The sequence below is a fragment of the Rossellomorea orangium genome, from assembly GCF_019334305.1.
In the GTDB taxonomy this organism is placed as follows: Bacteria; Bacillota; Bacilli; order Bacillales; family Bacillaceae_B; genus Rossellomorea.
The window spans coordinates 1-57,671 of sequence record NZ_JAHWGH010000011.1 but is presented as its reverse complement, the minus strand read 5'-3'; the positions used below and the strand labels follow the sequence as shown (position 1 = coordinate 57,671).

Annotated in this window: 44 protein-coding genes, 1 rRNA gene and 1 riboswitch (1 of these 46 running past the window's edge); of the genes, 14 read left to right on the top strand and 31 right to left on the bottom strand. The window is 45.9% G+C overall.

The window, feature by feature from the left end:
- Positions 1 to 992, bottom strand: partial view of a sugar ABC transporter substrate-binding protein gene (locus KYJ26_RS06375; protein WP_219166453.1) — the 5' portion only. It extends 241 nt beyond the left edge of the window; only the first 992 of its 1,233 coding nucleotides appear in the window; the start codon lies at positions 990 to 992; its stop codon lies off the left edge, out of view.
- Positions 993 to 1,367: 375 nt separating this feature from the next.
- Here KYJ26_RS06375 and bglX point away from each other — a divergent pair, with 375 nt between their 5' ends.
- Entirely contained in the window at positions 1,368 to 3,530 is a 2,163-nt protein-coding gene (gene bglX / locus KYJ26_RS06370; RefSeq protein ID WP_219166452.1) for a beta-glucosidase BglX, read from the top strand.
- A gap of 19 nt (positions 3,531 to 3,549) precedes the next feature.
- The gene (locus KYJ26_RS06365; RefSeq protein ID WP_219166451.1) at positions 3,550 to 6,882 is read left to right on the top strand and encodes a GH36-type glycosyl hydrolase domain-containing protein; all 3,333 of its coding nucleotides are present in this window, start codon (positions 3,550 to 3,552) and stop codon (positions 6,880 to 6,882) included.
- 64 nt (positions 6,883 to 6,946) lie between these two features.
- On the opposite strand, the gene chbG is transcribed toward KYJ26_RS06365, so the two are convergent.
- Entirely contained in the window at positions 6,947 to 7,636 is a 690-nt protein-coding gene (chbG, locus tag KYJ26_RS06360) for a chitin disaccharide deacetylase (protein ID WP_219166450.1), read from the bottom strand.
- A 20-nt stretch (positions 7,637 to 7,656) separates the two neighbouring features.
- Positions 7,657 to 8,382, bottom strand: coding sequence for a GntR family transcriptional regulator (locus KYJ26_RS06355; protein ID WP_219166449.1), 726 nt, complete (start codon positions 8,380 to 8,382; stop codon positions 7,657 to 7,659).
- 222 nt (positions 8,383 to 8,604) lie between these two features.
- Between KYJ26_RS06355 and KYJ26_RS06350 the strand changes: the two genes are divergently transcribed.
- The 4 genes from KYJ26_RS06350 to KYJ26_RS06335 are packed head-to-tail and all read left to right on the top strand — an operon-like array spanning position 8,605 to position 11,842.
- Positions 8,605 to 9,912: a 6-phospho-beta-glucosidase gene (locus KYJ26_RS06350; RefSeq protein WP_219166448.1), complete on the top strand. Its 1,308-nt coding sequence runs from the start codon at positions 8,605 to 8,607 to the stop codon at positions 9,910 to 9,912.
- Positions 9,913 to 9,935: 23 nt separating this feature from the next.
- Positions 9,936 to 11,228: a PTS cellobiose transporter subunit IIC gene (celB, locus tag KYJ26_RS06345; RefSeq protein ID WP_219166447.1), complete on the top strand. Its 1,293-nt coding sequence runs from the start codon at positions 9,936 to 9,938 to the stop codon at positions 11,226 to 11,228.
- The gene (locus tag KYJ26_RS06340) at positions 11,225 to 11,533 is read left to right on the top strand and encodes a PTS sugar transporter subunit IIA (protein WP_219166446.1); all 309 of its coding nucleotides are present in this window, start codon (positions 11,225 to 11,227) and stop codon (positions 11,531 to 11,533) included. The genes celB and KYJ26_RS06340 overlap by 4 nt, the downstream gene beginning before the upstream one ends.
- Positions 11,534 to 11,545: 12 nt before the next feature.
- The gene (locus KYJ26_RS06335) at positions 11,546 to 11,842 is read left to right on the top strand and encodes a PTS sugar transporter subunit IIB (RefSeq protein WP_219166445.1); all 297 of its coding nucleotides are present in this window, start codon (positions 11,546 to 11,548) and stop codon (positions 11,840 to 11,842) included.
- A gap of 25 nt (positions 11,843 to 11,867) precedes the next feature.
- Here KYJ26_RS06335 and KYJ26_RS06330 read toward each other — a convergent pair whose 3' ends face one another.
- The 19 genes from KYJ26_RS06330 to KYJ26_RS06240 form a co-directional block, all read right to left on the bottom strand.
- On the bottom strand, positions 11,868 to 12,881 hold the full coding sequence (locus KYJ26_RS06330) for a LacI family DNA-binding transcriptional regulator (protein ID WP_219166444.1): 1,014 nt from the start codon (positions 12,879 to 12,881) through the stop codon (positions 11,868 to 11,870).
- 99 nt (positions 12,882 to 12,980) lie between these two features.
- Positions 12,981 to 15,218 carry an alpha-galactosidase gene (locus KYJ26_RS06325; RefSeq protein WP_219166443.1) on the bottom strand — a complete coding sequence of 746 codons (2,238 nt, stop codon included), beginning with the start codon at positions 15,216 to 15,218 and terminating at the stop codon, positions 12,981 to 12,983.
- A 16-nt stretch (positions 15,219 to 15,234) separates the two neighbouring features.
- A complete protein-coding gene (locus KYJ26_RS06320) occupies positions 15,235 to 16,059 on the bottom strand; it encodes a carbohydrate ABC transporter permease (protein WP_219166442.1) in 825 nt (274 codons plus the stop codon).
- Positions 16,056 to 16,910 carry a carbohydrate ABC transporter permease gene (locus KYJ26_RS06315; RefSeq protein WP_219166441.1) on the bottom strand — a complete coding sequence of 285 codons (855 nt, stop codon included), beginning with the start codon at positions 16,908 to 16,910 and terminating at the stop codon, positions 16,056 to 16,058. Before KYJ26_RS06315 ends, KYJ26_RS06320 begins: the two co-directional genes overlap by 4 nt.
- Positions 16,911 to 17,021: 111 nt before the next feature.
- Entirely contained in the window at positions 17,022 to 18,308 is a 1,287-nt protein-coding gene (locus KYJ26_RS06310; protein WP_219166440.1) for an ABC transporter substrate-binding protein, read from the bottom strand.
- Positions 18,309 to 18,587: 279 nt separating this feature from the next.
- The gene (locus KYJ26_RS06305) at positions 18,588 to 18,806 is read right to left on the bottom strand and encodes a DUF2922 domain-containing protein (RefSeq protein ID WP_219166439.1); all 219 of its coding nucleotides are present in this window, start codon (positions 18,804 to 18,806) and stop codon (positions 18,588 to 18,590) included.
- A 38-nt stretch (positions 18,807 to 18,844) separates the two neighbouring features.
- Positions 18,845 to 19,063 carry a DUF1659 domain-containing protein gene (locus KYJ26_RS06300; RefSeq protein WP_219166438.1) on the bottom strand — a complete coding sequence of 73 codons (219 nt, stop codon included), beginning with the start codon at positions 19,061 to 19,063 and terminating at the stop codon, positions 18,845 to 18,847.
- 97 nt (positions 19,064 to 19,160) lie between these two features.
- Positions 19,161 to 21,887 carry a YhgE/Pip family protein gene (locus KYJ26_RS06295; RefSeq protein ID WP_219166437.1) on the bottom strand — a complete coding sequence of 909 codons (2,727 nt, stop codon included), beginning with the start codon at positions 21,885 to 21,887 and terminating at the stop codon, positions 19,161 to 19,163.
- Positions 21,888 to 21,957: 70 nt separating this feature from the next.
- Positions 21,958 to 22,530, bottom strand: coding sequence for a TetR/AcrR family transcriptional regulator (locus tag KYJ26_RS06290; RefSeq protein ID WP_219166436.1), 573 nt, complete (start codon positions 22,528 to 22,530; stop codon positions 21,958 to 21,960).
- 152 nt (positions 22,531 to 22,682) lie between these two features.
- The gene (locus KYJ26_RS06285) at positions 22,683 to 24,062 is read right to left on the bottom strand and encodes a Glu/Leu/Phe/Val family dehydrogenase (RefSeq protein WP_219166435.1); all 1,380 of its coding nucleotides are present in this window, start codon (positions 24,060 to 24,062) and stop codon (positions 22,683 to 22,685) included.
- Between the two features lie 175 nt (positions 24,063 to 24,237).
- Positions 24,238 to 25,287, bottom strand: coding sequence for an aldose epimerase family protein (locus KYJ26_RS06280; RefSeq protein WP_219166434.1), 1,050 nt, complete (start codon positions 25,285 to 25,287; stop codon positions 24,238 to 24,240).
- 35 nt (positions 25,288 to 25,322) lie between these two features.
- Positions 25,323 to 27,266 (bottom strand): beta-galactosidase, encoded by a 1,944-nt coding sequence (locus KYJ26_RS06275; protein ID WP_219166433.1) that lies wholly within the window; start codon positions 27,264 to 27,266, stop codon positions 25,323 to 25,325.
- An 88-nt stretch (positions 27,267 to 27,354) separates the two neighbouring features.
- Positions 27,355 to 28,845, bottom strand: coding sequence for a UDP-glucose--hexose-1-phosphate uridylyltransferase (gene galT, locus KYJ26_RS06270; RefSeq protein ID WP_219166432.1), 1,491 nt, complete (start codon positions 28,843 to 28,845; stop codon positions 27,355 to 27,357).
- 6 nt (positions 28,846 to 28,851) lie between these two features.
- Positions 28,852 to 29,847 carry a UDP-glucose 4-epimerase GalE gene (galE, locus tag KYJ26_RS06265; protein WP_219166431.1) on the bottom strand — a complete coding sequence of 332 codons (996 nt, stop codon included), beginning with the start codon at positions 29,845 to 29,847 and terminating at the stop codon, positions 28,852 to 28,854.
- A complete protein-coding gene (locus KYJ26_RS06260) occupies positions 29,844 to 31,025 on the bottom strand; it encodes a galactokinase (RefSeq protein ID WP_219166430.1) in 1,182 nt (393 codons plus the stop codon). Before KYJ26_RS06260 ends, galE begins: the two co-directional genes overlap by 4 nt.
- Before the next feature lie 204 nt (positions 31,026 to 31,229).
- On the bottom strand, positions 31,230 to 32,816 hold the full coding sequence (locus tag KYJ26_RS06255) for a solute:sodium symporter family transporter (RefSeq protein WP_219166429.1): 1,587 nt from the start codon (positions 32,814 to 32,816) through the stop codon (positions 31,230 to 31,232).
- A 309-nt stretch (positions 32,817 to 33,125) separates the two neighbouring features.
- Complete coding sequence (locus tag KYJ26_RS06250) at positions 33,126 to 34,460, bottom strand: hypothetical protein (protein WP_219166428.1); 1,335 nt, start codon at positions 34,458 to 34,460, stop codon at positions 33,126 to 33,128.
- Between the two features lie 683 nt (positions 34,461 to 35,143).
- A complete protein-coding gene (locus tag KYJ26_RS06245) occupies positions 35,144 to 36,514 on the bottom strand; it encodes a GumC domain-containing protein (RefSeq protein ID WP_219166427.1) in 1,371 nt (456 codons plus the stop codon).
- The gene (locus KYJ26_RS06240) at positions 36,501 to 37,019 is read right to left on the bottom strand and encodes an RNA polymerase sigma factor (RefSeq protein WP_219166426.1); all 519 of its coding nucleotides are present in this window, start codon (positions 37,017 to 37,019) and stop codon (positions 36,501 to 36,503) included. Before KYJ26_RS06240 ends, KYJ26_RS06245 begins: the two co-directional genes overlap by 14 nt.
- A 236-nt stretch (positions 37,020 to 37,255) precedes the next feature.
- Here KYJ26_RS06240 and KYJ26_RS06235 point away from each other — a divergent pair, with 236 nt between their 5' ends.
- The 5 genes from KYJ26_RS06235 (at position 37,256) to KYJ26_RS06215 (ending at position 43,279) form a co-directional block, all read left to right on the top strand.
- The gene (locus tag KYJ26_RS06235) at positions 37,256 to 38,044 is read left to right on the top strand and encodes an ABC transporter ATP-binding protein (RefSeq protein ID WP_219166425.1); all 789 of its coding nucleotides are present in this window, start codon (positions 37,256 to 37,258) and stop codon (positions 38,042 to 38,044) included.
- Complete coding sequence (locus KYJ26_RS06230) at positions 38,028 to 38,783, top strand: ABC transporter permease (RefSeq protein ID WP_219166424.1); 756 nt, start codon at positions 38,028 to 38,030, stop codon at positions 38,781 to 38,783. The genes KYJ26_RS06235 and KYJ26_RS06230 overlap by 17 nt, the downstream gene beginning before the upstream one ends.
- A gap of 39 nt (positions 38,784 to 38,822) precedes the next feature.
- Positions 38,823 to 39,818, top strand: a complete 996-nt coding sequence (locus tag KYJ26_RS06225; protein ID WP_219166423.1) for an aliphatic sulfonate ABC transporter substrate-binding protein — start codon at positions 38,823 to 38,825, stop codon at positions 39,816 to 39,818.
- A gap of 62 nt (positions 39,819 to 39,880) precedes the next feature.
- The gene (locus tag KYJ26_RS06220) at positions 39,881 to 40,471 is read left to right on the top strand and encodes an SCO family protein (protein WP_308807547.1); all 591 of its coding nucleotides are present in this window, start codon (positions 39,881 to 39,883) and stop codon (positions 40,469 to 40,471) included.
- Positions 40,472 to 40,873: 402 nt separating this feature from the next.
- Positions 40,874 to 43,279, top strand: a complete 2,406-nt coding sequence (locus tag KYJ26_RS06215) for a putative bifunctional diguanylate cyclase/phosphodiesterase (protein WP_219166422.1) — start codon at positions 40,874 to 40,876, stop codon at positions 43,277 to 43,279.
- A 62-nt stretch (positions 43,280 to 43,341) separates the two neighbouring features.
- On the opposite strand, the gene KYJ26_RS06210 is transcribed toward KYJ26_RS06215, so the two are convergent.
- Positions 43,342 to 43,626 (bottom strand): hypothetical protein, encoded by a 285-nt coding sequence (locus KYJ26_RS06210; protein ID WP_219166467.1) that lies wholly within the window; start codon positions 43,624 to 43,626, stop codon positions 43,342 to 43,344.
- Here KYJ26_RS06210 and galU point away from each other — a divergent pair.
- Together galU and KYJ26_RS06200 are read left to right on the top strand one after the other, a co-directional pair.
- Positions 43,618 to 44,559 (top strand): UTP--glucose-1-phosphate uridylyltransferase GalU, encoded by a 942-nt coding sequence (gene galU, locus KYJ26_RS06205; RefSeq protein ID WP_219166421.1) that lies wholly within the window; start codon positions 43,618 to 43,620, stop codon positions 44,557 to 44,559. The two genes, KYJ26_RS06210 and galU, sit on opposite strands and share 9 nt — an antisense overlap.
- Entirely contained in the window at positions 44,556 to 45,896 is a 1,341-nt protein-coding gene (locus KYJ26_RS06200) for a UDP-glucose dehydrogenase family protein (protein ID WP_219166420.1), read from the top strand. The genes galU and KYJ26_RS06200 overlap by 4 nt, the downstream gene beginning before the upstream one ends.
- Positions 45,897 to 45,906: 10 nt before the next feature.
- On the opposite strand, the gene KYJ26_RS06195 is transcribed toward KYJ26_RS06200, so the two are convergent.
- From KYJ26_RS06195 to KYJ26_RS06175, 5 genes are all read right to left on the bottom strand, one after another.
- Complete coding sequence (locus KYJ26_RS06195; protein WP_219166419.1) at positions 45,907 to 47,028, bottom strand: histidine kinase N-terminal domain-containing protein; 1,122 nt, start codon at positions 47,026 to 47,028, stop codon at positions 45,907 to 45,909.
- Between the two features lie 159 nt (positions 47,029 to 47,187).
- The gene (locus KYJ26_RS06190) at positions 47,188 to 48,216 is read right to left on the bottom strand and encodes a MupG family TIM beta-alpha barrel fold protein (protein WP_219166418.1); all 1,029 of its coding nucleotides are present in this window, start codon (positions 48,214 to 48,216) and stop codon (positions 47,188 to 47,190) included.
- Entirely contained in the window at positions 48,213 to 49,595 is a 1,383-nt protein-coding gene (locus KYJ26_RS06185) for a PTS transporter subunit EIIC (RefSeq protein ID WP_219166417.1), read from the bottom strand. The genes KYJ26_RS06190 and KYJ26_RS06185 overlap by 4 nt, the downstream gene beginning before the upstream one ends.
- Positions 49,596 to 49,666: 71 nt before the next feature.
- A complete protein-coding gene (murQ, locus tag KYJ26_RS06180) occupies positions 49,667 to 50,569 on the bottom strand; it encodes an N-acetylmuramic acid 6-phosphate etherase (protein ID WP_219166416.1) in 903 nt (300 codons plus the stop codon).
- A 229-nt stretch (positions 50,570 to 50,798) separates the two neighbouring features.
- The gene (locus KYJ26_RS06175; RefSeq protein ID WP_219166415.1) at positions 50,799 to 51,359 is read right to left on the bottom strand and encodes a competence protein ComK; all 561 of its coding nucleotides are present in this window, start codon (positions 51,357 to 51,359) and stop codon (positions 50,799 to 50,801) included.
- A gap of 249 nt (positions 51,360 to 51,608) precedes the next feature.
- Here KYJ26_RS06175 and KYJ26_RS06170 point away from each other — a divergent pair, with 249 nt between their 5' ends.
- A complete protein-coding gene (locus KYJ26_RS06170) occupies positions 51,609 to 54,542 on the top strand; it encodes an EAL domain-containing protein (protein WP_308807548.1) in 2,934 nt (977 codons plus the stop codon).
- 196 nt (positions 54,543 to 54,738) lie between these two features.
- A riboswitch (cyclic di-GMP riboswitch) is annotated at positions 54,739 to 54,825 on the bottom strand.
- Between the two features lie 263 nt (positions 54,826 to 55,088).
- Here the strand turns inward: KYJ26_RS06170 and KYJ26_RS06165 are convergent.
- The 3 genes from KYJ26_RS06165 to rrf all read right to left on the bottom strand — a co-directional run.
- Positions 55,089 to 55,901: an SGNH/GDSL hydrolase family protein gene (locus KYJ26_RS06165; protein ID WP_219166413.1), complete on the bottom strand. Its 813-nt coding sequence runs from the start codon at positions 55,899 to 55,901 to the stop codon at positions 55,089 to 55,091.
- Between the two features lie 174 nt (positions 55,902 to 56,075).
- Positions 56,076 to 56,912, bottom strand: coding sequence for a tyrosine-type recombinase/integrase (locus KYJ26_RS06160; protein WP_219166412.1), 837 nt, complete (start codon positions 56,910 to 56,912; stop codon positions 56,076 to 56,078).
- A 665-nt stretch (positions 56,913 to 57,577) separates the two neighbouring features.
- Positions 57,578 to 57,671: ribosomal RNA gene (gene rrf / locus KYJ26_RS06155) — 5S ribosomal RNA — on the bottom strand; the annotation flags it as partial.

Here is a 57,671-nt window from a genome sequence, read left to right as displayed (position 1 = left end):
TCCAGCCATTCCATTTGCGTGTCCACTTTATTCATATATGAAATGAATTTCAGGGACTCGTCCACATTCTCAGAATTATGGAAGACGGATAGATTCGATCCACCCATGCTTGAAGTGTTCGTTTCTTTCTTAGGCATGACGGCTACAGCCCATTTATCCTTTAAGTCAGGTGCCTGGTCGTTGATAATGTTGATCATCCAAGGACCACTGAAGAACATTGGCTTCATGCCGTCTTTAAATGCCTGTACGATATCGATTCCTTCTGTTGTAGGACTGATTCCTTCTTTGAAGTAGTCTGTGTAATACTGTGTCGCTTCTTTGAATTCAGGGGAATCAAAGTTCATCTTATCTTTTCCTTCGAACTCATATCCATTCTGCCATGCAAAGATGAATGGAGTGATCTGGTCATTTCGGTCGATATCAAGACCGTATACATCATCCCCGCGGTCATTCAGTTTCCCTGCGGCATCCTTCAGTTCATCCCACGTAGCAGGTGCCTTGTCGTAGCCGACTTCTTTCAATAGATCTGTGCGATAGTATAGTACGCGTGTATCGATATACCATGGAACTCCGATAACTTTATCGTCATACTTCATAGAAGTGACGGAGCCTTCGAAGTAATTTTCCGGTTTGAATTCCGGATAATCTTCCAAATAAGGAGTCAAGTCGAGCAGCGCCCCTGCATCAGCGAATTCAGGTACCCAAGTTGTTCCTAATTGAAGGACATCCGGGCCATTTCCGGAAGCGACGGCCGTCAGTAATTTATCATGTGCATTTCCCCAAGGGATCGCTTGTATTTTCACTGAGATATCTTTGTTTTCTTCTTCAAACTTCGAAGCCATTTCCTTTAACTTCTTACCTTCTTCACCCATCGCCCAGACGGTGATTTCTTTCTTCCCATCCTTCGATTCACCGTTGCCTCCGCAAGCGGTAAGGATCGTGGACAACGCCAGAAGACCGATCAGCAGTAAAGACCACATTTTCTTTCTCATGTTTCCCCATCTCCATTTCCATTGGTTTTTAAACTTGTAAAAATGGTAAAGCGTCATTGAATGAGACTTCGTTGATTGTTATTCTGAAAAATCATTCAAGTTATTGAAACGTTTCGATGACTATATTATAATCAAACGTGTATACGCTTTCAACACTTTTTTAGAAATTACTGAATTGAAAATGAATTAAGCTCGCCCCAAGCCTCTACATTACCAATAAAACACTGATACATCGAGGTCATAGGTAGTTTTTGGATACCACAATCCGGGTTGACGGCTGAAGGGAACGCGCTTATAATTCAACTCAATTGTTATTCGAAACGTTTCACTAATTCACACACCTTTATGAAAAATTTCAATACAGGGGGCCTACCAATGAGCGAAAACAAGCTGCAATCATTATTGGAACAAATGACGTTAGATGAAAAGATCGCCCAGCTGATGCAGTTAGCAACGCCTTTTTTCAAAGGGGCTAAAGAGCAGGGTCAGATTACAGGACCGATGGCAGAGATGGGAGTGTCCGGCGATACCGTCCAGAACAGCGGATCGGTCCTCGGGGCATCCGGTGCACAGGAAATCATCAATATACAACGCACCCACCTGGAAGAGAACCGGTTGGGTATCCCGCTTCTCTTCATGTCCGATATTGTCCACGGCTTTAAGACGATCTTCCCGGTCCCACTGGCGATCGGCTGTTCATGGGATCTCGAACTGACGGAAAAAAGTGCGGAGATTGCAGCGAGGGAAGCTTCCGTTTCCGGCGTCCATGTCACGTTTGCCCCGATGGTCGATCTTGTGAGGGACCCCCGCTGGGGAAGAGTGATGGAATCGACGGGAGAAGACCCTTTCCTTAATAGTGAATTCGCACGGGCTTTCGTCCGCGGTTTCCAAGGGAAAGAGTTGACGACGGATACAGAACGGGTGGCTGCCTGTGTGAAGCATTTCGCCGCATACGGGGCACCAGAAGGCGGACGTGATTACAATACCGTCGATATGTCCGAACGGGAGCTTCGGGAGAATTACCTTCCTGCCTATCAAGCGGCCCTGGATGAAGGCTGTGAAATGGTGATGACTGCCTTTAACACGGTCTTCGGGATTCCTGCAACCGGGAACAAACGGTTGATGCGAGAGATGCTGCGTGAAGAAATGGGCTTTGACGGAGTCCTCATTTCCGATTGGGGAGCCGTGAAGGAAATGATCCCCCATGGAGTGGCGGAGAATGAAAAAGAAGCGGCTTTAAAGGCGATTACGGCCGGCCTTGATATTGAGATGATGACGACCGCCTATGTGCATCACTTAAAAGAACTCGTAAAAGAACAAATGGTAGACGAGTCACTGATTGATGAAGCCGTATTGCGGATTTTACAGTTGAAGCAGAAGCTCGGCTTGTTCGAGAATCCGTATCGTGGCGCAAATGCAGATTTGGAAGCGGAAGTGATCATGAGCGCAGCACATCGAAAAGCCGCACGGGAACTGGCAGGGAAATCCTCTGTATTGTTAAAAAACGAACATCACGTCCTCCCACTTAAAAAGGAACAAAAAGTGGCGCTGATCGGTCCTTTCGCGGAGAGCGGGGACATATTGGGACCGTGGTCCTGGCTTGGATCAAGGGATGACGCCGTTACAGTGAAAGAAGGAATCCTTTCAAAAATTGGCTCCTTGACCGTCGCCAAAGGGTGTGACATTGAGACGATCACAGACGCACAAATAAAAGAAGCGGTGAAAGCAGCCGAGAATGCGGATGTCATCGTATTGGCCTTAGGGGAAGATTCCGATATGAGCGGTGAAGCCGGATGCAGGGCGAATATCCAGCTCCCTTCTGCTCAATTACAACTCATCAGGGAATTAAAAACGCTGGACAAGCCAATGGTGGCGGTCCTCTTTAATGGACGTCCACTCGACCTTCATGGAGTATTGGACGAAACCGACGCAGTATTGGAAGCTTGGTATCCGGGTACAGAAGGCGGACACGCCGTTGCCGACTTATTGTACGGAGACGTGAATCCTTCCGGGCGGTTAACGATGTCCTTCCCTTATCATGTCGGGCAGGTTCCCGTTTATTATAACCACTTCAATACCGGGAGACCTCAAGGCGCACCCGATGCCCAGGAACGATATGTGTCACAATACCTGGACATCCCGAACGAGCCGCTGCTTCCATTCGGATACGGTTTGAGCTACACGACGTTTACGTATTCCGACTTGAAATTGACCTGTGAAACGATGACCGAAGAACAGCCACTGGACATTTCCATTACTGTTCTGAATGACGGTCCTGTCGCTGGCGAGGAAGTCGTACAGCTCTATATTCGCGATCACAGCGGTGAAGTCATCCGCCCTGTGAAGGAATTGAAGGATTTCAGGAAAATCAGCCTGAAGCCCGGTGAAGCGACAGATATCACGTTTACGTTAACGGAAGATCAGTTAAGATATCATCACTCAGACCTTCAGTTTAAGAGTGACCCGGGAATGTTTACGGTTTATATAGGAAGAAACAGCAAGGACACCATGGAACACACGTTCAAATTGGAAAAATAAAAGAATCGAGGGGAAAACGATGCATTCACATACTCAATTAACATCCGGAGAGCTTGTATTCGATTTTTTAAAAAGCGGTGACCTTTTCGCCGTCACACATAAACAGACGATGATCAACCAGCTCATGACGAATCCGATCGACGGTTCACTCAATAATCTGTATCTTCGCGTTCATGAGCCGGCCGGTATCCACTCCATCCCTTTGATCGGGGCGAAATCGTCAAGCACTGTTCAATTCGCTGAATCCCAAGTTAGATGGACGGGAACACATGAGACAATTTCATATGAAGTCATATTTACGTTAACAAGTAAAGGCATCTGGTTCTGGGATGTGATGCTTGATGGGTCTGACGCTGAAGTGGACGTCCTTTACGGACAGGATCTCGGTCTTGCAGATAAGGGGGCCGTCCGTTCCAACGAAGCGTATATGTCACAGTACATCGATCACAAGGTGTTTCAGGATGAAGAGAAGGGATACGTCCTTTGTTCACGGCAGAACCAGCCGCAATCAAGCGGGTTTCCGTATATTCAACAGGGCTCCCTCGGCAGGGCAAAGAGCTATTCCACCGATGGTTTTCAATTCTACGGGTTATCATACAAAGACACCAACGAACCACAGGCTTTAAAAGAAGAATCCCTTGCAAATGAAGTCTATCAATACGAGTTTGCTTATACGGCACTTCAATCCGAAAAAGTCGAACTCAACGGTTCTCAGCACTTTGTGTTCTACGGGGTGTTCAAAGAACATCACGAAACGGCCATCACTTCACTGGAATTCCAGGAAGACATAAAAGCTGCCCGGGAAGAAGCCGTAAACTTCAAATCGGAATTTCAGGAACCACAGGAATCAGTACGGTTCAACCCGGAAATCGGACAGCCACTACGTTCCCTATCCATGACAGAGGAAGAAGTCGGTGCCTATTTCCCAACGAGGCATAATGAAGAACGCGAAGGTGATTCCCTGCTCTCCTTCTTCACCGATACCCATGAACATGTCGTGTTGAAAGAGAAAGAATTGATAACGGAAAGACCCCATGGACATATTCTGATGTCTGGGAATAACCATCAACTGAAAGAAGACACCATCACGACGACTTCATTCATGTATGGATTATTCAATTCACAGCTCGTGGTCGGCAATACGTCCTTTAATAAAATGTTGACCAATCAACGAAATCATCTGAACATCATGAAAACGTCCGGCCAGCGGATTTACATCGAAATCGATGGATCGTATCGTTTACTCACCATGCCTTCCATGTTCGAGATCGGGTTCAACTATGCCCGCTGGTACTACAAAACAGCCGATGATACGATCATCATCAGCAATTACACAGTCGTCGATTCTCCTGAAGTACAGCTTCATGTTGAGTCAAAAAACAACGTGAAATACCGTTACCTCGTCACCAATCAGGTGTCCATGAACAACAATGAATATGAAGTCGGGTATCACGTGGAGCAAGAAAACACTATGCTGACGATCACAGCCGACCCACAATCTGAGAGCAGCAACGTTTTCCCGGAATTAACTTATCGGATGAAAGTGGATGGTGCCTCCATTGAAACAGGGAACGAAGAAGTAATCGCACAACACGTTGAAAAAGATTCCGCTTCCCTCCTCGTGATGAATGTAAGTGAAACGTCTCAATGGAAGATGACGATTCAAGGATTGCTTGACGGGAAAGAGCTGCCATTGAAGGAGCGGGACATGACAGAAGAAATCGAAGCATATCGCGCTTACTATCATGAGGTCATGAACGGATTCAGACTCTCTTTAGGAGAGAACGTTCCTGCTGAATTGGAAAAAGTGAACGCACTCGCCTGGTGGTACACCCATAATATGCTCGTCCACTATTCCGTCCCCCACGGACTGGAACAATACGGCGGCGCGGCATGGGGTACCCGGGATGTATGTCAGGGGCCGACAGAATACTTCATGGCCACCCAAAACTATCAATCGGTCAAAGAAATCATCAAAACCGTCTACTCCCATCAATATGAAGATGACGGCAACTGGCCTCAATGGTTCATGTTTGACCGCTACTTCAAGTTCCAACAGGACGACAGCCACGGGGATATCATCGTATGGCCGTTGAAAGTCGTCAGTGATTACATCGCCGCGACGAACGATCATGCTATCCTGCATGAGAGAATCCCTTATACCGATCGGGATGGATTTGGTTTTACAGAAGAAAAAGAAACGCTGCTTCATCATATACAAAAGGAAATCTCCTACATCAAGGAGAACTTCCTCCATGACACCTTCCTCTCTTCTTATGGAGATGGCGACTGGGATGACACCCTGCAGCCTGCCAACGCTCAATTGAAGAAATACATGGCAAGCAGCTGGACCGTCGCCCTTACGTATCAAGTGCTTGTGAAGCTTGGAACGGTGCTTGAGGGTACATTCGATCAGGAGGCACAGGAAATCAGTGCACTGGCTAAAGGCATACAAAAGGATTTCAATACGTATATCCTGAAGGATGACGTCATTCCTGGATTTGTGTATATGGAGGAGCCGGGGAGCCTTGAGTTCATGGTTCATCCAACCGATACAAAGACCGGTATTCATTACCGACTGCTGCCGATGAACCGGAGCATCATTTCCGAGCTATTCACACCAGAACAGGCAGACGCCCATTACCAGCTGGTGAAGGAGCATCTGTATTGTCCGGATGGAGTACGCTTGATGAACCGTCCCGCCAAGTACGAAGGCGGGGTAAGCACCCACTTCAAGCGGGCCGAGCAGGCATCGAACTTCGGCCGTGAAATCGGGCTTCAATACGTCCATGCCCACATCCGCTATGTGGAAGCGATGGCGAAGCTTGGGAAAACCGATGAAGTGTGGAATGGATTGCAAATCATCAACCCGATCGGCCTGAAAGACGTCGTGCCGAATGCGGAGAGAAGACAAAGCAATGCCTACTTCAGCAGCTCCGACGGCAAATTCAATACCCGCTACGAAGCACAGGAACGCTTTAACGAACTTCGTAATGGCAGCGTGCCTGTGAAAGGCGGATGGAGAATCTACTCCAGCGGGCCGGGAATTTATATGAATCAGCTTATTTCAAACTGCCTGGGCATTCGCCAGGAAGGCGGATATCTGATCATCGACCCGGTGCTTCCGGACAACCTCGACGGTTTGAGAATGGAATTCCAGATCATGAACCGTCCTGTTACGTTCGTCTATCACCTTGGGGATTCCGACACAAAACAGGTTGTGGTGAACGGAGAGGAAATACCATTTGAACCGTTGACCAACCGTTATCGTCAAGGCGGGGTAAAATTGAAACGTCTGAAGCTTGAGGCTTTGCTCGGTGAGGAATCAAATACGATTGAGCTCTACATTTAATTTTCACATGATAAAAGAGGCATGGGGAACCAATATACTGGTTCCCCATGCCTCTTCATATTTGTTATAACAAATCCAAATCGGTTAACACGTCCAACTCCCTTAACCGCTCCTCACAGTAAGAAGAATTCTCTTTTAAAAAGGAGTCGACATATGCAGGATGACACATCACCTCGAGGGTCTCCCCCTCCCGCCTGTTCACCAACATCCTTTTTAATCCTGCCACCGACACCCCTTCCCCGTAAAAATCCATGGAAAACCGATCGGTCAATAGGTTCATTCCTTCTACATCCTCTTCAAACACATTTCGGACAGGCACCCCATACCGTTCCGACAACCTTTTCACCACTGGGATCAAGGGGCGGAAGCTATGTACATGATGGTGACTGTCAATATGGGAAAGAGGCAAACCGAAGGATAAAAACCGATCAACCTGCGTTTCCCATTCCCATTCAACCTCATCCACATTGATTTCTTTCTCTTCGAAAATCCGGCTCGTATATCGGAAATACCCTTTCTCATCCACTAGCGACGGAACGCTTCCTGAAACCGGTCTTCCACATGTCAACGACAAGTGAATGCCGACCTGCAGTTCCGGATGAAGCCGCGCGAGTTCCACGGCATGCTCTGTTCCCGGCATGTTGACGAGCATCGTCGTGGAGTTGACGACGCCAAAACGGTGACTGTCCAATATGCCGTGATTCACCCCCCGGCATAAACCAAAATCATCGGCGTTGATGATCACCTTTCTCATATTCCCCCATCCCCTTTTCTCTAATAGGTTCGTTCTACAAGAAAACTGGCTTTATCCCCTCTAAAGACCGCTTTGGAAAACTCGATGACCGAACCATCCTCAAGAAAGGCCGTGGTTTCGATCATGAAGCACGGTGTCCCCTCTGGCACTTCAAGCTTCTCGGACACCCGTTCGTCGGCTAAAAATAACTCGATGGATTCTACGGTTTTTTTGATATTCAATTCAAACTGTGTTTCCAGCAGTTTGTAGAGGGATTTCTCACATTCATCTTTGTCGAGACCCGGTGTTTTGTACCAAGGTAGGTATGCAACCTCATACTGCAGAGGTAAACCGTCCGAATAACGAACCCTTTCCAAACGATTGACCGGGTCCCCATTCTTCAGTTCCAATGCCTTTTCCACTGCGGATTCTGCCGGGATCACGTTTAGGCTGAGAACCTTAATCTTCGGCTTTTTCCCCTGTAATCGCAGTTGTTCCGTATAATTGTCGATCGTAGAGGAAAGGATCTGACTGACTTTCTCTTCCGCCACAAAGGTACCCCTTCCCTGTTCCCGATAGACATAGCCTTCAAGGGTCAGCTGCTGGAGGGCGGTCCGGATTGTCGTGCGGCTAACGTTGAACGTGTCACAAAACTCCGCTTCCGTCGGCAGTTTACTATTCGGCTCGTACTCTTTATTTTTAATCATTTCAATGATCTTTTCCTTCACATGTGAATGCAGGGCCTTTGGTTCTTGTGTGTCTTTCATCTTGTTTCTCCCTTCCACTTTCTTCCTACACTTGTTATAACACATTCACGTTCATTTCTCTATCCATACTTCATCTTATCATAAAACAAATTCATTATTACAAATAAATTTAAAAGAGACATATTTTTATAATTTGTTATTACAATATATAGACGAGCAAAAATTTGTATGATACATTATTAAAAACAGAAACCGCTTTCACGGTGAAAGGAGTTCGACAAAATGTCATTAAAGGTAGTCATTATCGGAGGCGGATCAAGCTATACACCTGAGATCATCGAAGGGTTCATCAAGAGGCACCGTCATTTTCCCGTGTCGACGATTACGCTGGTAGATATCGAAGCAGGAAAAGAAAAGCTTGAAATTGTTGGGCAATTTGCTCGTCGCATGATCAAGAAAGCCGGTGCCCCCATTGAGTTGGAGTGGACTCTCGATCGGAAGGAAGCCCTGATGGGTGCCGACTACGTCACAACACAAATTAGGGTCGGTGGTCTCTCCGCCAGGGAAAAGGACGAACGGATCCCATTAAGTCACGGGGTCATCGGGCAGGAGACCAACGGGGCAGGCGGGATTTTCAAGGCCCTCCGTACCATACCCGTCCTGATGGACATGTGTCATGACATCCATACGATTTGTCCTGACGCATGGCTCATCAATTTTACCAACCCGGCGGGAATCGTCACGGAAGCTCTGCTGAAGTACAGTCCTCATAAGAAGGTCATCGGGGTTTGCAATATCCCCTTCAACATGAAGAACAGTGTGGCCGAGATGATGAATTGTGCAGCAGATGACGTACAAATCGAATTTGTAGGGATGAATCATTTTGTGTTTGGTAAGAGGGTTTGGGTCAAGGGTGAGGATATGACAAGCCTAATTCTCGATAAGTTGATTCATCAAGAAGCTGACTACTCACCGGCTAATATCGTCTCACTGGGATGGTCGAAGGAATTTTTACAGGCACTGGGCATGCTCCCGAATCCTTATCACCAATATTACTTCCAAAGGGATGCTGTATTGGAAAAGGATCTTCAAGCCTTCGAAGAAAATGGTACACGGGCAGAGGTTGTTCGAAAAGTTGAAAAAGAACTTTTCATACAATATAAGAAAGAAGAGTTGAACGAAAAACCAAAAGAACTGGAAAATCGGGGAGGTGCCTACTACAGTGATGCTGCCTGCAGCCTGATGGAAAGCATCTACACCAACAAGGGGGACATCCAGACCATCAACACACAGAACAACGGATCCATCCCGGACCTTCCACACGACGCCGTCATCGAAGTGAACGCCGTCATTACGAGGGACGGACCTCAACCGCTGACGGTCGGACCGCTTCCTCCATCTGTCAAAGGAATCATCCAGCAGATGAAAGCGTTCGAGGAGCTGGTCATACGGGCTGCAAGGTCCGGGGAGTACACTCATGTCTATCAGGCCATGGTGATGAATCCGTTAGTACAGAACGAAGGGGTAGCAAGACAGCTGGTCGATGAATTATTGGAAGCTCACAAAGAGTTTCTGCCGCAATTCAATTAATCTAGCAAATGGGGGAAAGAAAAATGAGTAAAGTAATGGGGTTTATGGAAAGTAAGTTTATGCCTGTTGCAGGCCGGATCGGCTCACAAAGGCATCTGGTCGCCATCCGTGATGGCTTCGTTTCGATCATGCCATTGATTATCGTCGGGTCCCTGGCCGTGTTATTGAATAACCTGCCGATCGACGCCTTTCAGAATTTCATGGTGTCTGTATTCGGGGAAAGCTGGAAGTCCGTCGGCGGGAACATGTGGAATGGGTCCTTCGCAATTCTTGGGTTGCTTGTCGCCGCATCCATCAGTTATCACCTGGCAAAATCCTATGATATCGATGGGTTGTCGGCGGCGTTAGTGTCGATCGCTTCCCTGATCATCCTCACGCCGGTTACAGAGGATTGGGGAATCTCCTACGCCTGGACCGGAGCTCAAGGGATATTCGTCGCCGTCATCACGTCCCTCCTCGTCACGGAATTGTTCAAAGTGTTGATTCGTTCGAAGTTCACGATCAGTATGCCTGACGGGGTTCCGGAAGGTGTCATGAAATCATTTAAAGCGCTGATCCCAGCCACGATCATCCTGATTCTTGTTGGTCTTATTCAAGCCCTCTTAACTTCTTTTGCAGAAAAAAGCCTTTTTGAAATTGTGTTCACGCTGATCCAGGAACCATTGCAGGCGGTATCGAACTCACTGCCATCAGCCATCGTCGTTGCTTTCTTAAATCATTTCTTATGGTTCTTCGGGTTACACGGTACGAACATTTTAGGTCCGATCATCGAGCCGATCTACCTGCCTTTAATCGAAAAAAATCAGCAGCTGTTTGCAGCCGGCACGAGCGCATTCGACGTGCCATACATCGTCACCAAACCTTTCTTCGATGCGTATGTGTACATGGGTGGATCCGGTACGACCATTGCCCTGATCATCGCCATCTTCCTTGTGGTGAAAACGAAACATTACCGTACCGTCGGAAAACTGTCAGCCGCACCTGGAATTTTCAACATTAACGAGCCGGTCATCTTTGGGTTACCGATCGTGTTGAACCCGCTTATGTTCATTCCGTTTCTACTGGCGCCCGTTGTCCTGACAGTTACGTCTTACCTGGCTTTAAGCCTCGGGATTGTACCAAAAACCGTGGCGATCGTTCCGTGGACGACACCACCGATCATCAGTGGATACCTGGTGACAGGGGGATCCTGGACGGGAATTGCACTTCAACTTGTGAATCTGACCATTGCAACACTCATGTATATCCCATTCCTACTCGCATCTGAACGAGCTCAATTAAAGAAAACCAATGAAACGAGTGATAAAATCGCATGACGTTAACGCTGGAAGAAATCTCATTTCATATCATCCTGCATGCCGGCAATGCCCGCTCTTCCGCCATGGAAGCGCTGCAAGCCGCTAAGAAAAACCAATTTGACCTGGCAGGGGACAAAATGGCCGAGGCAGAGAAAGAGGTCCATCAGGCCCATCACTATCAAACTCAATTACTGCAAAAAGAAGCGAGCGGTGACGGAGAAAACCCTACCATTCTACTGATTCACGCACAGGATCATCTCATGAACGCCATCACCGTCAAAGAACTGGCTCAGGAAATCATCGAAATCCATCAAAACAGGTAAGGAGTGCTTCATATGAATATCATGCTGGTCTGTTCAGCAGGCATGTCGACGAGTATGCTCGTCCAGAAAATGAGGAAAGCAGCTGAAGAGAAAGGCTTCGAAGCTACAATCAATGCGACATCGGAAGCTGACTTAAGTAATCATTTAGACCAATTGGACGTGATCCTCATCGGACCTCAAGTCCGCTATCTATCTGCTAAAATCATTGAGAAAGCTGCACCCTATGGGATTAAAGTCGATGTCATCGATGGAATGCATTATGGGATGATGAACGGCGCGAAGGTGTTGGAGCAGGCAGAAAGTTTATAGTTCAACGAAAAAAGAGTAGCCCAGGCTACTCTTTTTTCGTACAGCTCTCCCGCTTCACCAGATGAGCAGGTACAACGACTTTCTTCGCCAGTTCACGTTTTGACTGGATCTGATCCAGCAATAACTCCACGGCCGATTCCCCCATGAACTCTGTGTACACTTTCACGGTCGTCAAGGAAGGCTGCAGGAACTTTGAAGTCGCAATATCATTGAATCCGATGATGGAGATGTCTTCAGGAATCTTGATCCCTTTTTCGTGAAGCGCACGGATCGCCCCGATCGCCATGGAATCCGAAGCCACAAAGAAGGCCGTGGGCACTCTCTCGGCTTTTAATGCCTCTCCCATCAAGCGGTAACCATCCTCGGCGGTGAAATGTCCATCCGTCCAGATCTGCTCCTCGTCGTATAGATTACGGAGGGCGAGGTATTCGTAAAATGATACTTCCCGCTCATCACGTATCGGTTCATCCTCCACCACATATTCATGTCCCCCGATATATCCGATATGCTCATGACCGAGGGTGATGAGGTGATCGAGCACTTCTGCCATCGCTTTTCTGAAATCGACGACGACGCAATCATAATCATCCGACGGAGCGTAATCCACGAGGACGAGTTGACGGGCAGCCCTTTCGAACAGATCGATTTCCGATTGGCTGTATTTCCCTACAGCTATGATGCCGTCCAATCCTTCGAGCTTCGCGGGATCGATTCCATCGGCATGTTTATACAACTTTACCAGATCAATATTCCGCTCCTGACATTCCCGTTCCACTCCGGTCCGGACCGCCATATAGTAAGGATCTGCCATTTCCTGCTGATCGGAATACCAGTAGATCAAACCGAAGAGCATTCGATCCTTGATCTGACCGGGGTCCTTTCGATTACGCAGCGTTTTATAATTCATATCCTGCGCAACCTGGAACACTCGCTTCTTCGTTTCTTCCGCAACGGAGAGTGTCGTATCGTAGTTTAGTACTCTTGAAACAGTAGCCAGGGAAACACCTGCCTTTTCTGCTATATCCCTTAAAGTGGCCATCCCACTTCCTCCTTCTTTTCATACATTGCTATTTCCATTATAACGGAGATACGGGCGCCACACACATACTTCCCCTTAAATCGTTGAGGTCCGTCCCTCTTATTTCACTTTGCGGAGCTTCCAGATGTGAGATTGGTAGTCTCCTTTGAGCCTGGTTTGTTCTGTTATGGCGGTGCCGCTGAAGAATGGCGGGAGCAGCAGTCCGATGTTCATCAGTTCGTCTCCGTACATTTTCTCTCCAGTGTGTTCTATTTTATATAAGGTGTCTGGGTCCAGTCCCTGTAAACGAACACGAATTAAACCAGGGTTTGGTTGTGCGAGCGTCCGGTAAAAAGCCACGATGGCTTCTTCCGATTCCCGGTCCACCACCATCCAGGAGGTATCATTTCCGTTGAACGGACTTAGGAGACGGTAAAAGGTTCCGAACTGAAGCAGTCGTCTATTCTCTTTTATAAAATGAACTTGTTCTTTCACGGTTTCCTTTTCTTCTGCCGTAAAGGTGGTGGCATCGAGTTCATATCCGAAGGCACCGAACATCGCCACATGAAAACGGGTGTCAAGAGGCGTCTCTCTTCCAGTTTGGTGATTAAGCCCACTCGAGACGTGGGCACCCATGGATGAAGTCGGATAAACAAGGGACGTACCCCATTGAATCTTCAATCGCTCCACTGCATCTGTGTTGTCACTCGTCCACGTTTGCGGCATATAGTAGATCATCCCGGGATCAAACCGGTTCCCGCCGCTTGCACATGATTCGAACAGGATGTGTGGAAACCTGTTTGTCAGTTTGTCCAGGAGCCTGTAAAGTCCCAGCACATAGCGATGTGCCACTTCACCCTGGTGACGTGCCGGAACCGATGATGATCCGACTTCCGTCATGTTCCGGTTCATGTCCCATTTCACGTACGAAATCGGGGCTGAGGAAAATAAGTTCTCCAATGTGTTATAGAGATGATCCACCACTTGTTCGTTCGCCAAATCAAGAATGAACTGATTACGTCCATGTGATAAAGTACGATCACTCACACCCAGGACCCAATCAGGATGATCCCTGTACAGGTCACTTTCCTTCGACACCATTTCAGGCTCCACCCAAAGACCGAACTGCATTCCCTTCTCTTTAACGATGGCTTCACTTAACCCCTTAATCCCATTCGGCAGTTTCTTCTTATCAGGAGTCCAGTCGCCAAGGGAAGTCGTATCATCGTTCCGCTTTCCGAACCAGCCGTCATCGAGGGCGAACAGTTCAATTCCCAGCTCAGCTGCGGCATCACAGATGTCGAGGATCTTTTCCTCATTAAAATCAAAGTAGGTCGCTTCCCAGTTATTGATGAGTACCGGGCGCTCCTTGTCCCGCCACTCCCCCCTGGCCAATCGGGAACGGTATAACTCATGGAACGTCTGGCTCATCCCGTTCAATCCGGAATCGGAGTACACTATTACCGCTTCAGGAGTCTGAAAGGAACGTCCTCCCTCTACCGTCCAATCAAAACCGAATGGATTGATCCCGAGTAAGGCACGGGAAGTATCATAAGCGTCCACCTCTACCCCGCCGTAAAAATTCCCGCTGTAAATGAGGCTGAAGCCGTACACTTCCCCCTGACTTTCAGAAGCATGAGGGGATTTCAACGCGAAAAACGGATTGTGATTCGAGCTTGAGACACCCTTTTTACTGTCTATGGACTGCAGCCCTTTTCTGAGGGGCTGACATGATACATGACGTTCCCGGATCCACGCTCCATGGAGATGAAGGAAATCAAATTCTGCATGAGGAAGATCAAGAGAGGCGCTGAGCAAGCGCTCAATCACCACCGGTTCATTCCCCAGATTACGAAGCTGAACGCTCCTCACGATCGCATCCCGTTCATGATAGACCGTGTAGAGAAAATCCATTTCAAGCCTGGCAGACTGGTCCTCCAGAGTGACCGTCAATGTCTCCGCTTCCCCTTCATCCTCTACATATGTGGAAGGCAAACCGGCGAGCGCCGGCTTCCCTTTTTCCAACCGGTATCCTTTATAAGTAAAATGGGACGTCCTGCTGCCACTTTCATGCTTCAGGACAAAGGCCGGCTCACGGTAATCACTGGTTCCAAAGCTCGGATACTCCTGTTTTAAATACTCCAGTGAAAAAAATGGATCCCCTTCATAGGGAAACGATGCGTTACCGAGAGGCTCAGCCGGGAGCTGGATGAGATGGGAGAAATCATCCCGATGCCTCACTTTTTTCCCGAAATACAGCTGACCGGGCTGACCATTTTTCAAAACAGAAAAGATGTAGCTCGTGTTTCTCCCCTGCAGATGAAATTGTTTATGTTCTTCGTTGATGAATATCGGCATTTGAGTCCCTCCTTATTTATTTAACGGCACTGCCAAGCATGCCCGAAATGAACTGGCGTTGAAGAGCCAGGAAGAAAATGATGATCGGAATCGTTGCGATGGTGACTCCTGCCATGACCTGACCATAGTCGATTCGGGAAAGGCCGAATAAACTGGAAAGGGCAACCGGGAATGTGTACATGTCCGTCGATGACAGGGCGATGAGCGGCCATAGGAAACTGTTCCACTGATACAGGAACAAGAAAATCGCTGTCGCAGCGAGTGCCGGCTTCATGGACGGCATGACAATCTTGAAGAAAATCTTCCATTCACCCGAGCCGTCGATCCTTGCCGCTTCGATCAGTGAAGTCGGGAATGCGAGCATATTCTGCCTCATCAGGAAAATCGCAAACGGATAGGCGAGGTTGGGAAGGATGACGGCTTTATATGTGTTCAGCCATCCGAAGCCTGCCATCATTTTGAATAAAGGAATGATGGTTGCGTGATAAGGCACCATCATCGACAGCAAGAAGACGCCGAAAATGATATTACGGCCTTTGAAACGGAATTTAGCAAACGCATAGGCCGCCATGGAACAGATTAGCAGGCTCATGACCGTGTAAACGATGGCAATGAACAAGGAATTGAACATGACGCGTCCGATGCCGATCGCTTCGTTTAGATTTTGAACATTTTCCACCAGCTTTTCACCAGGTGCAAGGACCGGCGGCTTTGAGAACATCTTCCCACTTTCATTCGTCGCGCCGATCGCAGCCCAGTAGAAAGGAAATAACGATACAAGCGCACCAAGAGCTAATACGATATACAGAACGATTTTTCTACCTGATTTTGATTGTCTCATTCTTGATCACCCGTAATTTTGAATTGGATAAACGTCATGATCCCGATTAGAATCACGATGACATATGCGATCGTTGAAGCGTAACCGAAGTCGAAGTAACGGAATCCTGTTTGATATAAGTACATACCGATCGTGAGTGTCGCATCACTTGGTCCACCCTTTGTGAGCACGAACGGTTCATCGAATAATTGCAGCGTCCCGATCGTGGATAGAACGACCGTAAAGAGAATCACCGGTTTCAACTGAGGGATGGTGATGAAGAAGAATTGGCGAATGCGGGAAGCACCGTCCATACTGGCCGCCTCGTAAAGCTCTTCGGGGATATTCTGCAGTCCGGCTAAATAGATGACCATATTGTATCCGACCCACCGCCATGTCATGGCGATGATCAGGGAGGCCTTTGCCCAGAACGGATCGTTCAGCCACGGTATCGCCTTGAAGCCCAGTGAGGTCAATAGCTGATTAACGACACCATCGTTCATCAGCATGATGGAGAAAATGATGGAGTAGGCCACAAGGGACGTGACAGCCGGCAGGAAGAAGGTGACTCGGAAGAAGCCCTTCATCCGGAGTAAAGCTGAATTTAATAATGAGGCCAATACGAGCGCTAACAGCACCATGATCGGCACTTGGATGACGAGCAGGATAAAGGTGTTTTTCAATGCCGTATGAAAGATCTCATCCGACAGCAAACGCTTATAATTATCAAGTCCCACAAACGTCAACGTCGCTCCCTGCCCTGTCTGGAAGCTGAGGATAAAAGAAGAGATAATCGGATAGAGCATGAACACACTGAACAGAATGACAGCGGGTGCGATGAATAAATATGGAATATATGATTTCGTTTTCATACATTAACCTTCTTTCCGGTAGGAAGCCGTGAAGCCGCCCAGTTGTTGATAGAAAAAGAGAGAATTAGACCACAAGAACCCCTTGGCTCTAACCCTCTCTTTTCTTATTTCTTACTTGTTGATATCACGTTTCGTCCGGTCACTTAAGCGTTTTGCCGCTTCTTCAAGAGCCTTTTCTACTTTCGTGCCGTTGAATGTATCCGCCTGTGCTTTGATGGCTTCATCCAAAGCAAGGGAATAGTCTTTCGTATAGTAAGCGGTCGGGACGTCCTTCATTTCATCCGCGAACAGTTTCCAAATGTTTTGTCCTCCGAAGAATTCCACTTCTCCGTTAAATACGTCTGATTCATACGTCGTATTCAGGGATGGGAACAGTCCGTAGTCTTCCATCGCCATGATTTGCGTATCTTTGTCTGTTGAGAAATACTCCAGGAAATCGTACGCTGCATCGGCGTTTTTACTTGCTGCAGGAATCATCCAGCTTGAACCTCCAAGGTTGGACGCACGGTTGCCGCCTTCTTCAACCGCAGGAAGTAAGAATACGCCCCAGTCTCCGCTTGTATCCTTTGCCTGATCGACAATCGTTCCGTAGTACCAGGCACCGAACGGGATCGTCGCAACAGAGCCGTCGACTGTTGAAGAAACGACTCCATTCCAGCCGTCCACATTTTTAATTAAATCCGCATCGGCAAATTTCTTCTGGATTTCCATGGCCTTCACGGCTTTTGGATTTGTCAGGTCGATGTTGCCTTCTTCGTCATAGTAGAAGACACCCTGCTGATTCAGCATCATCCGGAAAGTCGGGTCATCCTTGAACATATCAAGCGGCATCGCGTATGAACCGGTTGCCTCTTTGATTTTCTTCCCAGCTTCGAGGAAATCATCCCATGTGTTGATGTCTTCAGCCTTCACTCCTGCTTTTTCGAACAGGCTGCGGCGATAGAACATTCCGCCAGGACCGGCATCGAATGGCATGGCGTAGTATTTCCCTTCGACTTGCGCGAGATCATTTTTGAAAGATGGGAATTGATCTTCATGATCAGAGAATCCTTTGTCCGACAGATTCAGGAACCCTTCAGGAAATGCTTCCACATAACCATGAATACGATCGTCTTCCACCAGTACGATATCCGGCAGACCGACACCGCCGGCTGCAAGACCGGTAGATAGTTTGTCATATACATCCAGTCGTCCGATATCCTCTACCTTCAGTTTCACGTTCGGGTGATCTTTTTGATATTCCTTGACGGCATCATTCAGAGCACCGACATTCACATTCCATGCCCAGGCAGTGAGCGTCACTTTCCCGTCCTTGCTTTCGGAACCACTGCTTCCTGAACTGCATCCGGCAATGATCAACGTAGCAATGATACCCATTAAAACGAAAATCTTCTTCATACCCCTTGTCCCCCTTGTTTTTCATAGATTAAAAGAGCTGTAATCGTCTCCCGTAAAAACCGCTTAATAAGAAAGCGTTTACATCTTATGTATGATTTTAGTAAATATTCAGATATCAGTCAAGTTAATTTTAGTAAAATTTTTATTTTTTTTACTTGATAAAAAAGCGGGGACGATCATACATTGGTAGAATGAGAGATTTTAGTGGTTTCGTAGAATGGAGGAAATGCAAAAAGCGCCCGGAATGTCAGTATGTCTGACTTCCCGGACGCTTTCATTTTACATCACATCATAATCCGTCACATTCCGCTCCACTACGCGCGCTCCTTCCACACTTACAAACGCACCAGTCGAACCTCCGAACACATCGGTCGCGATCAGGTTGTCCATCGCAGCCTTAACCGCCAATGTGTCAATCGGCTCGATGGGCTCATTGATGGATAGCTTCGCGGTCTTCCCCACTTCGGTTTTAAACTCCAGTTCCAATACTTTTGCCATACTCTATACCTCCTTTCCGATATGATTCCTTACCTCGATTACTCATTGATGTCGAAGCTTTGAAGCTTCTCCACGTTGGAAAGCACTTTGGATGAAAGACTTGCGATTGATAACGCTGCACTGTTCATGTCATCCGCCGTTGCAAGGGGATTGATGTAGCTATAAGATTTGTACGCAAACTTAGGTTTCCCCTTCTCGTCCAGGCCATCACTGAAAGCCAAACGAATCCTCGTCGATTTCAAATCCGCTGTTGCCATGTGCCTCACCTCCTTTCACCCTTTATATAGGGATTCAGCAGAGGATCAGACACCCTTTGACGAAAAAAAACCGGAGATCTCTGTCTCCGGTTTTCCATTATGCTTCTATTTCCCGATAGTGCTTCCTGCGAAGGATACGGAATCTGAATGTGAGATAAAGGATGGTTCCTCCCATGGCAACGAATAAGAAGATGAGGGTAAACATCACATTATGCCACATGAACGCAACATCACCTGTGGAGATGATGGCCCTGAATGCATTAATCGTATACGTCATCGGTAAGAAGTTAGAGAAGTGCTGCAGGAATTCAGGCACCAGTTCGATTGGATACGTTCCTGCACTACTTGTCAATTGTAAAATCAAGATGAGAATCCCGATGAATCGTCCTGGATTATCAAGGGATGTCACCAGGAATTGGACAATCGATAAGAACGTCCAGCTTGCCAGGATGCTCATCATGATAAAGAGCGGGATACTCGTCACTTCAAGGCCGAGTCCCCATAAAAGTATAGAATCGGCCAACAGCGCCTGAAATACCCCTGCAAACAGGAGAACGCCGAATTTCCCGATGAACCATCCGAATCCGCTTCTTGGTGTGACAGCCGGTTCCCTCATCGGGAAGATGATCGAAATCACGAGTGCTCCGACAAAGAGACTGAGTGACAGGAAGTACGGAGTAAAGCCCGTTCCGTAGTTCGGTACATTATGAATCGGCTTGGCGGTCAGGGTGACAGGTTTTGCGAACATGTCATAGATGTCGTCATTTGCGTTGACGTCATTCGCATCCTTGGCACCATCTGCAAGCTTATCCTTCAGCTCGGATGATCCATCCGTCAGTTTATTCAATCCATCTGTCAGATCGGTTGACCCGTCTGACAGTTCTCCGAGACCGGATGATAAATCCACAGATCCGTTCCGGAGCTCTCCCAGTCCACTCATGAGACCCTTGAATTTGTTTGAGAACATTCCCAGTCCTTCCGACAGATCATTCGATCCTTTTGAGAGATCGCCAAGTCCGTTGTACAGTTTTCCTGAACCTGCATACAGGCCGCCGAGACCGTTGACAAGCTGATCGGAACCTGAAGATAAGCGGCTGGTTCCATCAGCGAGATCCGAGGAGCCCTTGGCTAGTTTCGCAGACCCTTCTTGGAGGGCGTCTGTTCCGCCGGCGAGTTTTCCAAGTCCTGTCGTCAGCTTATTGCTTCCGTCAACCAATCGGTCGATCCCATTTTGAGCGACTGAAACCTTTTCCTCTACCTGGGAAAGGCCGCCAACTAGAAGGTCCTGGCCATCCAATAGGGAATTTGCCCCTCCGGCCAATTCCGCCTGACTTTTGGTGATTTCATCAAACCCATTGGTTAATCCCGCCTGTTTGACTGACAGGTTTTGCGCCTGGGCGGACAATTCTTCTGATTGTGTGCCGAATTCAGAAGCGGTACCTGATACTTGAGATACTTTATCGGTTACGTCCTGGCTTTTATTAGACAACCCATTAAGGGATGCTTTCAATCCTTTCAACTTTTCCTTTTGTGCGGGGTCCTGTTCCTGTTCAATCAAGGTATCGACATTGGCCGCTGCTTCTTTGAGCCCTTGACTGACCTCAGTTGAACCGGTATCCGCACCGTTCACATCATGGCTGATTTCAGCTGCCTTACCGGATAAAGCTTGAGCTTGAGAAGCAACCTGATCTGACCCCGTTGCAAGGTCAGGCAGACTACCATTCATTTCATTCAATCCGTCCAATGATTTCTGGAGGCCGCCCGCAAGCCCTTTCGCACCTGCCAGTGAATCTTTCGCCCCTGTCAGGAGCTTTTGATTCCCTTCTGCCATGTCGGTGAGGGCCGCATCAAAGGATTGGAGTCCTTCCGACACCCTTTTGGAGCCCGCATACGCCGTATCGACTCCTGATGAAAAGGAAGTGGACTTCCCGGCGAGTTCCTTAAGCCTTTCATTTAACGTTTGAGCCCCGTTGTTCACGCTGTTGATTCCGCTGTTCAAATCTTTTGCGCCGTTTTGAGCTTTTCCGATATTCTCTTTCAGTGCGCCCGCTCCGCTCCGGGCTGAATGGACGCCATTTTCAAGCTTATCAGCACCCGCTGCAACGGAGCCGACACCATCGTCGAGCTTATTCGCACCGGCTTGGGCATCTCCAAGTCCGTCCGACAATTTATTCGCTCCTTCATGAGCTGTGTGGATCCCGTCATGAAGGTCACCGGAACCCGATGTGGCATCTCCGAGCTTATCATTCAGCTTTCCGGCGCCGTCACTCGCTTCAGTCAGTCCATCCCCGACCTCCTTGATCTGGTCAAACATCGATTCGGCATAGGTTTTCGTAACCGCACCCGATACCTCCTCCTTGATCTTTTCAATCGCAGAGTCTCCTATTTTAGAAGAAAGATAGTTTGATCCTTGATTGGCCGTATAAATCAATTCCAGTTTTTCAGGATGAACATCCTCGAGTGTCGTGGCATGCTCAGAGAAGTCTTCTGGTATTTCAATTTTTAAATAATAGTCCCGGTTTTCAAGACCCTTATCGGCTTTCTCTTCGTCTACGAACCTCCAATCAAATGTGTCGTTCTCTTTCAGGTCTTCTACAAAGTCTTCTCCTATTGTCAGTTCTTCGCCGTTAAACTCGGCACCCTTATCATTGTTGACGACCGCAACAGGGAGCTGATCCACCTGTCCGTACGGATCCCAGAATGCCCATAAGAATGTTCCACTGTATAACACAGGAATAAATAATACGGCTAAGACGGCAATCAACAGGGTCTTATTCGTAAAGATATTACGAAATTCTCCCTTGAGTGAATGCAATCCTTTCATTTTATCAACCCTTTCGAATATATGACTATCTTCACCATTTGGTCATAGGATTCAAAAAAGAAAGGACCATTTACGTGGATAACCCATTCAGTAAATAATCCTCCATGATTGTGGCGATTTTCTCAGACGATAGGGGCGGGTGATTCCGTTCCCAATCCGAAACCAGTGAAATGTATACCTTCAACAAAATAAATGAAATGACTTCCGTGTCACAAGTCTTGATCTGCCCACTCTCCATAGCCCGATCAATCTTACTTTTGATATAAGACAGCAATTCATTCTCGATATGGTGTAGCATTTCCTCCACTGCCCGAGTGCCGATTTGTTTCTCTTCCTCGATCAGCTTCAGCATCAATTGATGGTCTGTCCGGTACTCTAGAAGCGTAATTAATGCCCGGTGAACATTTTCATAAAAGCTGTTATCGGGATCGAGGGCAAGGTCTGCTGATGATTTCATTTCCCTTACCATGCTATACACAATCTCCTCAAACAGCTCACCCTTATTCTTGAAGAACGTGTAAATCGTTCCTTTCCCGACATTCGCAAGCTTCGCTACCTGATCCATCGTCGTCGCCTTATACCCAAACAGCGAAAAAGACTTCGTCGCCGCCTCCACAATCAACGCCCTTCGATCAATAGACATCCTGATTCATAACCCCCTGACCAAACCAGTGTTTCGTTCAAACCCATTCTAAACTCAACTATAACATCTCTCCGTAATAGATTCAAAGATGAGAGGGACGGACCTCGATTCCTAGTACCTGCTCCTAGGAATAAAGGTCCGTCCCTCAAATGTTAATACAGTTTCCCTTGTCGATATAACACCGTCGAGAGTTTCATGACGGAGTGGATGTAGCAGTTCTGTCGGAGTGGGAATGGGTCTCCGAAGAAGAGTGGCAGGACGGTGTCGAGGGTGGATTTCATCTTGTCGTAGAGGAGGTTGAATACTTCGTCCTCTGTGTAGAACTGGGTTTCCCTGCCCTGCAACCATTCGAAGTAGGAGACGATGACCCCGCCGGCATTGGCGAGGATGTCCGGGATGATGATGACACCCTTCTCACTTAAATACGAATCCGCTTCTGTAGTGATTGGCGCATTCGCTCCTTCGACGATGATCCTTGCTTTCACCTTCCGTACATTATCTTTGTGGACCTGATCCTCAAGGGCTGCAAGAATGAGGACATCGACGTCAAGATAAAGGACTTCGTCTCGCTCACGGATCTCAGCCGTCACATCTATTTCCTTCAACTGCCCTTCTTCAGTCGGCAGGTCTCCTTTATTCTTCATCGTGAACTCGACCAGAGCCGGGATATCGAGGCCATCTGAATTGTAGAGCGTCACATTCCGGTCACTCACCGCCACCACTTTGTTCTGCAGGTGAGTGGACTGGTGGGCTTCAAGTGCTGCGACAGATCCGACGTTCCCGAATCCCTGGACGGCAACCGTCAAGGGCCGGTCTTCATAATCAAGGGCCGTTTTCGCAAAGATGTTATCCGTCTTGGTCAGGAGACTCTTCTGCTCTCTCAGGAAGTCATGGACAAGGTATCGGAATGTAAAGAACACTCCCTTCCCCGTCGCTTCCCGCCGTCCGAGGGAACCTCCATTTACGATGCTTTTCCCTGTAAAGCTCCCTCTATAGGGCATTCCGGGGCGAATGCTCTTGTACTCAGCCATCATCCAATCCATCTCCCGTTCCCCCGACCCCATATCAGGGGCAGGGATATCCTTGTCGGGTCCGAGGATATCACTGAAGTACTGAACATATTTCCTTGAGATCAAATGAAGCTCCTTCTCGGAATACTCCCGGGGATTCAGGATGATCCCTCCTTTCCCTCCTCCGAACGGAACGTCATGGAGAGCATTCTTCAACGTCATCAACGACGCCAGATTCACGACCTCTTCCTCATTCACCGACTCATGGAATCTGATACCTCCCTTATATGGTCCAAGGGCATTATTATGCTGCACTCGGAACGCTGGGATCCGGACGACCTTCTCGTCCTCAAGCGGAATCCTCAAATACGATTTATGTACATGATTCGGCGTCGATAGAATCGACGTCAATGAAGTAAACGCTTTCTTCCTTGTTTCACCTTTCACTTCCGGTAAAAATGACTGGTCTTCGAGTAATGCATTCAATGATTTCTGTACTATTTCTCTTGTTTGGCTGATCAATATGGGTCCCTCCTATTGTTTAAAGAAAATATTGGCATTTACTATAGGGTTACCCTTTTTGGTATCGTTAAAAACGACTATTTTCCTATACGAGAAGGAAATCAGTCCAACATAAATAGCCACACCCTCATCTGAAAGGTGTGGCAAATTCCGCCGTTGTCTGAAAACCTGACGATCAATGCTGATTTTCATCGCTGTTTATGACATAAAATCGAAAGGTAGTGGAAGCACTGTACACATCTCCTTTTTTAACAGTGACCGAAGGAAAATGAGGATGATTTACGGCATCGGGAAATCCTTGCGTCTCAAGGCAAAGACCAAGATGGCTCCGGCCACGGACGCCACCGGTCAACACATCATCGGTGAAATGATTACCCGTATACAGGACGACCGATTGCTGATCGGTTTCCACCGACATTGCTCTGCCGCTTTTTTCATCCCAGAGGGAGATTCCCCTGTCTTTTTTATTTAAAACAAAGGCATGGTCATACCCTTCCTCAAGACCGGACTGCATTCCGGCAAGTATCGTTTTTCCGTCATGAAAATCAAAGGGAGTCCCCTCTACAGGAATCAACTTTCCGGTCGGTACAAGATCACCGGAAAGCTCAAGGATCTCATCCGCATTCATCTGCAATGTGTGAGACAGCACGTCCTCTTTGTAATCCCCGCTCAAATTGAAGTAGCTGTGGCTCGTCATGTTGATGGGGGTATCATGGTCAGGGACTGCCCGGTATGCGATGGTGAATTCATTTGCATTCGTCAGCGTATACGTCACGTCCACTTTGATGTTTCCTCGGTATCCCTCTTCTCCGTCAGGGCTCAGATAAGAGAGGCAGACACTCACCTCATCCTTTTCAACCGCCACGTTCCCGACTGTCCAGATGACTCTGTTGAATCCTTTATCTCCGCCATGAAGATGATTGCCGTTTTCATTTGCCGTCAGTTCTACACGCTTCCTATGTGAAGAGTAACCGGCCCCTCCGATTCTCCCGGCGACCCTTCCGATCACCGCACCGTAATAGTGTTCATGTTCAACGTATTGTTCAAGCGTATCGAACCCCAGAACGACATTCTCAACCTTCCCTTTACGATCCGGGGCAAGCATGTTCGTAATGGCCCCTCCATACGTAATGAACATTACTTCCATTCCAGAATCATTCTGCAGCGTGTACGAGTCCACCCCATGTCCTTCGTATTGACCAAAAGGTTTTTTGATCACATTCATGTACATCCACCTCCTTTTCGCCGTTCAATTGCTTATTACACTTCCGCTATCATGCAGTGATACGGCTGTAATGTCACTTCACCAAACGTTTCTTCATACCCGTTATGATTGATGATGACCCTATATGTCTTCCCTTCGACGGCTCTTGAGACAACCTCTACTCCCGGATTGGTTTCGATCGTTTCGATACCTGCTTCACCAGCAGCTTTGGCCGCAATTTCTTCCACGACACCCTGCCCGATTCCCGCTCCGATGTAATACGCTTTTCCGGATCCGAATGTATTCTCTGTCACACAGGCATATTCATTGTAGAACGCGTCATCGTATCGATAAAGGGAATCCGCCGTCGTTGGGTTCACCAGATCACGCCAGTACTCAGCCGTCGTCACACGATCTGAAACCGTGGAGACGACCGGTACAGACTGCCCTTCATGAAGGGATTCGGATTCCTCCACTTCAATGCCGAGCAGCGGGGACAATCCTCCTGGAATCATCGCACCGAACACGAGATTATTGTCTTTATCCTTCACTCCTGCACGATACGACACGATGACCGTCCCGCCGTTCTTGGTGAATTCCTCGAGCCTCTCAGTCAACTCAGGATCGATCAGCTGCGGCACGGGCACCAATACGACTTTATACTCTGAAAAATCCTGATCATACTTCAACACGTCGATCCCTGTATTTTGCTTATGGAACGGTTCATACAGACGAAGAACTTCTTCTGTAAAGTCGATGCTCGGATTCTGCTGCTGGATCCGCCATGACCAGATATTATCGAAATCATATAATAGAGCCACATCCGCTTTGACAGGAGAATCAAATAGCTCCTCATATTCTTTCACTTCATTGAAAAATTGCTTTACTTCATTGAACTTCCGAGTCGTACGGTTGTTGCTGTCAAGGATTCCAAGGCAGTATTGTTCGGCTCCCCGGTTCATCCCGCGCCAGCGGAAGAACAGCATATTGGAGCAGCCGTGGGCAAACGCATGCCACGCCCATACCTTCGCCTGATTCGGCCGTGGTAAATATCCGATGACATCATGTCCCTGAGCCCCCATCAATTCTTCCACAATCCAGAAATTCTGTTTCTTCAGCCCTCTGATCAGATCAAGGGTCATGGACAGGTGAGCGGGGGAAATCGGTTCCTTCAGACCTCCCCATACAGGGTAATTATCATAGGAAACAAAATCGAGATCCCGGGAAAATTCATTTGTATCAAACCATTTTCCGAATAGCCCCCCAGGCAGATTCGTCGTCACGGTTTGATGATCCCCTTTCATCCGCTTCGCCTGTTCCACATGCTTCAGAGCAAATTGACTCAACGAAGTGGAGCGGAAACGGGACCAATCAAGCATCATCGCCGGATTATGGACCGTTATCGTTTGTTTAGGGACCGGGATTTCAGAGAATCCGTTATACGTCTGCCCCCAGAAAATCGTGCCCCAACGCTCATTCAGCTCGTCAATGGAATCATATTTCTCCTGTAGGAACTCCTGGAATCCACGCAGGCAGCTCCCGCAGTAACACATGTCACTATCTTCATGTCCCAATTCGTTATCGATCTGCCATGAAACGATGGCTTCTTCGTCACGGTAATGAGTGATCAACTTTTCTGCGATGCGCATCGAATAGTTCTGATACGTTTCAGAGTTAAAGCAGTACTGCCTTCTCCCGCCGAATGATTTCTTCACGCCATTGATATCTTCATTCAGAATATCGGGATGACTGCCTGCAAGCCACGCTGGAAATGTTGCCGTCGGTGTCCCGAACATCACTTTTATTCCGTTCGCTTTGACTTTTTCGATGACATGATCAAAAAAGGAAAAATCGAATTGACCTTCTTCCTTCTCCATCAAGTGCCAGGCAAACTCACCGATCCTGACCATGTTGACACCCATATCTTTCATTCTTGCAAGATCTTCATCTATCAAACCGATATCCCAATGTTCCGGATAATAATCGACACCTAAAAACATAATGATCCCCCGCTTTAGTTTAGTATAGAGAAAATAAGAAACCCGCTCTTTCCCTGGTTTCTTATTTCTATTTCAATATTGATTCAAATCAAAAGCCTTCAACAAACCTCTTGAATGCCTGCTGTCCTCTCACGTCCCTTTTGAATACCCCGGCATCTTCCAGGACTCGAGAGAATTTCTTTCCGAGCTCTTCTTTCACAATAGCTGACACATTATCAGAGGTTACGTCCTGATAACGGTCCTGCAGCTCTTTCACCCACGGAAGATGATAATCTGCCACATCATGACTTTCACCTAAAAGGGCGCTTTCCACTTCCCGAAGCTCCCCTTTCAAGCGGGCTGGCAGGACGGCAAGGCCCATCACTTCAATCAAGCCGATGTTTTCTTTCTTGATATGATGAACATCCTCATGGGGGTGAAAGATTCCCATGGGATGCTTTTCATCCGTACGATTGTTCCTCAGGACAAGGTCCATCTCATACTTCCCGGCTCGCATACGGGCGATGGGGGTGATCGTATTATGAGGAGTGTCCCCTGTAAAGGCAAGTACCTCTGCCTCGGGGTCACTGTACTCTTTCCAACTTGTTAAAACCTCTTCCGCAGCAGAAAGCAATTCTCCCATGCTACCACTGTTTAAACGGACCACGGACATCGGCCACTTGACGATTCCGGCCTCCACTTCAGGATGACGATTCATCGAGAATGTGTACTCGATCTCCGCCCTTTCCATGGCAAATTCGTAATGCCCTCCCTGATAATGGTCATGTGAAAGAATCGATCCACCCACAATCGGAAGGTCTGCATTCGAGCCGGCAAAATAATGAGGGAACTGATGGACAAAATGAAGCAGCCGCTCGAATCCGGCACGATTGATTTCCATCGGACGATGGGTCTCCGATAAGACAATACAATGTTCGTTGTAATACACATAAGGTGAATACTGAAGCATCCAGGGTTCCCCTGCAAGATTCAGGCGGATCATCCGGTGATTGGCCCTCGCAGGATGACCGATCCGCCCCTCATAGCCTTCATTCTCCACACAAAGCAAGCACTGTGGATACGTCTGATCCTTTTTCGGCATGGTTTTTTCAAGGGCAATTTGCTTCGGATCTTTCTCGGGCTTCGATAGATTGATGGTAATATCCAGTTCCCCGTAGTCCGAATCCACCTGATAGCTGATGTTTTGACTGATCCGTTTTGTCTGGATGTAGTTGCTGTCCTGACTCAGCTTGTAAAAGTAATCCGTTGCCCGTCTGGGATCTTCTTTGTAATGGCCAGCAAACCTTGAATTGATGTCGGATGGACGCGCCACGAGAACGTCCATCACTCTTGCCGAAAACATTTCTTTTTCATCGAACAAATCCTCGATGATGGCGTGGTCAACTGCATAAGCCGTCATCGTTTCGAGCAGATCAGGTATCTCTGATCCATCGGATGAATCTGTCTTTTCCGCCTTGTACGTCTCTAATTTTAAAAGGGCGAGAATCCGGTTACGGGCATAAACGTCATCTTCTTTCCCGATCAATCCCGCCGTTATAGCTTTTTCAATCAATGTGTTCACAGTCAAGAAAATGCTCATCCTCCGTCACTCTCCCTTTCTGTCGTCGTATCCATTCGGATGGGTTTCGTGCCACTTCCAGGCATCCCCGATCATGGTTTTAACCGAAGTTCGGGACGGTTCCCAGCCCAGAACTTCTTTCGCTTTTTCTGAAGAAGCAATCAGTTTGCTTGGATCTCCCGCTCTTCGTTGTCCGATTTTCTCAGGAATCGGATGCCCGGTCACTTCCCTTGCTGCATGAATCATTTCTTTCACCGAAAAGCCCTGGCTGCTTCCCAGGTTGAAGATATTGCTTTCCCCTGTATGCTTCAGATAATCAAGGGCAAGGATATGCGCTTCAATCAGGTCATCCACGTGGATATAGTCCCGGATACACGTTCCGTCAGGCGTGTCATAGTCTTCTCCAAAGATCGTAATATGGTCACGTTGACCAAGAGCCACCTGCAGGATGATCGGAATCAGATGGGTCTCCGGGGTATGATCCTCTCCAATCACACCGCGTGCTCCCGCCACATTGAAATAGCGGAGGGACACAAACTTGATCCCATAAGCCTCATCGCACCATCTCATCATCTTTTCCATGGCAAGCTTCGTTTCACCATAAGCGTTCGTCGGTTCCGTTTTCATCTTTTCGGTGATCGGCACCATCTCAGGCTCTCCGTACGTTGCCGCCGTTGATGAAAACACGATATGCTTCACATCGAATTCATTCATCACCTCAAGGGTTACCTGAGTACCGTACACATTGTTATCGAAATACTTGAGTGGATTTTCCATCGATTCGCCGACCAGGGAATTCGCGGCGAAATGGATGACTCCGTCAATTTTTTCTTTTTGAAATACAGATTTCAGGAAATCCTTATCCCTGATATCTCCCTGATAGAAAACAGCGTCCTGATGAACCGCGTCTCTGTGTCCTGTTTCCAAGCTGTCGACTACGATGGTTCTGTATCCCTGTTCGACAAGCTGATACACGGCATGAGATCCGACATATCCTGCACCGCCCAATACTAACACGTTCATACGATCACCTCTTTATCTAATTCTGTTGCACCATTTCCGATATCCGCTACATAGAAGGTCGCCTCATATCCGACCGCTTCTTCATACTTCCTGGATACATTTTCAATAAAGCCTTCCACCTGCTCGCGTTCCACGATGGCAATCGCGCATCCGCCGAAGCCTGCTCCGGTCATCCTCGCCCCGACGACGCCAGGCTGATTCCATGCGGCTTCAACAAGGGCATCCAGTTCCTTCCCCGTCACTTCATAATCGTCCCGCAGTGAGATATGGGATTGATTCATCAAATCCCCGAACTTCTGAAGCTGATCATTTTGTAAATAGCGAAGAGCCTGAAGCGTGCGGCGATTTTCATAAACCGCGTGCTTGGCACGTTTCTGTTTGATGGGATCTGTGATGACGTCCTTATGGAGCTCGAATTCTTCCTCTGTCAGTTCTCCAAGGGATCCGATATCCGTCACCGACTGCAGACTTTGAAGAGCTGACTCACATTCCGTTCGTCTCTCATTGTACTTAGATCCCGCAAGCTCCCGGCGTTTATTGGAATTCATGATGATAATGCTGTGATGTTCCAAATCCAGCGGCGCGTATTCATATCGGAGTGAATTCGTATCCAGTAAAATGCCGGCACCCCTTTTTCCCATCCCGATGGCAAACTGATCCATGATCCCGCTGTTCACGCCGATGAACTCGTTTTCCACCTTTTGTCCGGTCTTGACGAGATCGATCCGGTCGATGGAAAGATTGAATAATCCTTGAAGCATGACCCCTGTCACCAGTTCTATGGATGCCGACGAAGACAACCCGGCCCCATTGGGAATATTGCCGTAGAACAGGACGTCCATCCCGCTTTCGATGGAATGTCCCGCTTCCTTCAAATACCGGATCATCCCTTTCGGATAATTCGCCCAGTCATGCCCTGGATCATAATCCAACCCGTCGAGGTCAAATTCCATGACCCCTGTTTGTTCAAAATTCAATGAATACAGTCGCACCAACCGGTCTTCCCGTCTCTTCGCCACGGCATAGGTGCCGAACGTGATGGCACATGGAAACACATGCCCGCCATTATAATCCGTGTGCTCCCCGATCAAATTGATTCGTCCAGGGGCAAAGAAAACACGGTCCGCTCCACAGTTGAATATCTCTTTAAAACTATTAAAAAGTTGCTGAACATGCATGCTGATTCCTCCTACGTTTTATACCCATCTTTCAATTTCCCTCGTGCATTTCGCGGTGACAGAAAATATAGAAACCGCTTTCAACTTTATGATAAAACAACAAGGATGAAATTTCAATAAAATTTTAGTAAAAGTTTTACTAATCCTTCCCGGCAAATATAAACGAAGACAGTCAGGCCAACACCTGACTGTCTTTGATAGATTTTAAGCTCCTATTCCAAGCGGAGAGAAAACCATATAGATGATGATCATGGCAATCGTACAAGCGATACCAATTGGATACACGATTTTCCAAGGAGTCATATCGACCTTATATGACTCTTCCAATCTGTAATCCGTGCTTCTCGGTTTGAATTTACCGATCAGAAGCATCAGTGCAGAACAAAGGACAAACAGGATTCCTAAAATATGCAGGAAGTGAAGGCCCGTATTCCAGAATAATTGTGTAATCGCATACAACGTAATGAAAACAAAGAGCGAGATCTTCGCTGCAATCGCCGGTACCCGCTTGGTCATGTACCCGACGATGATGATGGTGAAGATCGGTACATTATAGAAACCGTTTACAATCTGGAGATACTGGAAGAATCCTTGTGGCGCCTTCTCAATGAGCGGTGCCAGGACCATCGCAAATACCGCCAGCAACACGCCGAAATACTTCCCGTTTTTAACTAGCTGCTTGTCCGACGCACCAGGTTTGACGTACGGCTTATAAATGTTCAGTGTAAAAAGTGTCACCGAAGAGTTCAATGCTGAATTGAAGGATGAAAGGATCGCCCCGAACAACACAGCGGCAAAGAATCCGACAAGAGGTGTCGGCAGAATCTCATTCACCAACCGCGGATAGGCATCCGTCGGTTCCAGGTTTTCACCGAACATATTGAACGCGATGATACCAGGCAGAATTAAGAAAAATGGTCCGACCAGCTTCAAAGCGGCTGCAATCAGCACCCCTTTCTGACCTTCCTTCAGATTCTTCGCCGCAAGGGCACGCTGCATGATATGCTGAGCCGTTCCCCAATAGAAGAGGTTGACGAGGAGCATCCCCGTAAACATCGTACTGAAAGGCACCGGATCTTCCGGTTTCCCTATCGCATTCAATTTCTCAGGTGTGTTCTCCATAATCGTGTGGAATCCGCTGAACAGGGAACCATCCCCGAGAACGAATAAACCAATGACCGGAATCATCAATCCCCCGATCAATAATCCGACTCCGTTGATCGTATCCGAGACGGCAACCGCTTTCAATCCACCGAAGATGGCATACAGGGAACCGATGATCCCAATCGACCATACGGTGATCCACAGTGCCGTCGTCCGGTCCACCCCAAGCATTTCAGGAACATTGAAGATACCGCTCAGCGCCACCGCCCCTGAATAAAGGATAGGTGGTAATAAGTTAAAGACATATCCAAACAGGAAGAGAATCGTCACGATCTGCTTTGTGCTTGAATCAAATCGTTCTTCCAGAAAATCAGGTATCGTCGTGATGCCCCCTTTTAAATAGCGGGGGAGCAAATAAAACGCGACAAGAACAAGGGCAATCGCCGACCCGACTTCCCAGCCCATCACCGACATATTATCCGAGTACCCCTGGGCATTTAATCCGATCAGCTGCTCCGTCGATAAATTCGTCAGCATCAGGGATCCCCCGATCACCCAGCCGGTAAGACTGCGCCCTGCAAGGAAATACCCCTCCTGCGTGCCCAGATCCTCGTCCCTTGTTTTCCAATACGAAATCAACGCAACAAGAATCGTGAAAAACAAGAAGGAAATGATTGTGAATAACATAGTTGTAACTCCTCTCCATTGATCACTCTTTTTTCATTCACCTAAGCTGAATGAAGACTTTTCAAAATCTTTAAAAATAGTATAACGTGAAAGCGCTATTATAGTAAACATTTTAGTAAACAAAATCGTGAATTTTTCCTAGTTTTTTACTAGGTGTAGTGTAATCTGTATAATGATGGTGGGTACTCGTAGGTATTTTTGAGGATAGATTGATAGGGAAAGGGCAATACATAATAAAGAGGCATCCCCAACAGGATGCCTCTCTTTCTCGTTAATAGCAACGAGTATTTAAAGGATAACTACCCGATATCACCAAACATCATAACGCAACCATCCATTTTCCACACTTAATATTTCTCCTCCAGACCCTTCCTCCACTTTATAAGGTTCGCCACTCTCTATAACTTTGTCGACAATGGCAGCAAATTGTTCCCTTGTGTACTTCTTAGACTTAAAGGTCATCAGATCAATAAAGAGATCTTTATACTCAACATCCGCACCAGACACAAGGGAAACGGTCGCGATGAACTTTCTGCCGATGATGACATAGGACATATCCGAGCTTGGGGTATAGTAAAAACGGGCCCCGTATTTGCGGGCAATGTCATCATACCCTTTACCAGCTTTATACTTATTAAAATCACGGCTCATTTTGAATGTAAACCCATCTGAACCAGTCATCGTGAATTCCAACGGATATAGCTCATCTTCCTGACTGCCGGTCTCTGATTGGGGTTCGTCCTTTTCTTCAGATACTGTGCCGCTTGAGTTTACTTCTTTAGGTTTCGAAGCTTGTTCTTCTCTTTGTTTTTGGGCTAACATCTCTTCTTCCTTGCGCTTTTTCTCTGCTGCCTCTGCCATAAGCTGCTGAAACTCAGCTTTCGCCTTGTTGATTTCGTCTTCCATCATCACAGCCATCTGTTTGTTTGATAATTGATTAACCTGGCTCATTACTTCCTTGGCCTTTTGTTCAAATTCCTGCGTCCCGACGGATTGTTCTGATGCCATTTTTTTAAGAGCTTGAACATCTTCCTGGGCACCCATATAGTTCTTGAATTCTTTTTCGAGGTTATTCATTTGGGCAGTATATTGTTTACTTAAGAATGCTTTTAGTGTAGCATTTTGCAGTTGATCAAATCCCTTCAATTTGTTGGAGATTTCCCTTTTCAGCAGAGATAATTTTCCTTCTAACTTTTCATCAAAAGTGTCCTGAGAAAGGATTTTATTCAAGTCATCAATAGTAGTCTGGAGCTTATTTGCCTCAGGGACTGTGTCAATATAAATTTTGATTTCCTTCATCATTGAGGTTAATTTTTTCTTTTCTTTTTCAGAGACAGTATCCACCTTCTCCAAAGACGATTGAGCCGACTTAACCTTGGAATCTTCTATAGGTTCCAATAGTTCGCCTTCTGCTGTATTCTGCAGATTTTCTCCCATTTCTTTATAAACCGTTTGAATGTTCTCCTCTGCCTGAACATATCGTTCATGCTCCCGTTCTTTCCCTGTTTCTGAAATAATATAAACTGTAAGCAATGAGAATATGAAAATACCAAGTATAGCCGCAATAAAATTACCACGTTTACCCCTTTTCCAAATACTCTTCTCCACAGTTGGTGAATGATTTTCGTTGTTTAATTTCTTCATTTATTTTTCCTCCTGTCATCAATTGAAACTTACACGCGCAAGAAAATACATGATTCAAACTTTATTCTCTTAATACATTCTCAATACCACCCGATGGGACAAGAAACGGATAGGTCATTTCACTGTATTGATGAAACCAATTTGCTAATATCCTATTCATCCCATCCCCCCGTTTTTTTCTTTATATACATTAGACGATTATGAACCCCCAAATATTTCATTTATTTGGATATTTTTTCATTTCATTTACAAATTCATTAATTGGGTTGACATACCTTTCTTTTTGCTATCTTTTTCTACAAAATAAAAGGAAATTCTACAACCTTCCACAATATAGTGTAAGAGTGTGACACAGATCTGGACTAAAACAATAAGAATTATGAGAAGGATTAATGATATGTAGGTAAAGATTAATTATCTAATTAGGTATTGAAGTCTCCAATGTCTTAAAAGATAGTAATCTTGAAATCCATCAAGGGGAATTCGCATCGTTCGTGGGGGAATCTGGTAGTGCTTATTTTTTCATGAAAAAGCAGCTTGGTTTGACCAAAAAACGCTCAAACCAAGCTGCTTATTTGTACATAAAAATCATAAAGTTCTTCATCGGCCTCAGAAAAACAATTCGTCTTTTTGGTCCTGCCATTATTAAGTGCTTATTATTTAGTCTCTTTCATCTTTAACTATTACCATGAATCATAAAGCAACACTCCATTTTTCAACCGAAGTTCTGATCCACCCTGATCATTTCCCACTTTGTATGGTTCCCCGGTTTGGATTACAGTATTGACGATTTCAGAAAACTCAGCTTTTGTATTTTTACTGTTATAAGTACACAATTCGATAAAGAGATCCTTATATTCAAGAAGTGCACTAGTTGAGATTGAAACTCCTGCTATTTGTTGACCATTTTTGAAAATAACCCCACCATCTGAGTTTGGTATGAAATAATATCTCCCGCCATATTTTTTAGCTAATTCATCATAATGGAGTAAGGTTTCATTTCCTTTAAAGTCCCTGCTATATTTAATTGTAATTCCCTGAGGTGTTGTCTCGGTAAACTCCATAGGATATTCACCATCCTGATCTTCTTTTGGAGAATCTGCAGCTTTATTATTTTCAGCTTCTTTTCGTTCCTCTTCTTTTTTAATCTCTTCCTGTCTAATTTCTTCTTGCTTCTTTTGTTGGATTTCATTATATTCCGTTTGTGCCTGTTTTAATCGATTTTCCATTTCAATTGCCGTTTGTTCGTTAGGTAAACGATCCAGTTGTTGCAGTACTCCCTCTATTTGTTTATCAAATTCATCTTTATTCATTGACTGCTCTTTAGCTATTGTGCTTAATTCTTCAATTTGACTACTCATGTCCTGCAATTGATTAATCGACTCTTCAATCGCTGCTAGTTGTGGGGAATATCTTTCAGAGAAAAAACTCTTTAGATTAGCACTTTCAAGACTATCAAATTTTTTATTTGCTATATCTAATTCATTCTTTAGTCGTGCTATTTCTTCCTGAACTCCCTCTTGGAACTTCCCTTCATATATTTCTTTGTTTAGAAGTGTGATGTTCTTTTGTAAATCATTCACAAATGGTACCATTTGGTTATATTCCTGTAGAGTTATCAACTTTTTATTCAGCTTTTTTGCCTTTTCCTCATTACTGATTGAAGAATCTGCATTAATTTCACCCATTGAAGCCTCTGCGGCTTTCAGTGCCTTAGGGTTCACCTCTTTCAATAATGCCTTTGGACCGGCTGTTTCCAAATGTTTTTCCATCTCGCCATAAACAGCATCTACTTTCTCCCCGGCATCTGCAAGCAACTGCTCAGTTTTTCCTTTTTCTGTTTCAAAAAGAATATACGCTGTTAGCACAGAAAATAAAATCAGCCCCATTACAGTTGTAACCACCCCTATAAACTTCCCTTCTTTCCAGCTCCTTTTTTGGCGGGTAGGCGTTACGTGATGAAGTATACTTGTATGAATTCTGTCCTTTGCTTCATCGTTTAACTTCATCTTGGGAAACTTATTTTGAAAAGTGTACTCATCATGATTCTTCATCTCTATATCCTCCCATTATGGTTTGTAACTTTTTACATGCGCGGTGAAAGGTGATTCGTACTTTGTTTTCTGACCACCCCAAAATGGCTGCGGTTTCTTTTACATCGAATTCATTCATTCCTTTTAATATCAAAACGTCTCTGTAATTCGGTTTGAGTTTATGGATATGACCAAGGAGTTCCTTGGTCTCCTCAACGACGAACAGCTGGGATTCCGGTGTTTCTAAAGAAGCTGCTTCTAGAATTTGAGGTGATAAAGGGTTGCTGGACAACTTCTGTTTGTGACGTTTCCTTTGTTCATCAACCGCAAGATTTCTCGCTATTGAATACAACCAGGTTTTCGGATTTGCCTTGCCCTCAAATGATTCATACGAATTAAGCGCCCGTATGAACACTTCCTGAACCAGGTCTTCTACATCCATTGAGCTCATCCGATATACTAAAAACGTATAAATTGAATCACTGTATAATGTAAACCATTCTGCTACTATCCTATTGTTGGACATCTCATTCCCCCGCTTTTTTTTGCTTTTATATATTAGACGAAAGCAGCCGTTAGATATTTCGCTTTTTTGTATAATTTTTCATTTTATTTACAAATCACCAGACATTCTTGACAAGCACTCTTTACTTACCCTTCCCCCAAAATAAAGGAAACCTTGACAACCTTCCCCAATATACTATAATTATGTTATTTATATTCCGACTAAACTAATAAGAATTATAAGATAAGGATGATGATATGTTTATCGAAATCAACCATCTAAATAAACAATATCCAGATAAGGCAGGAAAGCCCACAGATGTCTTAAAAGATATTAATCTTCAAATCAATCAGGGGGAATTCATATCGATCCTGGGGCCATCCGGTTGCGGTAAGTCCACTCTTCTTTCGATTGTAGCAGGATTGACGGAATCGACAACGGGAGAAGTCCTGGTAGACGGACATCCGATCAAGAAACCGGGAAAAGACCGCGGGATGGTCTTCCAACAAGCTGCGCTGTTTCCTTGGCTGAATGTCCGTGACAACGTGACCTTTCCCCTAAAAAAAGAAATGTCCAAAAAAGAGGCAAAACAGCAGGCCGCGAAGTACCTACATATGGTCCAGCTCGGAAACTATCAGGATCATTACCCCCATGAGTTGTCAGGAGGCATGCAGCAGCGGGTGGCAATCGCACGTGCTCTCTCCATGAACCCTGAAATCCTTCTGATGGATGAACCTTTCGGGGCACTCGATGAACAGACGCGCTCAAGGCTTCACCACCAGCTTGAAACGATCTGGATGGAAACGAAGAAGACCGTTCTCTTCGTCACCCACAGTATCTCGGAGTCTATTAAGCTTTCAGATCGGATCATCGTCATGGGAACCCGTCCCGGAACGATCTTGGCGGATATCAAGGTGGATATCCCCCGTCCCCGGGATGCTCATAAGGAAGAAATGGTGAAAATCGAAGAACATATCATGAGTTATTTAAAGAAGGAAATCGACAAAGTGATAAGTGAGGAATTGGCCTATGAACACCGCTCTTAAACGCATCATCTTCTTCGCCCTGATCATCGGCCTTTGGGAATCGGGGTCGCGGTTTGGGTTATGGACAGAGATTGTCCTCCCGTCTCCCTCTTCCGTATTCGATGCCTTATTTACAGGAATAGCCGATCAAACCTTGATCATAGACCTTATTGCAAGCTTTAAACGTTTATTCATCGGATTAGGGATTTCGTTGATCATTGGAACGAGCATCGGCGTGCTTCTGGCAAAATCAAAAACGGCCGACGATACGCTCGGATCTTTGTTGCTCGCCTTCCAGAGTGTGCCTAGCATCGTCTGGCTTCCACTGGCGATTATGTGGTTCGGACTCAATGAAAAAGCCGTCATTTTCGTCGTCATCCTCGGGGGAACATTCGTCATGGCCCTGAACATCCGGATGGGGATCAAAAACGTCTCTCCCCTTTATTTGAAAGCTGCCCAGACGATGGGTTCAAGAGGATTGGACCTATTCATCCGGGTCATCTTCCCGGCATCGATCCCATACGTGGTAACGGGATCACGCCTCGCATGGGCATTCGCGTGGCGGGCACTGATGGCCGGGGAACTCCTCAGTACGGGACCGGGACTCGGTTACACGCTCCGCTACGCCTCGGATTTCGGTGACATGAGCCTCGTGATCGCCGTAATGATCATCATCGGTGTCATCGGGGCGATTGTGGATCAATTGTTATTCCAGCGTATTGAAAAATCAGTGATCAAACGCTGGGGATTGGAATCGTAAATAAATCGGCGGGTTCATCCGCCATTAGGAGGATACAAAATGAAAAAAACGTTTTTACTAGTCACGATTTTCTTGACCTTCCTTGGAGTGCTTGCCGGCTGCGGGACGGAAAAAAGCTCAGGCGGGGACGTCAGCAAGAAAGTCGTCATCGGCTACTTCCCGAATATCAATCACGTACCGGCAATGGTCGCAAAAGACAAAGGATACTATGAAAAAGAGCTTGGTGACGGTACGAAGGTTGAATATAAAACATTCCCTGACGGTTCATCGTTCATGACCGCTTTAAAAACGGGTGAAATTGATGCCGGTCTTGTCGGACCGGGTCCTGCCATGAACAACTATATGACAGGTGCAGATGTGAAAATCATCGGCGGCGGATCCACTGGCGGAACCGTGGTCCTGGCGAGTAAGGAAAGCGGTGTGAAATCCGTGGAAGATTTTGCAGGGAAATCCTTTATCACTCCTGCCGTAGGTTGTACCCATGACGTTCAAGTGGAAACATTCCTCGGCGAGCACGGGATCGAGTCTCAGCGGATTGGCGGCACGATGAAGCACGTAACCGGGAACCCTGCTCAGTATGCGAATATGCTGAAATCAGGTAAGGTTGACATTGCGGTCGCACCGGAGCCATGGGCGGCTGTGATCCAACAGGAAACAGGCGCCAACATCATCATCGACCATGATGAAATTTCCTTCGGGGAAACACTTCCTGCTTCCGTCCTTGTGGCTTCAGGAAAGTCGGTAAAAGAAAATCCGGACACGATCCAAAAAATTGTAGACGCACATAAAGAAGCGACTTCGTTCATTGAAGAAAACCCTGAAGAAGCCAAAGAAATCACAATCAAAGACGTGAAAGAAGTAACCGGACAGGAACTAAGTAAAGAAGTCGTCGACCAGGCATGGGAACGAATCGGATTCACCTACAAAGTGGACTCAGACGCCGTCCAGGCATTCGCAGACTCCTCCTACGAACTCAAATTCCTGAAAGAAAAACCAAAATTCACAGACCTGATCGACAAACAATTCATCGACTAATCACGGAAGGTCCGTCCCTCACTTTTGAGGGACGGACCTCTATTATAGAAGGGGGAAATTCAGTGAGAGTGAGGTTTATGGTGTTAGTAGCCGCTTTGTTTTGTCTGTTGCTGAGCGGATGTCAGGGTGAGGATGTGGAGGATTCGTTTCCGATGAAGGTGGAGGTCGGGGAGCTGGATGCTGTGGATCAGAATGGTGAGGAAGTATCGCTTGCTGAGCTCAATAAAGGCAAGATTGTGGTGGCAGATTTTATTTTTACGAACTGTGATACGGTGTGTCTTCCCATGACGGCGAATATGTCGAAGCTTCAGCAGAAGATTGCGGATGCAGGATTGCAGGATGCGGTACAGCTCGTTTCCATGAGCGTCGATCCGGAGCATGATACGCCGAAGGTATTGACGGAATATAGCAGCAGGTACAAATACAATGAAGAGAATTGGAGCTTTCTCACAGGGTACTCCAGGGATGAGATCGAGTCCTTTGCCAATGTTTCCTTTAAGACTCCCGCTGCAGAGGTCGAGGGTTCGGACCAGTTTGTTCACGGGACCTCTTTTTATCTGGTGAGTGAGAACGGCGTATTATTGAAACAGTATGAAGGCGTGTCGAGTCCTCCGTATGAGGAGATCATCGAGGATATTGAACGATTGAAGTGACCTTTCCGGGTGGTTCGGGGAGGTTTTTTTATTTGAAGCTCTATGTAAAGTGAAATGGGATATGGGGCTCCGTATTTTTAATGTCTTTTTTCTGGAATCATGCGGGATTTGAACTTTTCATGCGGGATTCCATATAATCGTGCCGGAATCCACCATATTCATGCCAAATTTCACATAATCATGCCGACTTGTCGAAAGATCTTTATAAGTCCCCAACATAGACAAATAATCATCCCTAGTACCATCAAATGGGAGGTATCAATACTCCTTTCAACAAGTGGAAAGGCAGCTAGATCATCTTCAAGAACCTTGTCGATAAAAGCAAGAAATACACAGAAAAAAGAAAATCCCGTCGAAATAGATGATATACTGTTAGAAATAGGTATTTTGGCGGAGGTAATTATGACTGGTTTTCTGGTGATATCCATCAATTTAATAATGAGCATCCTCTTATCGGCTGGCTGTAGCTATCTTGCACTGAAGGAAGCCTTTAAGCGAAACGGTCAAAAGCAAGTGCTGAGCAAAAGGGAATTGTTTCTTCCTTCCTTTATTTATACGATTTTTTATTGCCTGCTCCACGCTTCTGTTACGTTGATGGTTTCATATGAAATCTTCATCCAGCGCTTCTTTTATTTCGCTCCGATTTTTTTAGTGATTTGTTTTTTCAGTATCTATCTGTCCCTCCGTCTTTTCCAGGATGTGAATACGGATAAAGTGAACTTTATCATGGGTGGGTTCATATTTTCCCTAATTATGATGGCGGGGAATTTTGCCACTTATGTTGGATTGATTTATCCCTATGTCGCATTCAAACCGATGTATATCTGCTTGACGATCCTGATGACACTTGGTGTGACCTTCCCTTTTTTCCGGATGCTTCTGCAGCTCAATAATCAGGAAAGCAGTTCGTATACGAGTAAGCAGCATGCCTTTTGGAGTATTGTGATGGGCCTTGGTTTCTCCGGCATTACCTACCTGACAGCTTACTCCCTGCTTTCTCCTGAGAAATACGGGTCGTATCTTTCCCTTGTGGAAAATAATCATCTGATTCCCTTCATTATTGAAATGGCCATCCTGCTTATCCTTTGGTTCATACCGGACCATTTAGCCAATGATCTACATAAAAAGCAGATGAAAGAGATTTATGAAAAGGAACAGGAATACAAATCTTTATACGAGAATAATCTTTCCGCCATCTTCACGTATAACCGGGATGCCATCATCGTGGAGGCAAATGAGCGGGCTGCGGACATGACGGGTTATTCTATAAAAGAGATTGTGGGCAAAGGGTTCCGCACCTATGTGATGGATAAAGATTTAGAACAGATTCAGTCGGCGTTCCAGGCATCCTTAATTGGGAAAGCGTCAAAATTCGAAATGGAGTTCCCACACCGGAAAGGGCACATTATGTCCATCCAGGTCATCGTGGTGCCGATCTATCTCGATGGAGAAGTGACGGGTGCCCACGTATTAGCGACGGACATAACCGAAGCCATCCGCGACAAGAAACAAATTCAGTATCTTGCCTTTCACGATGAACTCACCGGATTGCCGAACAGACGCTATTTCAATGAAGAATTTGAGAAAAAGGTTCAACAAGGTCATGACCAGATGGCCATCCTTCTCCTTGACCTGAACCGCTTCAAGATCGTCAATGACACATTGGGACATGGGTATGGCGATGAACTCATCTCCCGGGTGGGAAAAAGATGCGTAAAGGTGTTGGGGGCGAAAGGCTTCATCGCGCGGATGAGCGGGGACGAGTTCATCATCCTGCTTCCGTCCATCGATAATAGGGGTGACGTCCATAAGATGGCGGCAGCGATTCACGAAAGCCTGAAGACGCCTTTTGACATAGGCGGACATGAAATCATGACAAGCACGTCCATCGGGATCTCCCTCTATCCCCAGGATGGCCGTGATCTTTCCACCCTATTGAAAAAGGCGGATATCGCCATGTATACGATGAAAAAGAGCGAAGGAGCGTATCAGCTACTCTTTTCCGATCAGCTTGAGGAGAAAGGGATCAATCCGATCGAACTTGAAGAAAACCTTCGAAAAGCTCTGGTCCATGAAGAGTTCGAGTTGTATTATCAGCCGCAGCTTTCATTGACGACGAACCTTATCGTCGGGGTAGAAGCATTGATTAGATGGAACCATCCGGCGAAAGGACTGATTTCACCCGCAGATTTCATTCCCCTGGCAGAGGAAACCGGCTTGATCATCCCCCTTGGGGAACGCATTCTGATCGAAGCATGCAAACAGCTTAAGAAATGGATCCAGGAGGGCTATGAATTCAAGGTATCCATCAATGTTTCCTCCAGGCAGTTTCATGATGCCACTTTTGTGGAAATGGTACGGAACGTCATTCGAACATATGAGGTTCACCCTTCCCTTATCGAGCTCGAAGTCACCGAGAGCACGACCATGCACCATGTGGAGGAAGCTTTGGCGAAACTGAATGCCCTGCGTGAGATCGGTGTCTCCATCGCCATCGATGATTTCGGCATCGAGTACAGCTCATTAAGCTACCTGCAGAAATTCTCGATACAGACGTTGAAGATCGATCGGAGCTTCATTATGGGACTCGATGATAATGAGTCCAACAAAGCGATCGTTTCAGCGATTCATGCCATGGCCAAGCATTTGAAACTGGCCATCGTGGCGGAAGGTGTGGAGACGGAATCCCAATTGGAGTGGCTGAAGGAGTTACAATGTGAGTATGCGCAAGGGTATTATTTCAGCAGGCCGGTTCCTGCAGAGGAACTAAGTGAGTTTATGTTAGAGCAAAAAGGCGCGGCCGTATAAATAGCTGGATTAACCCCATTTGATGAAAATTCAGTGGGGTTTTTACTTTTATAGATTTCCCTTTACCCCATCACCCTCTGCCACATCTTTATCCATCCAAATATCGAAATCCGAATTGGAATACTGAAGACCACTCCCCAATACAAACCAACGAATAGACTGCCCTCTTCCTTCACGGATATCACCTGACCTCCACTAATGATCCTCTTCAGTCTTATCAAAAACCCCCTCTCCCATACTCTATGTAAATTCTTCGTAAAACCAACCTTTCCCAAGGGATATCCTGCCCCCTCCTCTGATAATATAGAAGAAGATACATATTTTCGGAGGTGCAAAGAATGATACAATCCGATCTCTCCTTATTATTATCATCATCCTTACCCAAGAAGAAGAAAGTCACGAAAGCCATCATCCCTGCAGCGGGACTCGGTACTAGATTTCTACCGGCCACGAAGGCCCAACCGAAGGAAATGCTTCCGATCGTCGATAAACCAACGATTCAATACATCATAGAAGAGGCTGTACATTCCGGTATTACTGACATCATCATCATTACCGGGCGAGGCAAAAGGAGTATCGAGGATCACTTTGATAAATCGTATGAGTTAGAAGCGACATTGGAGAAGAAAGAAAAATGGGACGCCCTTGAGGAAGTCCAGTCGATAGCAAATCTTGCAAACATCCATTATATCAGGCAGAAGGAGCCCCTTGGATTGGGCCACGCCGTCCTGTGTGCACGTTCCTTCATCGGGGATGACCCCTTTGCCGTCATGCTTGGTGACGATATGATCCTCTCTGAACAGCCCTGTGTCAGTCAGCTGATTGACTCCTATAATGAGCTTCAGGCTCCCATCATCGGGGTTCAGGAAGTGAAGGACGAAGACGTATCAAAGTATGGAATTGTCCATCCTTTCCAAACGAAAAAAACGGAAGAAGATCGCATCTGTAAAATCCGCGGACTCATCGAAAAGCCGCTTCCCCATGAAGCTCCCTCACGCCTTGCCATCATGGGAAGATACATTCTGACTCCTGATATCTTTTCTTATTTAGAACGAATGCAAATCGGGGCAGGCGGGGAATTTCAATTGACCGACGCCTTGAACGACTATAATCAGGAGCACGCCATGTATGCCAAAGTGTTCAACGGCGATCGTTATGACATCGGTGATAAGTTTGGATTCATTAAAGCGACAATCGAATGTGCGATGAAGAGGCCGGAACTAAAATCGTCTTTAACATCCTATTTGAAAGAGTTACTGGAAAAGGAGGGAACGGAATGAATGTATCCGTGATTGGAACGGGATACGTCGGCCTGGTCACAGGGGCATGTCTCGCGGAAATTGGTCATCACGTCATTTGTCTCGACACAAACAGAGAGAAAGTAGAGATGTTAAGAAGTGGCCGGTCCCCTATTTACGAACCGGGTTTAGAAGGTTTACTGCAGAAAAATGCGAGATCCGGAAACCTTTCCTTTACGACAGATTATCAAACCGCCTGTGACAAGGCAGAAATCATCATCATTGCCGTCGGAACCCCTTCCCGTCCAGATGGTTCAGCGGATCTTTCAGCCCTTCAAGATGTGGCAGAAAAAATCGGATCAAATGTCCGGAGAGACGGTACGATCGTAGTAACAAAGAGTACTGTACCAGTCGGAACCAATCGCAAGATGAGTTTCTGGTTGGACGCTCATGCCAGTTCAGCCGGCAGTTTTAGAGTGGCTTCAAATCCTGAATTTTTAAGGGAAGGCTCAGCCATTCATGATACATTCAACGGTGACCGGATCGTCATCGGCACAGAGGACGACTATACAGCAAGGAAACTTGAAGAGATGGTCGCACCTTTCGAGGTGCCGGTTTTACACACCTCTATTGAAAGTGCTGAAATGATTAAATATTCATCGAACGCATTTTTGGCAACAAAGATCAGCTTCATCAATGAAATCGCCAATCTGTGTGAAAAGCTCGGGGCCAACGTGGAGGATGTGACAAAAGGGATGGGAATGGATCAGCGGATTGGCTCTTCTTTCCTGCAGGCCGGGATTGGCTATGGAGGTTCATGCTTCCCGAAAGATACCAATGCCCTCGTTCAAATGGCAGGTGAGATGGAGCATGAGTTCGACCTTCTGGAATCTGTCATTCACGTCAATTCGAAACAACAGGTAAAGTTGGTAGAAAAGGCGAAAGAGGTTGTAAAGAATTTAACAGGAAAGCGGGCAGGGTTATTGGGGCTTTCCTTCAAACCGAATACAGACGACATCCGGGAGGCTGCCTCCATGGAAATAATCAAACGTTTAGTGGACGAAGGAGTCGGGGTGACCGTATACGATCCCGTAGCCCAGGAAAATGCGAAAGCCATCCTTGGGGATAGTGTGACATACGCCGACAATTGCTTTGATGCCATTGAGGATCAGGATATGTTATTCATTGCGACGGAATGGGAAGAATTTAAGGTCCTGCGACTGAAAACCATTTCCAGGCTGATGAAAACCCCGATTCTATTTGACGGACGGAATTGCTTTTCCCTGGATGAAGCTGAGTCTGCTGCCATCGATTATTATTCCATCGGCAGACCCCCAGTCCTCCATTCCACTATCAAAACACCTCATTCAAGTGAATGAGGTGTTATTTTTACATCGCTACATTTGATTCAACCGGAATACCAATCGTAAACGTCGTCCATTCCTCATCTGACTGACAGCTGATACTTCCCCCATGTTTTTCAATCAGTTTTTTACAAATATAAAGACCGATTCCCGTTCCGAGGTCCTTGGTTGTATAAAATGGTTCAAAGATCGCTTCGATCGTCTCTTCTTTGATCCGTGGACCATTGTTTGCAATCCTCAAATTCGTCCTGCCTTCTTTCACACTGCAGCACACATTGATCTGTCTATGACCCTCCACTTCCTGAAGGGCGTCGATGGAGTTCATGATGAGATTCAGAAATACCTGCCTTAGTTCATCTCCGTTAGCCAGCACTTTGATATCATCTTCACAATTGAATTCGATGGAAACGTCCCCATCCAGGAGGCTCGGATACAAGAACTCGATCGTCTCTTCCAAGTGATGGGTAAGAATGATCTCTTCCCTCGTACTATCAATCAAATCCTTCCTCGATACGTGGAGGAATTGAGAGATGCGGTAATTCAATTGCTCGAGCTCATGCTGCATAATATCCAGGTACGGCAGATCAGGATAGCCGTTCTGCAAGAGCTTCGTGAACCCGATGATGGACGTTAACGGATTCCTGAATTCATGTACAAAGCTCGAGCTCATCTGTCCAAGGATCGTCAGCCTTTCCTTATGGGTTTGATCGATATACAGCTCTTTCTCCTGAAGCTGCTTTTCTTTGATTTCCGTATACTTTCTCACGGCAAGATAAGAAAAACGGTCGAATAGCGCATTGATATCCTCAATCAACGGCTGTAACTCCCGAAGCTCGATCCCGGAATTACTCACCCATTTAATAATGATGCTCTTCCCTATGTTCACATTGTAGACAAACTCACTGATATTCACTTTGGCATTGACCCGTTCCAATGCCGTCTTGTGGGCAAGGGCTGTGATTTCTTCTTCGCTGAGGGGTTTCTCAATCGCACGCTTCACTAATTGAAACATCTTCACTCCATTGTTCAACACTTCTTCTTTATAGATGTCGCTTTCTGAAATCACGATATCTTTCAGCCAATTATGTAAAAATTCATCTGAATGATCCTCAAGGTATTGTATCAGCATGGTTGAAGCACTAGTCATTGATTGGCATTCCCTTCATTCCGGTTATTGTCGAAATATTCGTTGATATTATCATAACAGAAAAAAAGGGGATTTCGGTTACTATCTTTAAAATGTAATGAAAACCAACCGGGAGAATAAAAAAAGAGCATGATTTTTCATCTCATGCTCTTACCATCACTATTCTACGAGGTCCGTCCCTCTTATCAACCGGAGCTTTTGACCTGGTTGACATGATTCAATCAGAGGAAGGTCTGATTTACGGATCCTCCCCATCACATTGACTGCTGGGTTGCAATCCAGGTCATGCCGGACAATCTGCATTTCCCCTCGATACCGTCCATAGGAATCATTATCCCGGGTAATCGTGCCCCGCGGCCGTTCGACCGTGTTCAATGGAGGCACCCTCTCATTCGTCCTTGTTTCCAACAACCGCAGCACATCGCGGCCCGGATCCGGCCGGAGCTGATACTCCCCTTCTATTTCACCGCTGCCTTCGTAAGAAAGCTCGATGACGTCTTCCCGATCAAAGTGTTCGAGCTTTTGAAGAAGTTCCGGGGAACAGCCGGGATCTCCAACAAACAAACCCGTCACGCCCCACCGCTTCAATTGAACGACACTGACATACGGACTTTGCCCCCGATGATCTTCCAAAGTAGGAAGCCCTACATGTAACGGCCCCCGCTTGTCTTCATCTCCTGGCACAAACGCATAGACAGGAATCGAGAGAGAATCATAGAGTGCCTGCTGTTGGAGGAAATATTCCTCATCCAACCCCGTTTCCGGCTTCGGGTAAAAATTATGCCAGGCAATCATTTTCCCAGGTCTCAATCCGCTATCGATCCATTTCTTCAATTCTTTTTCTCCAACGGTGCTGGCATTGATGGCGATTTGAAACTGACTGGACAATTCCAGCATCTCTTCCGTCGTGAATCCATCATCCAGCCTCAGGGACGTGACGCCCAACTCTTTCAGGTCTTCAAAACGATTGAGTCCAAGTATACCTGGCGTTTTCTTCGATACATCGGCGAACACCTCAAACCTCTTCCTTTTAAAAAGGGATAAAAGATCTCCAACTCGTTCAGGACTTACACCTGATTCTTCCGGAATATGAAGAGAGGTGAAGGCAAGCTTGATGCCCGATGACGAGGCTCGAAGAATACGTTCTTCAGCATCTTCATCGGAAAGATAAACGGAAATTCCGATCATTCAAACTCACTCGCCATTTCATCTTTGAACCCGAACAGATACGTCAACGCAAAACCTGCTGCATAGGCAATCAATAGTCCAAGAGTATAATAGAGAATCTCGCCTGCATTGACCAAGAAGATCAGCGGCAAACCGGATACCCCGATGGCAAACGTTGCAACATCGAAATATGCCTGGAACGCACCGCCGAATCCTGCACCTAAACAAGCGGTCAGGAACGGTCGGCCTAATGGTAGGGTCACACCGAAGATCAACGGTTCCCCGATCCCAAGCATCCCGGCAGGCAGAGCCCCGCCGATTGCTCTCTTCAGCTTCTTCTTCTTCGTTTTCATGAAAATGGCGAATGCCGCTCCAACCTGACCGGCTCCACCCATGGCAAGGATCGGTAATAGCGGATCGTCCCCGATCGTATTGATCAATTCCAAATGGACAGGTGTCAATCCTTGATGCAATCCTGTCACGACAAGAGGCAGGAAGGTGGCACCGAGGACGAACCCGGCAACAATGCCGCCCATATCAATAAGGGAAAGAAGACCATTCGTGATCACATCTGAAATAAAACCGCCGACCGGCATAAATACCGTGTACGTCAATAAACCTGTAACAAGCAACGCAATCGTAGGCGTCACAATGATATCGATTGCCTGCGGGATGACCTTTCGAACGTTCTTTTCTACAAAAGCCATGAAGATGGCCGCAATCAAGACACCAATCAATCCGCCACGGCCAGGCAATAGATTTTCTCCAAACAGCGTCACATCACCAATCGCCGGGTTAATGATCAGAATCCCGGCCAAACCACCAAGCGCAGCCGAGCCGCCGAATTCCTTCGCCGCATTCATCCCGACAAGAATACCGAGGTACCCGAATAACCCGCTTCCGATGATGGAAAGCATCATGACAAGCTGGGATTCCCCGTTCAGCCATCCGGCCTGTACGAAGAACTTTGTGAACCCTGTGATCAATCCTGACGCAATCAGCGCCGGGATCAGGGGAATGAAGATATTCGCCACGCGTCTGAGAAGCAGTTTGAATGGTGTGGCGTTTTTCTTCTTGAGATCAGCCTTCTGCTCTGCAGCCCGTGCCTTCAGGTCAAGGTCCCCAGCCCCCGCTGAAACAAGCTTACCAAATTCTTCTGTTACTTTATTGACTTTACCGGGACCAAGGATGACTTGATACGTTTCATCCTCTACAAAGCCGAGCACGCCTTCCGTCTTTTTAATCTCTGCTTTCTGGATGAGCTCTTCGTTATACACCTTCACTCTCAATCTCGTCATGCAATGTTCATAGCTTGCGATATTATCAGCACCGCCAAACCGTTCCAATAGGACTCCAGCCAGTTCTTTATTCGTCAATTTCACCTTCCCCTTTCGTTCCATCTATCTACCTGAGTGTCCCTCCCACTTTATGTCTATGAATGGGAGGGGACAGGTACCCCTATACGAATAGACTATTTTTCAATGGCCAACCGGACATATCCGTTGGCATCTTCCAATCGATTCTTCGCTTCCTCATACCCACAGCCGAGGGTGATCATCACAATCGATGGCTTCACTTCGTTATTCGCCTTCTTCAAGGTCGCTGCTGCCGTTTCTTTATCTGCCCCCGTGATGCTCTCGATGATACCGATCGCACGCTGTTCAAGCTTGTAGTTACTAATATTCACGTCCACCATCAGGTTCCCATAGGCTTTCCCGAGCTTGATCATGCTTGCTGTGGAAATCATATTCAGCACCATCTTCTGAGCCGTCCCTGCTTTTAAACGAGTGGATCCCGTCAATGCTTCTGGACCTGCATCCACTTCAATCGCAAGCTCAGCTTCAGCAGAAATTTTCGAGCCTGTATTACAGGAAAGGGCCACTGCCGTCGCGCCTAACTCCCTTGCATATTTCAAACCGCCAATGACATAAGGGGTACGCCCGCTCGCTGCGATTCCGACAACCGTGTCCACCGGAGTCAGTCCGATTTCTTTCAGATCCGATACGCCTAAACCCTCATCATCCTCGGCTCCTTCCACCGCTTTCACGAACGCCTTCTCACCGCCGGCAATCAAGCCGACGACAACATCACTATCCACGCTGAACGTCGGCGGACATTCAACCGCATCCAGGACACCGAGCCTTCCACTCGTACCCGCTCCCATATAGATCAGCCTTCCACCTTGAGAGATGGACGCCACTACCTTATCGACCACTTCTTCTATTTGTGAGATGACTTCCTTGACAGCCGTAGCCACCAACTGATCTTCGTCATTCATCATGGAAAGAATCTCACCGGTACTCGCTGTATCAATCCCAAGCGTATTCCGGTTCACCTTCTCGGTCGATAATTCGAAAACATTATCCTGTGTCACAATTCATTCCTCCTGTAAAATCTGTATGCGTTTTCATTAACTCTATTATACTCTTGTTTAAAATAATATTTCAATTGTATTTTATATTATATGAAATTAAATTTTAGAATAGACCATTGTTTTTAGTGGGAATGATGGGGAATATTTCAAAAAGATCCGGAGAACGACAAATAGGAGTTGGAACATGTTTCCTACTCCTGTTTTGGTTATTCAGTTAGAGGTCCGTCCCTCAAAGATGGGCGCCGAATTCGTCCAGGTTGTGGAGGGTTGACTGGAATCCCGGGAGAAAGAGTTCGGTTTCGTGGCGGTTCATGGATGAGATGGTCGGGATGGTGGAGAAATGGGTCATGGTGACAGCGGCACGCTCCCTTTGTTTGGTGAGCACACTCTCTGAGCAATTGATGGCTAGTTTCTCTCCGTTGGTAAAATGCACGTAGGTAATTCCTTCTGTGGTGGAGGTTGATTCAATATGCTGACAAAAGAGCCATATACAATCATAATCGGTCGGGGCCTTGGTGGGTATCGCATAGATGTATTGCTGCGGACATATCATAAGAGGTGTCTTTCTAGGGTAGTCAAGTGCATGCCTGACAGCCTTGATCCTTCCATCATACGTGGACCTGTAAGCGAGGCACGACTCGTCGAGAATCTCCATGGCTGATTTCTTCCCTGCTGTCTTCCTGCCTCTGAAATCATGGACAATCGACTGATGAATCCCATCATAAGCAGGACTGATTGCCAATGTCCTTCGAGTAACCAACTCTTTTAAACCTTTCAAACCGAACACCATCCTTTTTCCTCTTTAGTATAAGCCTCTATTATCTGATATTTTCGAGAAATGAGACTTTATCACTATTATATACCATTCCCAAAATATTTCCATTTATATTTGTATATTTTTGAGAAAAATCTCATAATTTGAAGAATTTAGGGATTTCTAGTCGAATATTCTTTCAGGTGCATTCCATTCCCAATAGGTATTATGGTATATTTTTCATAGTATATTGTGAACGAAAGGGGAACAGCTTGCTTGTTAAAGGTGATGAATCTTCTAAGAAAATCTCAAAATGACTCGGTTGACGACGAACAGCTGATCAATATCTATGAATTATTATTTGATCGTTATCCTGATCCTATCTATATCATGGATCAGAATGGGCATATACTAGCCTCGAATAAGGCGGCAATGACATTTTTCGATCGAAAAGTTAAGAATATTCAGCATTTTATTTCCAACTGCATTCCCCAGCCCTATATTTCTAATACCCTTGAGCATTTCAGTAAAGCAGTGGAGGGGGAATACCAGCAGTACCGGAGTGCTCATATCCTTCGAAATGGAAAACTCATTGAAACGAACGTCCATTTCCAGCCTCTTTTCAACCGGAATGAACCCTTCGGTGTCGCTCTCCTCATCAGTGACATCACCGAATTGGAAGCCCAGAAAGCCATTCTTTCCAAACTTGAAATGAGCGTCAATACGGTAGAGGAACTTGTGGACCTTGGAACGTGGGACTATGATATCGTCCATAACAAAGCTCTTTGGTCCGATCAAATGTACGCTCTGTTCGACTTGGACATGGATGAAACCCCTACTTATGAAAAGGTGTATGAGCGAATCCATCCCGATGACCGGGAGAACTTCGAGACCCAGTATCAAAAAGCGATTGAAGAGAAATGTATCTTCAGCATTTCTTATCGAATCATTAAGAAGGACGGCTCCCTGCGAGTCGTGAATCAATATGCAGATGTGCTTCTTGATGAAAACAGGCGTCCGGTCCGCATGATCGGAACATCCCATGATATTACAGAACAAGTACACATCCAAACGAAAATGAAAGAACAAGAACAGCACGTCAAGAAAATCTACGATAATCTGGACGCCGGAATATGGTCCATGGATGTACTAGAGAACAAAATCCTGTTCACTTCGAAGGGCATTGAGAATATTTCCGGATACACAAGTCAGGAATTTGAAGAAGGATCGATTATTTGGTCAGACCTCATCGCATCTGACGACCTGTCATACTACCAATCAAGACAAGAGATATTGGCAGACTCAAAGCCACCAAAAGGGCGCTATCGTATCATCCACAAGGAAGGTCATATCCGCTGGGTCGAAGATAACACGATACCTGTGTTCAATCATGAAGGAACACTGATCCGGCTGGACGGGATCATCACAGACATAACAGAGCAGATCAAGTCAGAAGAAGCCATGGCCCACCTTGCTTATTATGATTACTTGACTGATCTCCCGAATCGAAGGATGTTTGAAGATGAACTTGTCACTCTTATTGAAAGCTCCAGCACATTAAAAAAACAATTTGCCGTTTTATACATAGACATGGATGGTTTCAAACGGATCAACGACACCTTGGGGCATCAAAAAGGCGATCTCCTGCTTAAAGAAATATCTTCCCGGCTGCAACAGAATACTCCTGAACGTGATCTCGTCGCCAGAATGGGAGGAGACGAATTCACCATCCTCCTACGCCGTATACAGGATACAGAAGAAGCCGTTTCGTTTGCCAGAAAACTGATACACTCATTGGAAGAACCCTTCTTTATCAACGGATATGAGCTATTTGTAACCGCAAGCATTGGGATGACCTTGTATCCCATCGACGGAGAAGATCCGGAGACGCTTATGGGCAGAGCTGATACCGCCTTATACAGAGCGAAAGAAATGGGGAAGAATAATATTCAAATCTATACGTCGTCCATGAATATCGAATCGTTCAAAGTCTTTCAATTAGAAAAGGATCTTCGTAAAGCAATAAAGAAAGATGAACTCCTCTTACATTACCAGCCAAAAGTGGATGGTAAAACCGGCCGATTGGTCGGAGCAGAAGCCCTAATCAGATGGGAGCATCCGGAATGGGGATTGATATCCCCTCATGAATTCATTCCCATCGCTGAAGAAAATGGGCTCATCATCCCCATTACCGATTGGGTGATCCAGACAGTATGTGAACAACTAAGAGAGTGGGAGAGATTAGAGGTTCCCCTCATCCCCATTTCCATCAATATGTCGCCCAAACGCTTTCTGCGGAATGACTGGGTGGAAACCACTCTCAATATTATAGAAGAAACTGGTGTGAACCCCTCCCTTCTTGATCTTGAAATTACTGAAAGTGTACTGATCCAGAACGAAGAAACGTTCATTTCATCCATTGAAAGATTGAAAGAGATAGGGATCCGATTTTCCCTTGATGACTTTGGAACAGGATTCTCCTCTCTCTTATACTTAAAAAAATTCAACGTCGACACCGTTAAAATTGATCGGAGCTTCATACGAGACTACCTGAATGAAAGTGATGCCGAAATCACGAAATCCATCATTCGCATGGCACACGGATTACGCTTGACAGTAGTAGCAGAAGGTGTGGAAACAAAAGACCAGCGGATGTTCCTCATAGAGCAGGACTGCGACATATTACAAGGATACCTATTCAGTAAACCCGTGCCACCTGAAGACTTCCAGCGGTTCTTGATCGATCCCGTCCTAATCCCGCAACCGAGCCAGGCAGAACCCCCTGTAGAGGAAAGGCGCGACGTATTCAGAATCGACTTTACATACCCTCTGCGAACAGACATGACGATCGCGAGCGTAAATGGAAAGTCTGCAACAGTAGGAACAACAGAAGTCCTAGTAGAAAACCTCGGTCCGGGTGGATTAAGATTCCTGTCTCATCTGAGGCTGCCTGTTTCACCCGGAATCATTTTTCATTTCAATACCGTGCTACTAGGCGAGCCAGTCACTCTTTCAGGAAAAATAGTATGGAAGCAAGAATATAAGTCTGATTTCTGTTTATACGGGGTACAGTTCATCCTCAGTCCTTCTGAGGAAGCACAGTTGACGAAACGGTTGAATAAGTTGTCGATTGAGGTGTTGAAGACGCCTGCCACTGAGGGGTGTCCATTTATTTTGAAGGACGGGATAGAGTATCTAACCATTAAACTAACAAAATAGAACATTATTGAGGCTGGGATAAAAGTGTATTAGCCAAAGAAAATTCCGAGCGATTATTCGAATTTCTGTTAAGGAAAACGAAATCGTTCGGTTTTTTTATTCTTATTAAAAGCAATATAAGTTTCAGCACACCTTTTTTGGTCAAATAAAAAAACCTTTCTGCAAGGTTTGGTCTCGATTCATTATAGGATATGTATTCGGCAACTGGCAGGCGTAGTTTTTATAAACGTTAGCCCCTATAGTTTTGCGTCACCATCTTTCAATGGGTTTGCCTTTATCGTACATATGTCTGTTTCTAATTAGTTGAATAATCTTCTACGGGGATTTTGGAACACTTTTACATATACACTCTTCTCTTCACTTCTGAAAAATTTAATACCAATCATCTTGAGTGGAGTCCAAATCTCCTTCATATAATAGACCGGCAAACCAGGTCCTCCTCTCTGTATATTTTCTTAATATTTACAATTATATAATATAAAAGTCTGAATAATCTATAAATTATTGATTATATTTATCGACAGCATTTTTAGACACCAGGGTAAATCAATCATGTTTTTGAGTGAAGTATTCTATTAAAAAACGCGCCCAAACGATATTTCCCTTTTCATTAGGCAGACCATCACTGGTAAGATAGCTTAATAGCTCATTCGATTCCCCGTTCGGCCACGCCTTCCAGTGATCAAGATAGATATACCCGTGGGTTAAAGCATATTCCTCCAATTCACTTTCCTCTTTAGGATAATAATAAGCCTGATAAACAGGGTTGGATGGTTGAATCATAACCGTGATGTCGGAATTGAGAGACTTAAACTGATGTATGATGGTAGATAGATTCCTCAAGCGATCATCCATGGATAGTTTGGAGTTATCATATAAAAGAAAAGGCTCAATGAGCAAGACATCCGGTTTCGATGCTGCCAGTTTCGTTAGAAGCTTTTCATTAATGACTTGAGTAGATGTTTTGTTTGAAATTCCCTTCGTCGCCACCTTGATGACGGACTTACCATATGTCTCCACTAATTCTTCTTCCAACAAGTTCGGCCATGCTCCCTCTTGATTAGAAGTAGAAGCAGAGCCTACAACTGCAAGCGTAATCGCTTGACCCTTTTGAACTTTTTCTCGAAACTTCGGTTGTAATGCTTTAGGAAAAAAATTGATCTTATCGAGCGTAATGACATCTGCCTTCTTTTTGTCCGGGGCTTTCTCCGAATCTGTCCTACTCACAACTTCCTCATTTGTGGCTTGTTCAAATTGTCCCTTTGCCTGTACCCTATCAATCCTATCATTCCAATAAAGTTTCCCACTAATCAACGTAAAAAGTGTTACAATCATCAATCCAATCGTCAACGCTCTCATTAAGGATCCCCCTGCCCATTTGATATTTACTATCATATAGGTAGAGGGAAAATGATTTTGTATATATATGTAGACATCCGTAACAAAAATTCCGACAAGCCTCACGACAAAACCCCTTATTCATGTTGAATAAAGGGTTGATGACGGATATATTGCTTCTACCCCTGAATGACCTCATTCAGGAGAAAATGTTTTTCGAATCGCATCTTCGTATTCTGACTGTTGAACCCTGGATCTGGCATATCTCTTCGTGACATTTATGTCTTTATGACCAGCGAGCTTAGAGACCACTTCCAGGCTCACCCCCTTGTCAATTAATTGCTGACAAAAGGTATGGCGTAACTTCTGAGCATTTACACCATATTTCTTCAACATATACTGCACAGCTCTCTCCGTTAACCGCTCGTTTGATTTTGACACAAACAGAGCGTTTTCCACAGGATTTAACGGCAAATAACTCTTTAGATGTTGTTTCAGTTCTTCAGAAAGCGGAATTACTCTCTCTTTATCGTGAGGTGACACTACCTTTAGGAAGCCCTCATTCAAATCAAGATCAGATTGATCCAACCCACAAAGTTCAGACACTCTAATCCCTGTATGAAGAAGCATGTATACAATGGCTATATTTCTTTCATTCTCCTGCTCTCTTACTTCAGATAACAGTTTCTCACACTCTTTTTTGCTAAGAACCTCTATTTCATCTTTCTTATCAGCCTTTTGAATATGAATTCCAAGTGTAATATGGGGCTTCTTTAAATACTTTGAAAAGGTTCGGATCGCTCCCAAAATCTTATCCGTTGTAATCGGGCTCTTACCCTTCTCTTCTAAAAACAGTATGTAATCCTGAACATCCTTCTGAGTAACATCGCCGATTTCTTGATGATTTCCCTGAAGCCATTGTTCAAATTTCTTAAGTTCTTGATGGTAAGTTGAAATAGTATTTGAGGATTTCCCTTCCTGTTCAAGCCACTTTAAAAACGAATCAATCAAAGTACTAGAAGAACCTTGCAAGAGTACCACCCTTTCAGATCAAACCTCTATATACTAATACTGTAGAACTAATGGAAGAAGAAGTCAACTTCTCCGAATGTGAAGAGAGTGGAGCTACAATTTATTATTTGGGCATTGGGTGAAAAAAGACAGTTTTACATACTTTATTTGGAACGGGTTTCGGACTAGAAATTAATCTGCAAAAGTAAAAGCCTTATGTGCTATTCTTCTTGATCTGTCTGGGGAGATTTCGAATATCATCAGCATAATGAAGGATGGGTCAGTGATGAGTGTGCTTAACCAATCGTACCATTTTAAGATGGTGTTTAAGTAGGTAATTGGGGACATGGAGATAAAGATTATGGTCGTAATTTTTTGCTTGATTCAATGGAGTTAGATAACCATGAAGAAGAATCGTGCGAGATTTGCTAGGAATCGTGCCTGTTTTTCAATTATCGCGCGAGAATTTAATTTTTCAAGCCCCATTTTGCTTTATCGTGCGAGATTCCAAATAATCATTCCAAGATGTCGAATTTTCTTTACACACTTCAAAATTATTTCACTTATCATCTGATGACCGGTTAATCTTCCTAGTAAACAATCATCATAGGATCTAATTCTAAAATATCTTTTCAAATCAAAACAAAAAAAGAGTAACTCCCAATGAGCTACTCTTTAATCCATTTGCCTGGCGACGTCCTACTCTCACAGGGGGAGATCCCCCAACTACCATCGGCGCTGAAGAGCTTAACTTCCGTGTTCGGCATGGGAACGGGTGTG

Coding starts and splice junctions, on each gene's coding strand:
- KYJ26_RS06275 (WP_219166433.1), bottom strand. CDS start 27,266: ATGTTTTTAGGTGTCGATTATTATCCGGAACATTGGGATATCGGTTTG.
- KYJ26_RS06235 (WP_219166425.1), top strand. CDS start 37,256: ATGTTTATCGAAATCAACCATCTAAATAAACAATATCCAGATAAGGCA.
- KYJ26_RS06340 (WP_219166446.1), top strand. CDS start 11,225: ATGACGTTAACGCTGGAAGAAATCTCATTTCATATCATCCTGCATGCC.
- KYJ26_RS06190 (WP_219166418.1), bottom strand. CDS start 48,216: ATGATCGGAATTTCCGTTTATCTTTCCGATGAAGATGCTGAAGAACGT.
- KYJ26_RS06365 (WP_219166451.1), top strand. CDS start 3,550: ATGCATTCACATACTCAATTAACATCCGGAGAGCTTGTATTCGATTTT.
- KYJ26_RS06350 (WP_219166448.1), top strand. CDS start 8,605: ATGTCATTAAAGGTAGTCATTATCGGAGGCGGATCAAGCTATACACCT.
- KYJ26_RS06195 (WP_219166419.1), bottom strand. CDS start 47,028: ATGACTAGTGCTTCAACCATGCTGATACAATACCTTGAGGATCATTCA.
- KYJ26_RS06165 (WP_219166413.1), bottom strand. CDS start 55,901: ATGAGAGCGTTGACGATTGGATTGATGATTGTAACACTTTTTACGTTG.
- KYJ26_RS06325 (WP_219166443.1), bottom strand. CDS start 15,218: ATGCCGATATTCATCAACGAAGAACATAAACAATTTCATCTGCAGGGG.
- KYJ26_RS06200 (WP_219166420.1), top strand. CDS start 44,556: ATGAATGTATCCGTGATTGGAACGGGATACGTCGGCCTGGTCACAGGG.
- KYJ26_RS06245 (WP_219166427.1), bottom strand. CDS start 36,514: ATGAAGAATCATGATGAGTACACTTTTCAAAATAAGTTTCCCAAGATG.
- KYJ26_RS06330 (WP_219166444.1), bottom strand. CDS start 12,881: ATGGCCACTTTAAGGGATATAGCAGAAAAGGCAGGTGTTTCCCTGGCT.
- bglX (WP_219166452.1), top strand. CDS start 1,368: ATGAGCGAAAACAAGCTGCAATCATTATTGGAACAAATGACGTTAGAT.
- KYJ26_RS06215 (WP_219166422.1), top strand. CDS start 40,874: ATGACTGGTTTTCTGGTGATATCCATCAATTTAATAATGAGCATCCTC.
- KYJ26_RS06225 (WP_219166423.1), top strand. CDS start 38,823: ATGAAAAAAACGTTTTTACTAGTCACGATTTTCTTGACCTTCCTTGGA.
- galT (WP_219166432.1), bottom strand. CDS start 28,845: ATGAGCATTTTCTTGACTGTGAACACATTGATTGAAAAAGCTATAACG.
- KYJ26_RS06280 (WP_219166434.1), bottom strand. CDS start 25,287: ATGAATGTGATCAAAAAACCTTTTGGTCAATACGAAGGACATGGGGTG.
- chbG (WP_219166450.1), bottom strand. CDS start 7,636: ATGAGAAAGGTGATCATCAACGCCGATGATTTTGGTTTATGCCGGGGG.
- KYJ26_RS06310 (WP_219166440.1), bottom strand. CDS start 18,308: ATGAAGAAGATTTTCGTTTTAATGGGTATCATTGCTACGTTGATCATT.
- KYJ26_RS06255 (WP_219166429.1), bottom strand. CDS start 32,816: ATGTTATTCACAATCATTTCCTTCTTGTTTTTCACGATTCTTGTTGCG.
- KYJ26_RS06240 (WP_219166426.1), bottom strand. CDS start 37,019: ATGTCCAACAATAGGATAGTAGCAGAATGGTTTACATTATACAGTGAT.
- galE (WP_219166431.1), bottom strand. CDS start 29,847: ATGAACGTGTTAGTATTGGGCGGTGCAGGATATGTCGGATCTCATGCC.
- KYJ26_RS06250 (WP_219166428.1), bottom strand. CDS start 34,460: ATGAAGAAATTAAACAACGAAAATCATTCACCAACTGTGGAGAAGAGT.
- KYJ26_RS06335 (WP_219166445.1), top strand. CDS start 11,546: ATGAATATCATGCTGGTCTGTTCAGCAGGCATGTCGACGAGTATGCTC.
- KYJ26_RS06305 (WP_219166439.1), bottom strand. CDS start 18,806: ATGGCAAAAGTATTGGAACTGGAGTTTAAAACCGAAGTGGGGAAGACC.
- celB (WP_219166447.1), top strand. CDS start 9,936: ATGAGTAAAGTAATGGGGTTTATGGAAAGTAAGTTTATGCCTGTTGCA.
- KYJ26_RS06355 (WP_219166449.1), bottom strand. CDS start 8,382: ATGAAAGACACACAAGAACCAAAGGCCCTGCATTCACATGTGAAGGAA.
- KYJ26_RS06230 (WP_219166424.1), top strand. CDS start 38,028: ATGAACACCGCTCTTAAACGCATCATCTTCTTCGCCCTGATCATCGGC.
- galU (WP_219166421.1), top strand. CDS start 43,618: ATGATACAATCCGATCTCTCCTTATTATTATCATCATCCTTACCCAAG.
- KYJ26_RS06290 (WP_219166436.1), bottom strand. CDS start 22,530: ATGTCTATTGATCGAAGGGCGTTGATTGTGGAGGCGGCGACGAAGTCT.
- KYJ26_RS06320 (WP_219166442.1), bottom strand. CDS start 16,059: ATGAGACAATCAAAATCAGGTAGAAAAATCGTTCTGTATATCGTATTA.
- KYJ26_RS06175 (WP_219166415.1), bottom strand. CDS start 51,359: ATGGTGTTCGGTTTGAAAGGTTTAAAAGAGTTGGTTACTCGAAGGACA.
- KYJ26_RS06315 (WP_219166441.1), bottom strand. CDS start 16,910: ATGAAAACGAAATCATATATTCCATATTTATTCATCGCACCCGCTGTC.
- KYJ26_RS06260 (WP_219166430.1), bottom strand. CDS start 31,025: ATGCATGTTCAGCAACTTTTTAATAGTTTTAAAGAGATATTCAACTGT.
- KYJ26_RS06185 (WP_219166417.1), bottom strand. CDS start 49,595: ATGGAACGAAAGGGGAAGGTGAAATTGACGAATAAAGAACTGGCTGGA.
- KYJ26_RS06300 (WP_219166438.1), bottom strand. CDS start 19,063: ATGGCAACAGCGGATTTGAAATCGACGAGGATTCGTTTGGCTTTCAGT.
- KYJ26_RS06295 (WP_219166437.1), bottom strand. CDS start 21,887: ATGAAAGGATTGCATTCACTCAAGGGAGAATTTCGTAATATCTTTACG.